Origin of the sequence: Blochmannia endosymbiont of Camponotus modoc, assembly GCF_023585785.1 — a bacterium.
Classification (GTDB): domain Bacteria; phylum Pseudomonadota; class Gammaproteobacteria; order Enterobacterales; family Enterobacteriaceae; genus Blochmanniella.
The window spans coordinates 403700-461370 of record NZ_CP097765.1; the positions used below are offsets into that span (position 1 = coordinate 403700).

Consider the following 57671-nt stretch of genomic DNA (forward strand, 5'->3'; position numbering starts at 1 on the left):
ATGATCAGTATCAATATTGGTAATCACCTCCACCATAGGATGCAAATGCAAAAATGAATTATCACTTTCATCTGCTTCTACGATTAAATAACGACTATATCCAAGTCGAGCATATACACCTTCTGATTTGACTATGCCTCCATTTATAAACGTTGGATCTAATCCTGCTGCGGTATAAATATTAGCTATCATTGTAGTAGTAGTAGTTTTCCCATGCGTTCCAGAAATGGCTATTCCATGTCTAAATCTCATTAGTTCGGATAACATTTCCGCACGCTTAATAACGGGAATACGAGCTTGTTTAGCAGCTAAAATTTCAGGATTATTTGGATGAATAGCACTGGATACAACAACAACATTAGCGTTGTTTATATTGCTATATTTATGCCCAATAAAGATTTTCACCCCTAATTCAAATAAGTGCCGTGTCGCGCTATTATATACAATATCAGACCCAGTAATACAATAACCTTCATGTGCTAATATTTCTGCAATTCCACACATTCCGGTTCCGCCTATACCAACAAAATGTATTCGCCTAATACGATTCATCATTGGTATAGAATTGATCGGGTTAGATAATAGTATATTTGACATATCTATTCAATATACTTTCAATATTTTTCTATTTATAAAGATGGCATTTATTAATATATTTATTTTTTTAAGTATTCAATTATTACCTGAGAAACTTGCTGAGTTGCATTAGGCGCAGCTATGCTTCTAGCACGTTGAGCCATGTTACATAATATTTTTCGATCCCAAGATTCTAACATTGCGCTAACAACATCACTTGTAAAATTTTGTTGTTCAATAATTTTTGCCGCTCCTGCTTGCACTAACGGCACAGCATTCCAATATTGCTGACGGTCTTTATGATGTATAAAAGGTACGAATATTGCTGGTAACCCTACAACAGATACTTCACTTACTGTTAATGCTCCAGCACGGGATATCAATATATCTGCCCAAGCATATGCTTGGGCTATATCATCAATAAATTTTACAATTCTATGATAGCTTTGTTTTATTTTTTGATAAGCCCATATTACTTTTTTGAAATCTTTTTCTCCAACCTGGTGCCATATGATCAATTTATTAGATAATTTCTCAGCCATATTTGGGATAGTTTTATTTAATATATGCGCACCTTGGCTACCTCCAATCACTAAAACGCGAATAGGACCAACACGACCTTTCCATCGTCTAGATGGATTTGGCACAGCTAATATTGCGCGTCGTATTGGGTTTCCTACCATTTTAGCATTAGGAAAAGTACCAGGAAATCCTTGCAATACTTTTTTAGAAAAAATTGACAAATACCGATTAGTTAAACCGATAATTCTATTTTGTTCGTGTATTATTAATGGAATACCGCATGTCCATGCTGCTAATCCACCCGGTCCGGAAACATATCCACCCATTCCTAATACTATATCAGGTTTCCAATATTTTATAATTTTTCGTGCTTGATATATTGCTAAACAAATAAACAATGGCATAATGCACTTAATGTGTAATTTTTCACCATTCCACCCGTTAATATGAATAAATTTAATATCGATTCCGTACTGAGGAACTAACTTCGATTCAATGCGATCTGCAGTACCTAGCCAAACAACTTGATACCCATGATTAATTAAATAATGAGCCACCGACAACCCTGGAAACACATGCCCCCCACTACCACCCGCTACAATCATAATTTTCTTTTTTTGATTCATGTTTTCGTGCACTTCAAAAAAGCTTGATTTTTAGATAAACGTGTCTCGAAATCTATTCTTAACAACTGCATGCTTGCCATTACTGTAATCAAAAAGCTAGATCCCCCATAACTAATAAATGGCAATGTTAATCCCTTTGTGGGTAATATTCCGCTAACAGTGCCCACATTAATAAAAATTTGCAATCCAAACCACATGCTAATAGAACAGGCTAAAATACCAGAAAATCTGTGATTAACATTCAAGGCACGATAACCAATGATCATGGCACGAAGCACAATTATAAATAACATAGACAACACTAAAATCGCTCCAAAATATCCTAATTCTTCCGCAAGAATAGAAAAAATAAAATCAGTATGAGCTTCGGGTAAATATTCTAATTTCAGCACAGAATTTCCTAGTCCCTCCCCAAAACATTTTCCACGACCAAAAGCTATCAATGATTGAGTTAATTGATAACCATTGCCAAACGGATCTTTCCATGGATCCCAAAAAGTAAGTATACGTTGTATACGATAAGGTTTAATCACAATTAAAGGTATAATTAAAAATATATTGAATACTAAAACCAATATTAACTGACATAATTTAGCTCCAAAAAGAAATAATATAGACAGAGTAGTAATAAAAAGAATAATAATGCTACCAAAATCAGGTTGCGCTAGTAATAATACAGCTAATATAATCATTATTACTATGGGTTTACATATACTCCAAAATTTGGTGCGTACTTCTTGTGATTTACGTTCTAAATAGTTAGCAAGATAGCAAATAAAAGATAATTTTGATAATTCCGAAGGCTGAACACACAATGCACCCCACATTATCCAACGTGATGCTCCATTAGTAGAATTATTTAAGATTAATGCGGCTATCAACATTATATAACTACATAGCAACATGATAACACTATAATTCTGCCAAACTATTATGGGTATCTTTAAAATAATTACAGATAATAAAAATGTCACGCTGTAATAAACAATGACACGTTTTATAAAATAACATGGATCATTCGCTAATCGCATACCAGTAGGTATTGATCCTGAACTAATAATAACAAACCCAATGCCAATTAATCCCAACAGCAACCAAAAAAATATACGATCATATAATACACTAATGTTTGATGATTTTTTTTTGCCCAATTTTAATGGATGATTAATAATTTTTGTTTTAAAGATCCTCATTATATAAATTCTCTCGTAAAACAAGTAAATATTAGTCCACGCATTTCAAATGATTTAAATTGATCTAAACTAGAACAAGCCGGAGATAATAAAACTATATCCTTTGCTTTTATACGACGATTAATAATACACATTGCTTGAATCATTGTATTTGTTAAAATAACATCACTAAATCCTAATGTCGTCAATAATAATCCATCTTTTCCAAAACAATAAAGATGTATCTCATGTTGTTTAATCAAATGTCTTAAAGAAGAAAAATCAGCTAATTTACCATCACCTCCTAATATTAAATGTAACGTACCGGATAACTTTAAATTGTTGATCGCTTCTTTGGTAGCGTTGACATTAGTAGCTTTGGAATCATTAATCCAACTCACTCCATGATTTTTATAAATCAATTGACAACGATGCGTTAAACCAGAAAATTGGCACAATACTTTTAAAGAAATAGAGCGAGGAATCTTGACAATATCCGATAATGCTAAAGCAGATAATGCATTTATATAGTTAATACGATTATTAATTCTCATTTCAGAACAATTAAGCACATATTCATTGTATGCAACTATCCAGGTGTGTCCTTTATAATATTTCAGATAATAATCTGCAGAATCTTCGTTTTCACCAAAACTTATACAATAATCATAATCATTATATATAGGTGTCGTTAAAGGATCTAAAGCGTTCATCACACAAATTTTAGCATTTTTATAAATCCTTTGCTTAGAAAACCAATATTGCTTTAATCCACCAGGATAATGATCCATATGATCTTCACTAACATTTAAAATTACAGCTGCTATTGCACGTAAACTATAGGTTGTATCTAACTGAAAACTTGAAATCTCCAGTATATATAATTGATACGATTTATTATTTAGTAAAGAAAGCACAGGCACACCTATATTACCTGCTACACCAACACACCATCCAACGCCCCTAGCCATTCTGGAAATCAATTGGGTTACTGTACTTTTTCCATTAGATCCAGTAATAGCTATTATCGGAGCAGTTACTTCACGAGCAAATAATTCAATATCACCAATAATTTCTATTCCTAATTTTAAAGCTTCAATTAAAACCGGATGATCTAATCGTACTCCAGGACTAACTACAATTAACGTAGCGCTCAACAACCATATATCATTAAATGCGCCCAAATAACACTGTACAACATGAGGTAATTTTTTTATTCCCGGAGGATATATACGAGTATCTATTACTTTTGGTATTACACCACGATCTAAAAAAAAATTAACACAAGATAAACCCGTAATCCCCAAACCGATAATTACAACTTGCGATCCTCGGTAATTACGCATATTTTTATTGCCGTATCTTTAAAGTAATTAATCCCACAAAAACTAACATTAAAGATATGATCCAAAATCGCACTATAATGCGAGGTTCTGGACAACCTTTTAGTTCAAAATGATGATGAATTGGTGCCATTTTAAATATCCGTTGTCCAAATAATTTAAAATAAATTATTTGTAAGATCACAGATAAAGTTTCTATTACAAACATACCGCCCATAATTAATAATAAACATTCTTGACGTAACAACACTGCAATTATCCCAAGTGTACCTCCAAGCGATAAAGAACCTACATCGCCCATAAATATCTGAGCCGGATAAGTGTTAAACCATAAAAACCCAAGACCAGCTCCAATAATAGCAGAACATATAATTATTAATTCTCCAGAAAAGCAAATATAAGGAATATTTAGATGACTAGCAAAGTGAATATCATTGCTTATCCACGCAACTACAGCCAATCCAGCTGCAATGAATATTATAGGAATAATCGCTAACCCATCTAAACCATCAGACAAATTCACGGAATTACTTGTCCCAACAACAACAAAATATGCTAGAAAAATATACCAGATACCTAATTGAGGCATAAAATTTTTAAAAAATGGCACTATTAATTGTGTAGATGTAGGACTACGATCTGACATAAAGATAATAATGACTAACGTTAAAGCAATTAATGATTGCCAAAAATATTTATGTAACACACTCAAACCCGCAGAACTTTTCCTGTGAATTTTTAAAAGGTCGTCAATTAAACCCAATATTCCGTATGTTATTAGTATAAATGATACATACCATACATATATATTTGATAAATCAGCGCACATCATTACTGATATGGCGATCGAAAGAATCATTACAATTCCACCCATAGTAGGTGTACTTTTCTTTTGAGTATGTGATTTTGGTCCATCACAACGCACTATTTGAAAAAAACACAAATTATGAAACCATGTAATTACATAATGACCTACCCCTAAAGCAATAAACAATGCCGATACAAAACTAATAATAGCTCTGAAAGTTAAATGATAAACAATATTAAATCTAGATGAATATACTGCTAATACATTCTCTGTTAGCCAAAATAACATTTTGATCCATCTCGAATAGCATCTATTATTTGCTCCATTTTAAAACCTCGTGATCCTTTCACTAATACACTAATTGAATTATGGACAGATAACATCTGCTTGATATAAATAATTAATTTATTTTTATTTCGAAAATGTTTTCCTTTTCCACATATTTTGGAAATGCAACAACTAACGCTACCTATGGTAAGAATTTTATTGATATTTGTCGTTGCGATTAATCTCCCAATATAACAATGATATTTGATTGATTTATGTTTTCCTAATTCTAACATATCACTGACCACCAATATACGATAACCTGGCATTGTAGTTAATACATGAATAGCAGATATCATAGAACCAACGTTTGAATTATAAGTATCATCTAATAATAATTTACCTTTACCTAAAATAATCGGAAATAATCTACCAGGTAACGTTTTTATATTTTCTAATCCATAAACTACTTCTGATAAATTTGCTCCTACAGAAAATGCAAGAGCGCTAGCAGCTAAAGCATTAGCCACATTATGTGTTCCTAACATTGATAAAACCACTGGAGAAGTTCCATATGGAGTATGTAAAATAAACCGTGTTCTATTTTTTTCAGCAATAATATTACTTGCAAAAAAATCTATTCCTACGTTAGTACGTAAAGAAAAAAACCACATAGATTTTCCCTGCAATGGTTTACGCCATAAAGATAAAGCATGACTGTCAGCATTTATAATACCTGTTCCATTTAAATCTAATTCAGAAAAAATTTTCCCTTTCTCTTTTCCTATTTTAGATAAGGATTTAAAACCTGATAAATGTGCAGGGTAAACATTATTTACTAAAGCTACATTAGCAGCAACTATCTTACTTAATTGAGCAAGTTCTCCAGGACAACTTGATCCTAATTCGATAATTGCAAAATTGTTTTTTTTTGTTAAACGTAATAAAGTAATCGGCACTCCAACCATATTATTAAAGTTACCTTGTGTTGCTATTGTATCCCCACACTCTTTTAATATAGACGTGGTCATTTCTTTTACTGATGTTTTACCGCTTGATCCAGTTATAGCAATAACTTTTGCTGATACTTTTTGGCGCACCCAATGTGCTAACATTATTAAAGCACAACGAGTATCAGGAACTATTAATTGAGGAACATCTAATAATATATGATGATTTACTAGTAATGCTTGAGCACCAGCAGCAATTGCTTGACTTGTAAAATCATGACCATCAAAACGTTTACCTATTAATGCTATAAACATACATTGTTTATAAATAATATTTGAGTTAATAGTAATCGCATGAATAATCAAATCCATACCAATATATTTAGCGTTTAAAACTGGCGCTATTTCATGCAAACTAAATGGAATCATAAAATAACATCGTTCTTTAAAAAATTTTCTACTATGTCTTGATCAGAATGATATATGCGATTATTTCCGATAATTTGGTATTTTTCATGACCTTTTCCAGAAATTAATATTATATCTTCTAAAGATGCCTTTAAAATAGCAGTCTGTATCGCACAGTAACGATTTTGAATAATTTTGATGATTTTTTTTGGGTGTGTTATGCCACGAGTAATATCATTTATAATCGATTGCGGTTCTTCCGTGCGCGGATTATCATTGGTAATAATTATATAATCAGCATACCGGCTTACAATGCAACCCATTAAAGCACGTTTACTTGGATCTCTATCGCCTCCGCAACCAAAAACACACCATAGTTGACCACAATAATAAAATCGTCTAATTGAAATTAGAACTTTTTCTAACGCATCCGGAGTATGTGCATAATCTACTATAACCGTCGGGTATCCATGAGAACGAAATACTTCCATTCTACCAGCTACTGGTTGTAATTGAGATGACGTATGTACCAATAATGATAGAGGATACCCTAATACTAATAACGTACCTAAGGCTAATAATACATTGCTAACGTTGAATTCTCCTAATAATTGACTATGAATTACTCCATTCCCCCAACTTGAATCAAAGATTATATTCGTACCACGAACATTATAATTGACATTAACCACACGTATCCATTTACCTTTCCAAAAACATGGTAAATTGCTTGTTATTGTTACTGCAATCGCTTGAGGAAAATAATATAACCATCGACAACCAATGGGGTCATCAGCATTAATTATATATTTTTCTACACATAATTCATCAAATAACCGCCATTTAGACATAGAGTATTGCATAACGTTACCATGATAATCTAAGTGATCATGGCTTAAATTAGTAAATATAGCTGCTTTAAAATATAAAGCATCCACACGATATTGATTTAATCCATGTGATGACACCTCCATAGCAACAAAGGTAATCTTATCTTTAACAAACTGAGCTAATATTTTTTGAGCATCAATAGAAGAGCATGTTGTATTATAAGATAAACACATATTATTTAACATTCCGTTACCTAAAGTACCCATCACAGCACTTTTTTCCCCTAATAATTGGACCCAACGAGCTAACAAATGCGTTATAGTAGTTTTTCCATTGGTACCAGTAACACCAATTAAATCCAAAAAACGTGACGGATGATTATAAAAACTACCTGCTATATCGGACAAATACCGTGGTAAATGATTAACATGGACCACAGGTATTTTATTTAAATGATAACTATATTTTTTAAATATCGTCATATCGTTCCAAGATTCTAATAAAACTGCCGAAGCTCCCTTTTCGATCGCATAGTCAATATATGATCTTCCATCAGTCTTAGAACCTTTAACTGCTACAAATAAATTTCCCAATACAATGTTACGACTATCCAATTCTATCCCCGTCAATGCAGGACTAGTAGGATTATTAAAAACATACGGAATAAATAATTTATATAAATTACGTGAATCACACATATAATTTTCTCAAAGAAATCTGATTGCTTATAAACTTACTGTAAAAAATCTGGCACTACGTTCATGATTTTTAATGCATTACCCATCACTGCACTAAAAACTGGTGCAGATACCATACTTCCATAATAATGACCATTTTTAGGATCATTTATTACTACTGCTAAAGCAAATCTGGGATTACTCGCTGGAGCTACTCCAGCAGCACATGCAATATACTTATTAATATATTTCCCATGTGATCCAACTACCTTAACAGTCCCAGTTTTTACAGCAACCCTATATCCTTTAATTGCAGATTGACAACCACCACTTGGCAATGACACATTTTCCATCATGTCTAAAACAGTTCGCACTAAAGATCTTGGAAAAACTTGATTTCCTAATACCGAAGAAGAATCAACTCGTATAATAGAAAGTGGTCGAGATATCCCCATTCCACCAATAGTAGCATAAACTTTAGCTAATTGTAACGGAGTAATCATTAAACCATATCCATAAGAAAAGGTGGCGCGTTCTATGTCTGACCAACATCTATTATATGGATATATCCCATTACTTTCTCCCACTAAACCTATATTTGTTGCTTTACCCATTCCAAAATTTAAATATGTATTAACTAAAACTGCTGCAGGCATGGCTAACGCTAATTTAGAAACACCAACATTACTAGATTTTTGTAATATCTCTCTAATAGTCAATTTTCTACGATATAATACATCCTTAATTTGATGCCCATTAAGTATATAAGGTGATGTATTCATAATAGTGTCTTTTGTGATTATCTTATGTTTTAATGCAGCCATAATCACAATAGGTTTCACTGTAGAACCTGGTTCAAATGCATCAGTAATAGCACGGTTACGCATAACAGATTTATTAACAATGGACAAAAAATTGTTTGGATTATATGACGGACTGTTTGTCATAGCTAGAATTTCTCCGGTATTGATATCTATCAATACTATACTGCCGGATTCTGCTTTATTTATATGTACAGCATTATTTAATTCACGGTATGCTAAATGTTGCAGACGTTCGTCGATACTGAGAATAATATTTTGAGCAGCTTGACCGTTATTCAAAGTAATTTCTTCAATTGCTCGACCAAATCTATCTTTTCGTATTGCTCTTGTTTTGGGTTGACCAGTCAACCAAGAATCAAAACTTTTTTCTATGCCTTCAATCCCTTGGCTATCTACATCTGTTACTCCTACCAAATGTGCAGTTGCACGCCCAGCAGGATAATATCTTTTTGATCCTTGTTGCAAATATACTCCTGGTAATCTAAGTTGACTAATGTATTTAGAAATAGCAGGATCAATCTGTCGTGCTAAATACAAAAAATGATCTGTAGTATGATTACTAATAAGAGATGATAGTTTATCTGATGATATAGATAATACCTGAGATAATTCCGTCCAACGACGTATATCAGCAGTAATACCGCCATTTTTGCTAATTTCTTGAGGATCAATCCAAACCGAATCAGACGGTATACTAATTGCCAATAGTTGACCCATTCTATCAGTAATAATACCACGAGTAGAGAGTGTGCTTTGCACGCGTAACGAACGCATGTTACCTTCATTAATTAGCTGATCAGAATAAATAATTTGCAAAAAAGCTAATCTCAATAGCAAAATAATTAATACAAAAAAAATACAACTATACAATAAATTAAAACGTTTGCTATTTAAAATTATTTTAAAATTGTAAGGTTTAAACTTCATATAGCATAAATTATATCCTCACAGGAGGAGCTATAACCATTTTTAAATAATATTTTTATTGATCACATAAATAAATTTTTATAGATTAGTACAATGTATTATCTTGAGTTAGTTCCGAGTAATGCATTTGTAATTTATCCATTGCGATACGTTCAATACGATTATGGTGAGATAATATTTTTTCTTCAAGAATTAAACTTCTCCATTCAGTATCCAAATTATTTTTTTCCAACACAAGTTTTTCACGATCTATAATCATAGATCTAGTTTGATAAGTCACTAAAACAACCAACATTGCTGATATTAATACTAACAATGACAAAAGCAATTGCCACTTACCATATAAGTATAAATCATCATAAATAATACTAACAAGATTATATTGTTTCTTTTCCGTCATATTTAGATAAGCAATTTTTCAGCGCAACGTAATATCGCACTACGAGCACGTATATTTCTTTTAATTTCTTGTTTTGAAGGTGTTAATTTTCCTATATTTTTTAATTGACACTTATTTTTATATTTACTAAATATTTGATTATTTGTTAATGGAAGCTTGGGAGGAATAGATAAAACACAACTATGTTCACGAATGAAGTATTTTACCAATCGATCTTCTAGAGAATTAAAACTAATTACTACCAATCTGCCTCGTGGAGACAACATGACCAATGCATCTTTCAATACTTGCATTATTTCTTCTAGTTCATTATTAATGAACATTCTAATTGCTAGAAAACTTTTAGTTGCAGGATGCTTATTCATATTGCGATGCGGAATAGCATCGCAGATTAATTTAGATAAAACAATCGAGCGTATAATAGGCGTATATCGTCTTTTAGATACTATAACTTTAGCGATATTTTTTGCAAATCGTTCTTCTCCAAAAGTTTTTAAAACCCAAGTAATATTTTCTTGAGATGCCTTCGATAACCATTCAGCAGCAGATATTCCACTACTAATATCCATCCGCATATCTAGTAGACCATCTTGCATGAACGAAAATCCTCTGCTACAATCATTTATCTGAAATGTACTGATCCCTAAATCTAGTAAAATACCATCCACTGATCCAATCAATCCTATATTTTTAACATGTTTGATCATTTTGGAAAATGAACTATGTATTATAGTAAATCTATCATCTTGTTCAGCAATGCACTTTCCAATTTTTATAGCCAATAAATCTTTATCTATTGCTAACAAACGACCTCGTTCATTTAATTGAGATAAAATTAATTTAGAATGACCTCCTGATCCAAACGTTCCGTCAATATATATTCCTGTTGCTTTAATATTCAATGATTGTATCGCTTCATTTAGCAATACGCTTTTATGGCTGTAGTGAATATAGAACATGTATATAATAATAAAATATAGATGCACACGTTTGTGTGTTTCATGAACAAAATACTTAATAATAAAAAACTATTAGCCACGCAACTTTCTATGTTTCATACTACTAAGCGTTTATATGAATGCAATTGGAATATATTTCCTGCCTTATATTCAAAACATAAAATTTGCAGTTTACAATCTAAAAAATTCATAAAAAATTTTATCATTGTCAATGATGATAACACAAAAAAATCAATCTTAAAAATATTATAACGCTGTTATATTAACATGTTACTTCTAATAGTATTAATAGTTGACAAACGATATTTAATAGACTTAAAATAAATTTAATGTAATAAATTATTATTTAAAATCTGATATTATTGGTTCACAATCAGTATGCCATTAATTAAAATATTATATACATATCCATCCTAACATTCATGAGACGTGGATGATCATGAGTCAGAAAGTCATTATTTTCGATACAACTTTACGGGACGGTGAACAAGCTCTACAAGCGAGTTTAAACGTAAAGGAAAAATTGCAAATTGCTTTTGCTTTAGAACGATTAGGGGTAGATATTATGGAAGTTGGATTTCCGATATCTTCTCCAGGAGATTTTGAATCGGTTCATACAATAGCTCAACAAATAAAAAATAGTTTAGTATGCGCCTTGGCTAGATGTATTGATAACGATATTGATGTTGCAGCTGAAGCGTTAAAAGTTGCAAAAAATTTTCGTATTCATATATTCTTACCCACTTCAAACGTACATATTCAATCTAAATTGAAAAAAAACTTTGATCAGATTATAGACATGACCGTTCATGCGATACGTTATGCAAGAAAATACACTGATGACATAGAGTTTTCTTGCGAAGATGCTGGACGCACCAATATAGATAATTTATGTCGTATTGTTGAAATTGCTATTCAATCCGGAGCAAGCACAATTAATATTCCTGATACAGTGGGCTACACCACCCCATATCAGTTTGGACAAATTATTACGTCTTTATATAATCGTGTCCCTATTATTGATAAAGCTATCATTTCTGTTCATTGTCATGATGATTTAGGAATGGCAGTTGGTAATTCTATTTCAGCTATACAGGCAGGAGCTCGTCAAATTGAAGGTACTATAAATGGTATTGGTGAACGAGCAGGAAATACTGCTCTAGAAGAAATAATTATGGCCATCAAAGTACGAGAAGATTTACTGAACGTATATACTAATGTTCGTTGCCAAGAAATTTATAGAGCTAGTCAAGTAGTTAGTCAATTGTGTAATATCCCTATCCCAGCTAATAAAGCAATAGTTGGCTCCAATGCTTTCTCTCATTCTGCAGGTATTCATCAAGATGGTATATTAAAAAACAGAAAAAATTATGAAATTATGACCCCTGAAACTATTGGTTTAAAAGATGTCAAATTAAATCTCACATCTCGATCTGGAAGAGCGGCAGTAAAACATCATATGAAAATAATGGGTTATCAAGAAAGTGATTATGACATGGATAAGTTATATGATGTTTTTTTAGAATTAGCAGATAAAAAAGGACAAGTATTTGATTATGATCTAGAAGCATTAGCATTCATTAATAATCAACAAGAACAGTCAGAATTCTTCAGATTAAAATGTTTTCATGTAGATTCTAGCTCTTCTGGAATTGCTCACGCTTCAGTAAAATTATATTGTGGAAACAACACATGCACTCATTCGTCGAGTGGTAATGGACCAATAGATGCAATTTATGAAGCGTTAACTCACATTTCTAAGTTATCTATAAATTTAGAAAGATATCAACTGAATGCAAAAGGACATGGTCGTAACGCGTTAGGACAAGTGGATATTGTTGTATCGTATGAAGGACGCAATTTTCATGGAGTTGGATTAGATACAGATGTAATAGGATCTTCAGTAAAAGCCATGATTCATGTTTTAAATAATATTTGGCGCGCGAAACAAGTGATAATGCAACGCAAATATATAAAAAAAAATAATAATCAGTAATTTGGAAAACCTAAATACTTATGAATAATAATTATCATATTGCAGTATTACCAGGGGATGGTATCGGACCGGAAACTACAAGACAAGTTTATAAAACTTTAAATGTAATAAAAAAACAATTTCAAATCAATATTGTCACCACAGAACATAAAATAGGAGGAGATGCAATTAATAGCGAAGGCACTCCTTTTCCGAATAGTACTTTAAAATATTGCGAACAATCAGATGCTATATTATTTGGAGCAGTAGGAGGGCCACAGTGGACACATTTAACAGGATCAGAAAGACCGGAACAAGGAGCTTTATTAGCTTTACGCAAGCACTTTAATTTATTCGCTAATTTAAGACCTATATATCTTGCTGATGCATTAAAAGAATTATCTCCTTTAAATACAAACATCATTCCAAATGGAATTGATATTATATTCGTACGTGAGTTAACCGGAGGTATTTATTTTGGTAAACCACAAGGACGTTCAGGAACAGGTTTAAATGAATATGCTTTTGATACTGCAATTTATCATCGCTTTGAAATAGAACGTATTGCCAACATTGCTTTTAAATTAGCTCAAAAAAGACGTAAACGTGTGTCTTCTGTAGACAAAGCTAACGTGCTGCATACTTCTATGTTATGGAGAGAAGTGGTATCACATCTTGCAAAAAATTATCCAGATGTTGAATTAGAACATTTATACATTGATAATGCTAGCATGCAATTAATAAACAATCCTTCTAAATTTGATATTATTCTATGTCCAAATTTATTTGGAGACATTCTATCTGATGAATGTGCTATGATAAGTGGATCCATTGGTATGCTACCTTCTGCTAGTATTAATGAACACAATTTTGGTTTGTATGAACCTGCCGGAGGATCAGCTCCGGATATTGCAGGAAAAAATATCGCTAATCCTATCGCACATATTCTTTCTGCTGCGTTATTATTTAGACATAGTTTAAAATTAGATTATATTGCAATTGAAATTGAAAAAGCAGTTGCTCAAGCATTAATGTTAGGATATCGAACTATTGATATAGCAAAAAAACACGAAAAAAGCATAAGCACCAATAAAATGGGTGATATTATAGCTGCGTTAATTAAAAACGAAAGAGAAAAATAATATGGGAAAATCCTTATACCAGAAGTTATACGATGCACATATAGTTTATGAAAATAAAGATGATGTTCCAATATTATATATTGATAGACATTTATTACATGAAGTTACATCACCCCAAGCTTTTGAAGCACTACGTCTAAGAAAACGTATAGTTAGACAACCAAATAAAACATTTGCCACTATGGATCATAATGTCCCCACTACAACAAAAAATATTAATCATTCTGGAAGCATGGCTAAAGAGCAATTAGATAGATTAACAAAAAATTGTAAAGATTTTGGAATTACGTTATTTGGTTTAAATCATCCTTATCAAGGAATAGTTCATGTTTTAGCGCCAGAGCAAGGTATCACATTACCCGGTATGACTATCGTGTGCGGAGATTCTCATACTGCTACTCATGGAGCTTTTGGTGCTTTAGCTTTTGGGATAGGAACATCAGAGATAGAACATGTGTTAGCAACACAAACTTTACAACAAACTCGATATAAATCAATGCAAATTAACCTTTCAGGTATTATCGCTCCTCAAATTACAGCCAAAGATATAATTTTAGCAATTATTGGAAAAATTGGGCATGGGGGAGGATCCGGTCATGTAGTAGAGTTTTGTGGACCTGTTATCACGCTCTTAAGCATGGAAGAACGCATGACCCTTTGTAATATGGCTATTGAAATGGGAGCAACTTCTGCTTTAATAGCACCAGATAAAACTACTTACGATTATTTAAAAAACCGTAAATTTTCTCCAACCGGAAAGGATTGGGAACAAGCTTTATTATATTGGAAAACTTTATATTCCGACCACGATGCTCACTTCGATAAAAACTTTGATTTTGACGTATCTAATGTTAATCCACAAGTAACCTGGGGAACTAATCCTAGTCAAGTTATCTCTATTGACCAACCGATCCCATCTCTAGAATCTTTTATAGATCCTATAGAACGCAATTCTGCTGAACGTGCTTTAATTTACATGGAACTTCAATCCAATACTTATTTAACAGATGTTTCTATTGATAAAGTATTCATAGGGTCATGCACTAACTCACGTATTGAAGATTTACGTATAGCGGCACAAACAATTAAAGGGCATCATATTTCCGAAAATACACAAGCCATTGTAGTACCCGGATCTAAGTTAGTAAAAAATCAAGCAGAAAAAGAAGGATTAAATAAGATCTTCATACAAGCAGGATTCGAGTGGCGTTTACCTGGTTGTTCTATGTGTTTAGCTATGAATAATGATAGACTCGAAGCAGGTGAGCGATGTGCTTCTACTAGCAACCGGAACTTTGAAGGTCGCCAAGGGCGTGGAAGTCGTACTCATTTAGTTAGTCCAGCAATGGCGGCAGCCGCCGCCATTGCTGGACGCTTTGTAGATATTCGAAAATTTAAATGATATATATAGGACATATAACGTACATATGATTCAATTTATTCAACATACTGGTATAGTTCTACCGCTTGATATTTCTGATATCGATACTGATACTATAATCCCAAAACAATTTTTAAAAGCTACTACTCGCTCTGATTTTGGATTATACTTGTTTTTTGATTGGCGCTTTCTTGAAAATACACCTAAAATCTTAAATCCCAATTTCATATTAAATGATCCGAATTATAAACATGCTAGCATTTTGCTAACCCAAAGAAATTTTGGATGTGGATCATCTCGCGAACATGCAGTATGGGCACTCATGGATTATGGATTCAAAGTTATCATAGCTCCAAGTTTTGCAGATATTTTTCATAAAAATAGTTTTAATAATCGCTTATTGCTTATAACTTTATCAGAATTAAAAATAAATGATTTATTTAAAGAAATTTCAACACAAAAAAAAGGTATATCTTTTACTGTGAATTTACGCGAACAAATTATTTATGTACATAACAAAAAAAAGTGTTTTTTTGAAATAAATGACTTCCATAGACGTTGTATGCTTAATAAAATAGACAATATTAGCTTAACTTTACAATACGATGCTGCTATTAAAAAATATGAAAATAATCAACCATCATATTTAAAATAAATTGTAATAATAAAAATACAAACGTATTAGCATGCATGTGTATGAAAAAAATTTCAAAATAGTATGGATTAAAATAATTAAAAAATTAATATCAAAATTATTAGGAAATATATATTAAAATAATACGAATCAAATATTGATATACTCTTATATTGCATGTAAATGCAATAATATAAACATAATCTAAAATGATAGACATTGACTGCTATCTGTTTTTATTTTTATATCACTTAATTAAAAAATGATTTATATAAATATTTCAATAAATGAAGTCTATTATCAGAAATTAATATTTATTACTAAAAAATGGCGTATGTAAACCAGTAAAATTACAAAATAATTCGAATTTCATGTTACTCTAAGAAACGCGTGTTAGTATGTTTTTTCACATTTAAATGAACCAATATCTATATAGATACAAAACATAAAAACTCATTACTCATTAATTTATAAAAAATATTTAAAAAATCATGATAATTAATTAATAAGATAATACTCAGTAATAAATATACCATATAATATACTTATTTATCCAAGCATAAAGAGTTCACATTCTTTTTTAAGCAACATGTATCAAAATAGTTTAATCAATGATTATTCAGTTTTTTTTAAAAACACTATCATTAATTCAATTTTTATAATATTTTTTACTCAATTTTATTTTTTGGCTCATGCATCTAATTGTCTGCAAATTCCTATAATCAACAATCTCTTTTCTATTGATCAACCCATCTATGTGTCATCCGATGAACTAGATATTTATTATCCTAATAAAATTCAGTTTTCTGGAGATGTCAATATGAAACAAGACAATAACATTTTCATGTCCGACAAATTAATAATATCACTTAACGAAAAAAACGAATTATCATACAATACACTGTATGCTTGTGGCCATGTTAGCTATAACAACAACTATATTATATTAACTGGATCCCATGCTTGGATTAATTTTTATAATAAAAATATAGATATTCATGAAGGAACATATCATTTCTTAGAACCCCCTATTCATGGAACAGCAAATTCTATAATGCAAAGAGGAAAAAATCGTTATACTATTGTCAAGAAAGGCAAGTGTACTTCTTGTGTTTCAAACAAAAATTATTGGAACATAACAGGATCAGAAATGCTTTATGATCATCATAAACATAACATAGATGTATGGAATGCTTGTCTTAAAATAAAAAAAATACCAATATTCTATAGCCCTTATTTGTCACTATCTTTACATCAAAATAATGTCTTAGGGCACTACATACCTGATATTAAATACAGTAGCAAACATGGATTAATCTTTAAAATACCTTACCCTATTAATTTCTCAAAACACTACTCGGGCAGCATCTCTCCATGTTATATATCTAACCTAGGAACAAAATTAGAAACAGAAATACGTTACTCAATTAAACCAGGAACTGGATTATTAATTCTAGATCTCGTAGAAAATAATAAAATGTGCAATGAAAAATTTCCCAACAATTATCATAACAGATATTGGCAATTATATTGGAAACATAATGGTATTATGAATAAAAAATGGCATCTTAATTCTCATTATATCTCAACTACAGGTTCCAATAATTATATTGAAAATGTCAATATACCAACATACACACACTCTAATAATAATTGTATGAACCAAAAAATACTGTGCAATTATACTGATAAAAATTGGAACGCTAATTTATCTTATTTTGGTATCACGAATATTAATATCACGACAATTAAAGACTGTTATAATTACAACGAATCGTTCCAGCTAGAATTACATTCATATTATGATAACATCAAGCATAAACCATTGAATTTAAAGTTATTTAGTCAAATAACCCAATTTATACCTGTAAATTATCATTATCCAAAAACAATCAGAATCCACACGGAACCAACTTTAGATTTATCAATAAATAATTATTATGGCCATTTTAATACTGAAGCCAAATTAAAAATAACACATTATCGACAAAAAAATATAAATCATTATAAAAGAACACAGTATCCGGACTATCATTTACAAAATATAGTTAATCGTATCATCCCGCAACTAAAAATCAACGGAAAGATGATTTTAAAAAAAAACACGCATATTTCAAAAAAATATAAACGTTTCTTAGAACCAAAATTACAATATTTATATGTACCATATCGTTTTCAAGAAAACATTGGTATCTATGATACTGATATGATTCATATAGATCATAAAAATTTATTTCTTGACACTACATATAGTGGATTGGATCGTATTTTACCTGTTAATCAAATTACAGGAGATATAACCATACGATGCTTTAAGAAAAAAAAAGAATTATTTTATGCATCTATAGGTCAAATTTTTAATTTAAGACAACTTAATTCCGAATATATAAAAATATCTAAATGCACACAAAAAACTCCTAATATCCTGTTATTTTCAGGAATAAGTCATTGGAATATTAACGATTACTGGCATATGAACACCGAAATGCAATATGATACGCAGCATCATACATTATCATTTGGAACTGTAATATTAGAATATACAGGCAAAGACAATCAAGTTTTACAAACAAACTATAGATATGCCAACGAACAATATCTTAAAAAAATACTACCAGATATTAAAGAATCAATATATCACAACACAATTGCTCAATTAGGCGTACTCGCTTGTTATCCTTTAATTGATAATTGGAAAATAAGCTGTTCACATTACCATAATATAAAAACTAATCAACTCATTGATCAAACAATAGGAATACAGTATTATACGCCATGTTGGGGGGTTAATGTATCTTGTGAGCGAAAAATGATTGATTGGAACAAACGATTGAACCGCAATACATATGATAATAAAATACGATTAGATATCAAAATATATAACTCTACATCAGATTTTAAAGCAAACCCATATAAGATGTTGGACATAGGCGTCTTTCCATATCAACATACACTTTAACCTTAAATATCGCGCGAAATCAAATTCGTGCTTATAATATTGTTAATCATATGAAATTTTGGAAAATATTAATTCTAATATTTACGTTAAAAACAAATATTGTTCTTGGAGTATTAAAAACGGTAGATAAAATTGTAGCATTAGTGAATCACAATATTATATTAGATAGTGATATCAGAAATAATATTTATATGATTCAAGATAACATCTCTAATAGCAACGACAATATATTACAAGATATTTCATATTATCAAAAAATATTAGATCAATTAATCATAGACAACCTCATTTTCCAAATTTCTGATCAACAAAAAATCAACATTGACCACAATCAACTTAATCAAATGATCAATTGTATTTTAAATTTATATAATATGACATTCGATCAGTTTCGTTCATACCTATATGATCTTGGATTAAATTACGAAAAATTTTATTTCCAACAATATCAAAATATGCTTAAAAAGCAAATATGTGATCATGTTATGCATGATCGTGCTCATATATTGACAAATGAAATAAATAAAATTGCCAAAAAATCAAATATTATTGATATTAATAAGCAATTTAAATTAAAGCACGTTATATTTTCATTACCAATACAACCCACTCAAAGCCAAATAGATAGAATAGAATATTTTGCAAGATTATTAATTAAAAAAAAAGAATTTAACAATAATATTACAGAACTCATACGCACATATTCTAATAAAAATATTATTCAAATAATTAAAGTACATGAAACAGAATGGGTTTCATGGAAAGACATACCAATTATTTTTGATAAATATTTACAAAAAATAAACAAAGGCGATGTTATCGGTCCAATTACATCTTGCGATGGAATACATATTGTAGAAATACAAGATATACGTTATAAACAAATTATGCTGCCTGTAACTAAAGTTACAGCAAAAATATTTGGTATGAAAAATTCATGCGAAAATGTAAACATAGTAGAACAACTGTTACAAACTAAAGAACACATGGAAAAAAGTAATACTGCTTTTGGAATGATGATTAAAAAAAAATCAAAAGATATATGTTTTAGTCATTACGAAGAAAATACAATATGCAAGGATTTAGATGATTTCGAGCCGTCAATCCGAAAAGTTTTGAGTTCTTTAAAAAACAATGAAATTAGTATACCAGTATACACCTCTTGCGGATGGCGTTTAGTTCAATTAATAGATATATCTATATTAGAATATAATGAAATAATGTATGAACGTGCTTATTTATATTTATTAAATAACAAATTTGATGAAATTATGAAAAATTGGATTCAAGAATTACGATCCGAATCATATATTAAGATCATTCACTAAAATGATAAAAAAAAATAAACAATTTCGACGCATTGTGGTTACTACGGGAGAACCGGCTGGAATCGGCCCTGACATAGTTATTATGAGCGCACAAAAGAAATGGCCTGTAGAGTTAGTTGTGTGTGCAGATCCTAATCTGCTATTAGATAGAGCGAAGCAAATAAATCTGCCTCTAAGATTACGTTCTTACTATTCTAAAAAAATAGCATCTCCTTGTATGCCCGGAGAATTATCTATATTAAAAATGTTACTTCCACAAAAAACTATACCTGGTCAATTAGATGTTAATAATAATAATTATGTTATTAATACTTTAACAAGAGCATCACAAGGATGTTTAAATGGGGAATTTTCAGCATTAGTGACTGGTCCTATACATAAAGCTATTCTTAATAAAGGAAACATAGCATTCAGTGGGCACACTGAATTTTTATCTCAAATCAACAAATGCGAAACAACTGTAATGATGCTAAGTAATAGAAAATTACGTGTTGCTTTAGCCACTACCCATATACCTATATTATCTGTTCCAAAGATGATTACTCAAAAATCTCTTTGCGATACTATTTCCATTCTTGCACAAGGATTAAAAAAATACTTTGGTGTTTCACGCCCTAAAATTTATATATGCGGTTTAAATCCACATTCTGGAGAATCCGGCTATATAGGACAAGAAGAGATTGATATCATTATACCTGCTTTAAATATTTCAAAGAAAAAAGTTAATTGCGAACTAATAGGTCCTTTGTCAGCTGATACAATATTTCAGAAAAAATATATTCAACATGCAGACGTAATATTAGCTATGTATCATGATCAAGGTTTACCTGTTTTAAAATATTCTGGATTTGGTCAATCAGTAAATATTACTTTAGGATTGCCTTTTATTAGAACCTCTGTAGATCACGGTACTGCTCTTGAACTATCTGGAAAAGGAACAGCGCTACCTGATAGTATGATTATGGCTATTACAGTTGCAATTAAAATGCTGAGTCATCTTTATGAAAAAAATATACTATAAAAATCACCTTATAAAAAAAAAATGGAGCCAAGTATTCCTTAAAGACCAAAATATTATTGATACTATTGTTAAAGCAATTAATCCTAAAAAACATCAAAAAATACTAGAAATTGGACCCGGATTAGGTGCGTTAACTAAACAAATTCTAAATACTGCAGATCTCGATTCTTTAATATTAATAGAACGTGATTCAAACTTAGTCAATCGATTAGTTCAAATGTTTAACAAAAAAATTAATATTCTTCATCAAGATATAATGACAACAAATTTTTTTGATTTATCACATAAATTTGGGCAAAAACTACGATTAATAGGAAATTTACCCTATAACATAGCCACAGAATTAATCGTGTATTTATTCCAATACACCAATGTAATTTACGATATGCATTTCATGTTTCAAAAAGAAGTAGCTACACGACTTTACTCAAATCCTAATAAAAAAGAATATGGCAGACTAAGCATAATAACACAATATCATTGTAAAGTCGTTCCATTGTTAACGATACCAGCAACTTCTTTCTTTCCTATCCCAAAAGTAGAATCTATGGTAATACGTCTACTCCCCCACGCAAACACTCCCTATCCAATAGTTAATATTGAACAACTATCTTCGCTGACAAAATTAGCTTTTAGCCAAAGACGAAAAACGCTTCGCAACAGCTTATCCACATTTTTTAACGAAACAGAAATAACACGAAAAGGAATAAATCCGGCACTGCGAGCAGAAAACATTACTATTAATCAATACTGTACATTAGCAAATATGTTAAATAACGAATAAACTTACTGATATAATGTTTTTATTATAACTAGTATTATTATTTTATAATTGTATTTCAACTGAAAAAATGTTATACATCTATTTTTATTAAATTAATATATACAATTGAATTATGATATCCTTGTTTAAACAACACTGTAAGTCGATACCACAATAGTATAAGACTTTTTTTTTAACACAAAAATGTTTAAAATAAATTAGTTTCTATTGTAATGAAAAAAAATTATTTACTAAAAGAAGCATATTTTCATATTTTATAAAATATATTTTTTATTATACAAATAATCCTTTTCTAAAAAGGAAAGTTTATACTTAATACAAAATATTAAAAATATTATGATATATATGTATTTGATCAATTTTTATTATAAAAAAAATCTATAATCACCCCAAATGTCTACTTATTTTATCGGAGATGTCCACGGATGTTACAAACAGTTACAAACTATACTAGATCGTGTATGCTTTAATCCTAAAGTTGATACTCTACATTTTACCGGAGATTTAATCGCCAGAGGACCAAATTCATTAGAGGTATTGCGTTTAGTCTATGAATTTAAAACAAGTGCTTCCATAGTATTAGGTAATCATGAATTACATTTATTAAAAACATATTTTGGAATAAATAGTAGACAACGTAAAGATTATTTTGATGCTATATTCAATGCTCCAGATCTAGAAGAATTAATCAATTGGTTACGTCATCAACCTATGTTATACATAGATGAAAACAAAAAGATATTAATGACCCACGCAGGTATTAGTCCTAATTGGAATATTAGGAATACTAAAAAATATGCCCAAGAAATAGAAGAAATTTTAATTAGCGACCATTATTTTCTGCTTTTTAAAAAAGACATACGTGACAATATATTCGATATGTATCAGATACATAATGATAAATTAAAACAAATACAAGAAAATATTAATGTATTCACACGAATGCGTTATATTTATTTAAATGGTCAATTAGATTTAAAATACAAAGGAGCTCCTAAAGATGCCCCAAAAAATATATATCCGTGGTTTTCTTTAAACAAATTAGTTGATCCCGCATATAATATAATTTTTGGTCATTGGGCATCTTTAGGAGAAATAGAAATACCGTCTTCATCTGGTATTTATGGATTAGATTCTGGTTGTTGTTGGGGAGGGGCACTGACCTTATTGCGATGGGAAGACAAAAAAGTTGTATGCATACCTTGTGACTCATCTATTTAGCTTAAAACATAATCAAATTTGACGATTATTTATACATATTCTATACAAATAAAAATAAATTAATTGCCATGTTTTAATTGTCGCTCTTTTAAAAATAATTTATTAATATGAAATATTAGTTTCATTAATATAATTTTCATTATTAACCATAATAGTTTTTATTAACAGCGTTCTAAAATAGAAAAATGCAAATAACAAAAACAGTCCTCTCTAACTTTATAAAAACTATTAAAAATAGATTGCCATTCTCTTATATCGTAATCAGGAAACAAAGTGTCACCATCAATTTCAACCATGTTATGAATATATGTTAAATACAAGCGTTGCGCATGAGGTAAAAAAATATTGTATATTTCACTTCCGCCAATTATCATGACTTCATATGCGTCCTGTATTAAAGATAAAGCTTCATCTATATTTTCTACTACAAAAACACCATTATAATCATTTAATAAATTGCGACTTAAAACAATATTCAATCTATTTAATAATGGTTTCTTGCCTATAGACTCAAATGTTTTGCGCCCCATAATAATTGGCTTATATAAAGTATGATATTTAAACCACTGAATATCTATAGGTAAATACCAAGGAATAACATTTTTTTTTCCAATTATATGATTGGTAGTCAAAGCGGCAATTAAGCTAATAATCATTTAGGCACAATATTCAATATGTACGTCAAATTATAAAATACTTTTTAATTAAATTGTAATTACAGAAACATACAAAGTATAATTCTGCAATTATATACCAATTATAGTGTTAATGTACTATTTTAGAATGCATATCTTGAAGTGATACCACATGTTCTGTAGTATCAACAGCTAATGACATAGCTGCAGCAAAACTTCCATTCATTGTAGTAATATAATAGACGTTATGTCGCAGCGCGATTTGGCACAATAATGTAGCACAATCATTACTAATATTGTCTGTTAAGGTAGTATCAACAATATAACTATATCCACCATTCTTAATTTTTTTGTGAATATATGCATGAGTTACATGCACTGGTCTAATCATCTGAGAAACAAGACCAACACTTTTTAGTATCTTCGCTGTTTCACATGTAACATCCAACATAAAACCATTTTTAATAAATTTAGTAACTAAATCTACTGCTTTATCCGTATCTTTATTAGATAATGATAATAATACATCGCCATTTTTTTTCATATAAAACTGACTACTTAATGTTGCTTTAGCAAATGCTTCTTCAAAAGTACGTCCAATGCCCATTACTTCTCCTGTAGATCTCATTTCTGGGCCTAACTTTGGATTCATTTCAATAAATTTATTAAATGGTAATACTACCTCCTTCACTGAAAAATAAGGAGGAATTACTTCTTTTAAAATACCTTGATCCAACAAAGATTGCCCAATCATTACTCGGGTTCCAATTTTTGCTAACGCCATACCAGTGGCTTTAGATACAAAAGGAACTGTACGTGATGCTCTTGGATTAATCTCAATTATATAAATTTCATCTTTTTGTATTGCAAATTGTATATTTACCAAGCCTTTTATATTAAATTTAAATGCTAGTTCTTTTACTTGATAACGTATTCTGTCCTGAATATTTTTGCTTAACGTATGCGCTGGCAAAGAACACGCTGAGTCTCCAGAATGTATTCCTGCGTATTCGATATGCTCCATAATTCCCCCTATAAACACCTGTTTTCCATCGCAAATTGCATCTACATCTACTTCTATCGCATTTTCTAAAAAACTATCTAACAAAACTGGTGCATTATTAGATGCTGATATAGCATTTTTAAAATAGAATAATAATTCTTTTTCATTGTATACTATTTCCATAGCCCTACCTCCCAAAACATAAGAAGGCCTAACTACTATGGGGTACCCTATATTTTTAGCTTTTTTTAAAGCTGATTGTATAGATGTAACAGTAGCGTTATCTGGTTGTTGTAAACCTAAACATTTTATTGATCGTTGAAATCGTTCTCTGTTTTCAGCTTGGTCAATTGCGTCTGGACTCGTTCCTATAATAGATATCCCAGCTGCTTCCATTTCTTTAACCAATTTTAATGGAGTTTGACCTCCATATTGAACAATCACACCTGTTGGTTTATTTATACGTATAATTTCTAAGATATCTTCTAATGTAATTGGTTCAAAATAAAGAATATCCGATATGTCATAATCAGTAGATACAGTTTCAGGATTGCAATTCACCATAATTACATGATATCCGTTTTCACGTAATGTCATTGCTGCATGGACACAACAATAATCAAATTCAATACCCTGACCAATGCGATTGGGTCCCCCTCCTAATATCATTATAGTTTTATTTGTGTGATTAAATTGAAATTCACATTCACCATCGTAAGTAGAATACATATAAGAAGTATTAGTAGAAAATTCTGCCGCGCATGCATCTACATGTTTATACACAGGATGTATATCATATATACATCTTAATGTACGGATCTTATTTTCTGATACTCCTGTCAATTGCCCCAATCTTGCATCAGAAAACCCTTTCTTTTTAAGACAATATAATCGATTCTTGTCAAGACATGATATACCTTCCGATATTACATCGTTCTCTAATTGTACTAATTCTTGAATTTGAACTAAAAACCAACGGTCGATATTAGTTAAATGAAAAACTTGTTCTAAAGATATACCGTAGCGAAAAGCATCAGCAATATACCATATTCGATTACTGCTAGCATTTTTTAATTCATATACAATAATACTAAACGCTTTAGGGTGATCTAAATTAATTTTAGAATCTAGTCCCATTACTCCTATTTCTAATCCGCGTATTGCTTTCTGCAAAGATTCTTGTTGGCTACGACCAATTGCCATCACTTCACCCACTGATTTCATTTGAGTTGTCAGTTTATTGTGTCGCTCTGGAAATTTTTCAAAATTAAAACGCGGAATTTTAGTTACTACATAATCGATTGATGGTTCAAAAGATGCGGGAATACAACCACTGGTAATATCATTTGATAATTCATCCAGAGTATACCCCACTGCTAACTTAGAAGCTATTTTTGCTATAGGAAATCCAGTTGCTTTCGAAGCTAGCGCTGATGATCGCGACACTCTCGGATTCATTTCAACAACGATAAGCCTTCCGTTATTTGGATTGACCGCAAATTGTACATTAGCTCCTCCAGTCTCTACTCCAATTTCACGTAACACCATTATTGAAGCATTTCTCATGATTTGATATTCCTTATCGGTCAAAGTTTGAGCTGGCGCCACAGTAATAGAATCACCAGTATGAATACCCATGGGATCAACGTTTTCTATAGAACACACAATTATACAATTGTCTTTAATATCACGTATTACTTCCATTTCATACTCCTTCCAACCAATTAAAGATTCATCAATTAAAAGTGCATGATGAGGATATGAATCTAATCCGTATCTGCAAAGTTTTTCAAATTCTTCTTGAGTACAAGCAACACCGCCTCCGCTTCCTCCTAAAGTAAAAGAAGGACGAATAATGCAGGGTAACCCGATTTTTTCCAAAACCATCATAGCTTCATCTATGTCGCGTGCAACACCAGATCGCGCTGTTTCTAAGCTAATTTTTTTCATAGATTCACGAAATTTTTGACGATCTTCTGCCTTACAAATAGAATCTATCGTTGCTCCAATTGTTATTATATTAAATTTTCTTAAAATTCCGTGACGTTCTAAATCTAAAGTACAATTCAAAGCAGTTTGTCCACCCATAGTTGAGAGCAGTGCATCCGGATGTTCTTTTTCAATAATCTTATGTATTATTTTCCATTGAATCGCTTCGATATAAGTAACATCAGCCATATCAGGGTCCGTCATAATTGTAGCAGGATTAGAATTTACTAAAATAATACGATATCCTTCTTCACGTAACGCTTTACAAGCTTGTGCACCAGAGTAATCAAATTCACAGGCTTGACCGATAACTATTGGTCCAGCTCCTAATAGTAAGATGCTGTGTATATCGGTTCTTTTTGGCATATTTATACTCTCAAACTTATTATTTATTACGGTAATTTTTAATTAATTTAATGAAATGACCAAATAATGATGATGCAGCATCATGCGGGCCAGGACTAGCCTCTGGATGCCCTTGGAAACTAAAAGCAGGTTTATTAATATGGTGAATACCTTGGAGAGTGCCATCAAATAATGAAATATGCGTTATTTTTAACGTATCAGGTAAAGTTTGTTTATCTACTACAAAATTATGATTTTGAGCGGTAATTATAACCTTATTTGTTTCTATATCTTTAACTGGATGATTAGAGCCATGATGTCCAAATTTCATTTTTATCGTTTTAGCTCCGCTGGCTAACGCAAGTAACTGATGTCCTAAACAAATTCCAAACAATGGGATTGTAGTTGTATTTAAAAAAGTTTGTATAGAATTAATTGCGTATTCATATGCATTTGGATCTCCAGGCCCATTGGCTAGAAAGACACCATCTGGTTGCATATCAATTATTTCTTGCGCTGTAGTATGCGCTGGAACCACAGTTAATAAGCAACCATAATCTACTAATATACGCATGATATTTCGTTTAACACCAAAATCATATACTACAACACGATAAGGTAGGTGTAATGGAGTGCAGAATACTCCAGATTTAATATTCCAAGTGCCTTGATTCCAAATATACTGTCGAGAAGTACTTACTTCATGAACAAGATTAAGTCCATTCAATCCAGTAAATTCGCGAGCCTTACGCAATGCTAATGTGGCATCAGGCATGTTACAAGCAATGATGCAGCCGTGTTGTATTCCCTTTTCTCGTATTAAACGAGTTAACTTACGAGTATCTACTCCAGCAATTCCAACAATATTTTGTTGCACTAAATAATCTGAAAGACTCAATGTATAACGAAAATTACTAACAACCATTGCTAGGTCACGAATAATCAGCCCTCTTACCTGAATACAAGAAGATTCATTATCAAATTCATTAGTACCCACGTTTCCAATATGAGGGCAAGTTAATATGACTATTTGATAAGCATAAGAAGGGTCAGTAATTATTTCTTGATATCCAGTCATTGATGTGTTAAACACTACTTCTCCTACTGTTTCTCCTTCTGCGCCTATTGCATAACCATAAAATTGATTACCATCTTCTAATACTAACAATGCTGATTTCATTAAAATAACTCTATCTTAATAGATGAATAAATCATTAAGTATATAACTTACATTTAATTTATGAGAGGAAATTGATAAGTCAAATATTAAATTAATAATACTATTATATTAGATTAAAATAAAACATGTGTAAATAAAATTTATACATGTTTTATTGATTATTAATCTTAAAATTCTTTCAATAACATCAATGATGTTATCATATATATACTTATATGTATATGCATCTAGCTATCATAATAGCGTATCCAATTCTAAAATATCGCTTATATCAAATAATCCTCTTTTATCACGTCCTATCCAAAAAGCAGCACGTAATGCTCCATGAGCAAATATTAAACGATCTGATGCTTTATGTGTAATTTCTAAACGTTCTCCTGGTCCTGCAAATAAAACAGTATGTTCTCCAACGACATCTCCAGCACGTATCGAATGAATTAATATATCATTATAAGAAGAGGATGATGAATACGTTGTAGAATCAAGATTAGAATCCATAATTTTATTAGAATGAATAGATCGCAATGCATTTACAATAATATTTTGCATTGTTAAAGAAGTTCCAGACGGTATGTCACGTTTCCTGTTATGATGAGTTTCAATAATACTGATATCTGAAGTATTACCTATAATTTGTGTAATCTTATGCAATAATTTAGATATTAACGCTACACCTATACTAAAATTGGAGGAAAAAACAATTCCTATTTTATGAGACGCATTTAGAATAAAATTCTTATGTATCTGATTAAATCCAGTAGTACCAATAACTATATTTTTATTGTTATTAACACAAAATTTTAAATATTCTATAGATATATCAGGGGCAGTGAAATCAACCAAAACATCAAAATTGTCTTTAATTGATTCCAAATCATCAGTAACTTCTATACCTAAAGTATCAGTGTTTATTAATACTCCAACATCCATTCCACAAATATTAGTATTTAACCGTGTTATAGCAGCTCCCAAAACAATTTCTTGACTAAATTGTTTTTCTCCTTTAACAACACAAGTTACTATTTCTTTGCCCATGCGACCAGTTACTCCCGTAACAGCAATACGGAGAAGTGCATCACTCATAATTTTATAACCTTATTAATAATGTTTATTCTTTACATACAGAAAAATTTATGATTCTGATTTGTTCCTATATATAATACTAAGTGCAATAAAGTATAATAAATAATGTTACATATTGTTTATAATTTTTTATAGTCAGCTTGTTTATATTTAATACGTAATTTTACTGTTACAATAAAATCAACAAATCCATTATTATTATAAATATGCTAAATTTTAGGTGTATCAAAAAATATATTCTCTTCCTCTCCAATCATTTCTTCAACAACAATATGATCTGTACTTAATACACGTAATTTTTCAATAACTTGGAGTACTAAAATGTCTGGGGCTGACGCCCCAGCAGTAATACCAATATTATTTACCCCACACAACCAATTTTTTTGAATATCATTAGCATGACTAATTAAATATGTAATTTTCCCAATACGACGTGCTAGTTCCATTAATCGTACAGAATTAGACGATGTTATTGACCCTACAACGAATATCATCTCTACCGTTGGAGCTAAATTTTTAAGAGCATTTTGTCTATTAAATGTTGCGTAACAAATATCATGTTTTCTAGGGCCCACAATGTTAGGAAATCTTTTATTTAAAATTGCTATAATCTTTGCAGTATCATCTATAGATAAAGTCGTTTGCGTTACAAAAAATAAATGATTTGGGTGGTTAACCTGAATGGACCAAGCATCTGATTGCGACTCAACTAAATATATTTTTTGTCCAGAATTCGTAGAAATATATTGCCCCATAGTTCCTTCTACTTCTGGATGACCAGAATGACCTATTAAGATTACTTCCATGTTATTACGATTAGCTCGGGAGACTTCCTTATGTACTTTAGTTACCAATGGACAAGTAGCATCAATTATTATTAAATTTTTAATTTTTGATTGCTCCCGAATCTTTTTTGACACTCCGTGAGCAGAAAAAATTAGAACCGATCCATTTGGTACTTCATCTAGTCGCTCAATAAAAATAACACCTTTCTTAGATAATTGAGTTACCACGTAATCGTTATGCACCAACTCATGTCGTACATAAATTGGAGTACCATATATTTGTATCGTTTTCTCTACAATATTAATCGCGCGATTTACCCCTGCGCAGAACCCACGCGGATTAGCTAATACAACTTTAATTATTTATACCCTCTTGTATTTTCATATAAAAAAAATTGCTACATTTATTGCTCATATAAAATATGACAATTAATTTTTAGTAATTTTGTAATTAAATTAATAAACATAATAATGCATATTATGTTGATAACAATCATCATACATATTCTCGATTTTAATATAAATTATTTTTAACAAAATCATAATAGTATCTTATTGTTAAGATAGTAATTCCTATACAAATTGCTATGTCTGCCACATTAAAAGTTGGCCAATGCCAACTTTTAATGTGGACATCAATAAAATCAACTACTGTTCCGTATAATATCCGATCCAATAAATTTCCTAAAGCCCCTCCAATAACCATAGAGTAAGATATACTATAACATTTAGGGCATTCAATCAATTTGTATAAGGCTACGATAAATACTACAATTACTAATGTTATTATCCATACAAATATCCAACGATAATATAAATTAGCATTAGTAAATAACCCAAAAGCTAATCCTGGATTACAAACATAATAACAATTAATCCCAGGTAATATTGATAATACTTCACCAATCCAAAAATGAGTCTTTACCCAATATTTTGTTCCTATGTCTAATAACATTATTAATATAGATAACCATAACCATTTTAAATTTTTATAATTATATTTTTTATTCATTAAAAAAACCTACGTTTTTCCCCTGGTCCAACTATGTTGTTAATACAACGCGCGCAAATATTTGAATAATTTTTGTATTGATCGATATCTAATCTATAATGCCAACAACGCAAACACTTCTTACCCTTAGCTTTTTCTAAAAAAATTTTCAATCCGGGCATTCCCGCTTGTGCATATTGAGTAACATTAACTCCATTGCTATAATCTGAAACTATAGCTGACGATGTTATTAATCCAAAAGAAAGTTCATTTCCTAAAATACGTAATGTATTTGCCAGTTCTGGAGTAGCATACAAAACTACACTGGCATCTAAGGATCCACCAATAATGCCATTAAGACGAGTTTGTTCAACTATTTTATTTACTTCATTTCTAACATTTAAAAAAGTATTCCAATCCTCACTATTCATAATTTGTTTTGAACTTATACTAAATAAGCCATTATACCATTCTTCAGTAAATACATATTTTGATCTATTTCCTGGAATATACCTCCAAATTTCATCAGCAGTAAAAGATAAAACTGGAGCAATCCAACGCACCATAGATTCAAGAATATGATACAATGCAGTCTGACAGCTACGACGTTCTTTACTATTTTTTTTTGTGGTATATTGTCGATCTTTAATAACATCCAAATAAAACGAACCCATTTCTACTGAACAAAACTGCATAATCCGTTGTATTACATTATGAAAATTATATTTATTGTAATCTGATATTACTTCTAACTGTACAGATAAAGCGCGATCCATTGCCCAACAATCCAATTCAATCATATTTTCTGGATGTACAGAATCTTGTTCTGGATCAAAATCACTAATATTGGCTAAAAAAAACCGAGCAGTATTCCGAATACGTCGATACACATCAGTTGTATGCTTTAAAATAGCATTTGAAATTGCCATTTCTTTAGAATAATCAGAAGAAGCTATCCATAATCGTAAGATATCTGCTCCGAAATCTTTTATTATTTCCTGAGGGCTAATGACATTACCAAGAGATTTAGACATCTTACGCCCCTGAGCATCTACAGTAAATCCATGAGTCAATACTTCTCTATAAGGTGCTTTACCTGTAATTGCAGTTGATATAATTAAAGACGACATAAACCAACCTCGATATTGATCTGAACCTTCTAAATATAAATCTGGTGACTGCTTTCGATATTCTAATCTTTCTGGTATCACTGAATAATGAGTAGAACCAGAGTCAAACCATACATCCAGCGTATCTAACACTTTTTCATACTGATCTGCTTCTTCATTGCCTATGATATCTTCAGTTTTTAAATCCCACCACGCCTGTATTCCGTATTGTTCTACATGTTGGGCAATTACTTCCATTAATTCAATCGTGCGCGGATGTAAAATTGAAGTTTTTTTATGAATGAAAAGAGGTATTGGCACACCCCAAACACGTTGTCTTGAAAGACACCAATCAGGTCTATTAACAATCATTGTTTCAATACTATATTCTCCTTTATTTGGAATCCAATCTACTTGGTGTATTGTTTGCAACAATTTATTTCTTAAATTATATTTATCCATACTTAAAAACCACTGTGCAGTAGCTCTGAAAATGACTGGAACTGCATGACGCCAACAATATGGATAATTATGTTTATAGTTACGATTTACGTGTAATAAAGAACCTGATTGATTTAATAAGTTTATTATTATGTCATTGGATTGAAATACTTGTACGCCATCTAACATAGGGTGCACATTAGATACATAATGACCTGTTTCATTTATTATATCAACAATTTTAAAATTATATTTTCGAGCTATAATATAATCATCAACGCCATGATTTGGAGCGATATGTACTACTCCTGTTCCAGAATCTAGTGCTACATGACCGCTCAAGACAACAGGAACATCGAACGACATAAACGGATGCCGAAATTTTAACGATTCTAAGGCATTACCTGAAGTTTCACCTAAAATTTTCCAAGAAAAACATTGTATGCGTTGCATCACAACATTCACTAAATTAGCTGCAATAATTATATATTTATTATTATTTACCGCAATTAATTGATAGCTGTAATCTGGATGTACAGAAATAGCTTGATTAGCAGGTAATGTCCAAGGAGTAGTAGTCCAAATTACTAATTCAATAATACGTTGACATAAATCAATATTGAATATTTGAGAAATACGAGTATTATCTACTGCAAAAAAAGTAACATCAATAGCCGTAGAACAATGATTATTATATTCCACTTCTGATTCAGCTAATACAGAACAACATTGAAAACACCAATGTACAGGTTTTGTTCCTTTATAGAAATAACCATTAGATATAACTTTGCTTAAGGTGCGAATAATATTTGCTTCAGTCTTAAAATCCATTGTCAAATAAGGTCGTGACCAATCTCCTAAGACACCTAATCTTACGAAATCTTTTTTTTGTATTTCTATTTGATCTAAAACATAATTACGACAGATACTTCGAAATTCATTTGGATCAACATTAATTCCTAGTTGCCCTATTAATCGTTCTACTTGTAGTTCGATAGGTAACCCATGACAATCCCAACCGGGAATATAAGGAGCATTATACCCCATTAAGGTTTTATATTTCAGAATAATATCTTTAAGTACTTTATTTACTGCATGACCTAAATGAATACTGCCGTTTACATAAGGTGGGCCATCATGTAGTATGAATAATTTTTTTTTACTTTTTTTATGACGAATTGCTTCGTATAAATTATCTTTATACCAACGCTCTAAGATAGTAGGCTCACATACAGGTAAATTAGCACGCATTGGAAATAATGTGTATGGTAAATTCAAAGTATTTTTATAGTTAATCATTTATAAATTATTCCGTTTTTATAAATTTTGTTGATATTATTAATTTTATTAAAATAACTACGTACTTTTATTATATCGCTTTTAATTTGACGCTGTAATGTTTTCACGGAACTGAAATATTGTTCATCACGTATTTTAGCTAAAAAAACTACTTTAACGTGATAAGTATATAAATTTGTAGATACATTTAACAAATGTACTTCTAACTTTTGTTGATTTTTTCCAGTAACTGACGGGCAAATTCCCACATTGGCTATACCCGGTAATGGATGATTAGAAATACCATACACTTCCACTGCGTATACACCATGCATTGGTAATCGTTTGCCCTGTAATGATACGTTAGCTGTAGGAAACCCAATCCTACGACCTAATTCATCTCCGTGCACTACACGGCCAGAAATACAATAAGAATGTCCAAGTAATAATTCAGCATCCAATATTCTATTTTCTACTAAAGCAACACGTATCGCAGTACTACTTATTCTTCGATTGTTTTCATCAAAATAAGTGGCGATGCGTATTACTTTAAAACCTTCATTTTTACCGATTTTTTTCAATAAAATAAAATCCCCTTTTCTAAAAGCACCAAACTTAAAATCATCTCCGATATAAACAAACCGAACGTCTAATTTAGATATTAATATATTTTTAATAAAATTGTACGCTTCAATAGCAGCAAATTTTTTGTTAAAAGTAATACATAGAATAACATCTACTCCTGCTGTATATAAATAATTCACTTTATCTCTCAATCTAGTTAATCGTATTGCTATTATATTAGATAGATATTCTTTAGGTTGTGGCTCGAAGATCATAACCACAACAGGTAATTTCAAAATGTTTCGTTTTTTTTGTAACTTTTCAAGTAATGCCTGATGCCCACGATGAAATCCATCAAAATTACCGATAGTAAGTATGCAACCTTTATGACGGGATTTTATATTATGTAATCCTCTAACAAATTCCATGTTAAATTCAAATAAATTCTTAAAAGATATTGATATTTATTCATATATTTTTAAAAGTATTAACTTATTTTATAAAATAAATTCAAAAATCATACAAATAATATAATTATTAAAATAAATTTATAAAAACATTTATAACCGTAATGATAATCATATTGAAAATATATAAATAACAATTGTAATTTATAATATAAAAATATAACATAAGGTATATGTGTAATTAAAATTTTAATATTTTAAGGGGTACTTCATATTGGCTAACACTAAATCAGCTAGAAAATCTCTTATAAAATCACAACAACAACGCAAGTGTAATGCAAGCCGGAGATCCATGTTGCGTACCTTTATAAAAAAGGTATATGCAGCAATTGAGATTAAAGATAAGACAGCTGCAATGACTGCATTTGTTTTTATGCAGAAAATAATAGATCATCAGGCTTGTAAAGGTTTAATGCATAAAAATAAAGCCGCTAGATGTAAATCTAGAGCATATGCGCGTATCAAATCCATGGAGTGTTGACTGCACAGTAAAAGGGAAAATAATAACATTTAAAAATCAATAATATTGAAACATCACTGTAAGCAATTAATGAGTAAGATCATCGAAGAATTTTTTTACACCATCAAAAAAACTTTTAGATCTAGGACTGTTTCGGTTTCCATGAGGTCCCTCAAAACTATCTGACAAATCTTGAAGTAATCGTTTTTGTGTATCATTTAACTTCACCGGAGTTTCTACCACTACTCTACATAACAAATCACCATTACCACCGCTTCGAACTGATTTTACTCCTTTTCCTCTCATACGAAATAGTTTTCCAGTTTGGGTTTCAGGAGGAATTTTTAATTTTACCCTCCCATCTAAGGTTGGCACCTCAATTTCTCCTCCCAAGGCTGCCATAGAAAAACTAATTGGTACTTCACAATAAAGATTTTTTTCTTCTCTATCAAAAATGGGATGTTTTCTAATTTGAACTTGAACGTATAAATCTCCTGAAGGTGCACCATTTTTGCCAGATTCGCCTTCACCTGATAAACGTATACGATCTCCTGTGTTTACACCAGCTGGAATTTTAACAGATAGAGTCTTAGATCGTTCTACTCGTCCATTTCCACGACATTTATTACAAACTTCTTTAATAATTTTACCATGTCCATGGCATGTGGGACAAGATTGCTGTACAGAAAAAAAACCTTGGCGTATTTGAATTTGCCCTTGACCATGACATGTCATGCAAGTAACTATCGCTGAATTTGATCTCGCGCCACTTCCACGACATTTCTCACACGTCGATAAAGTTGGTATGCATATTTCTTTAATAATCCCACGAACTGCATCCTCTAAACTCAACTCTATATTATAACGCAAGTCCGATCCTCTGCCTGCACGATTCCTTCTATTTCCTCCAAATATATCTCCGAACACATCACCAAAAATATCGCTAAAATCTGCTCCTCCTGAATTTGCTGTTGCCCCCATACTTCCTGATTCAAACGCTGCATGACCATACTGATCATAAGCTGCACGTTTTTCTGCATTACTTAATACTTCATATGCTTCTTTAATTTCTTTAAATTTTGTTTCAGCTGCGGTATTCCCTTGATTACGATCTGGATGAAATTTCATTGCCAGGCGTTTATAGGACTTTTTGATTTCACGCTCATCCGCATTTTTGGAAATGCCCAAAATCTCATAATAGTCTGATTTAGCCATGGTTTTCTTTATGTCCCTTTGTATACCTATTAATTTAGTAATACATTTATAGATTCAACATTTTTTCATTTATAATTTTAATAATTACTCTTCTCCTGCTCTAAATTTATTTTTTAAAAAATATTATTTTTTGTTCTTTACTTCTTCAAATTCTGCATCTACTACTTCTCCATTTGGATCAGAAGTACTATTAGAAGACTGAGACTTAGATTGTTCTTGATGTTTTTGACTGGCTTCCAATAATTTTCCAGAAACTTTAATTAAAGATTGAATTTTAGATTCAATTTCATTTTTGTCTTCGTTTTTTATAACTGATTCCAATTCTTTTAATGCGTCTTCTATAGCAGATTTATCATCTGATGATATATTATCGCCAACTTCCGTTAATTGTTTTTTAGTGCTATGTAGCAAATGATCAGCTTGATTTCGAATTTGCACCAACTCTTCAAATTTACGATCTGATTCAGCATTAGCCTCTGCTTCTTGAACCATTTTATTAATTTCTTCTTCATTTAAACCAGAAGAAGCTTTAATAGTAATTTTTTGTTCACGTCCACTATTCTTATCTTTAGCAGATACATGTAAAATACCATCAGCATCAATATCAAAAGTCACTTCAATCTGAGGTATACCACGCATCGCCGCTGCTATTCCATCTAGATTAAATTGTCCCAACGATTTATTATCACTTGCTCTCTTTCTTTCTCCTTGTAAGACATGAATAGTGACAGCAGATTGATTATCTTCAGCGGTAGAGAAAATCTGACTATGTTTAGTAGGAATAGTAGTATTTTTAGCGATTAATGAAGTCATAACTCCCCCCATTGTTTCAATCCCTAAAGATAATGGGGTCACATCCAACAACAACACGTCTTTTACATCTCCAGACAATACTCCTCCCTGCACTGCCGCTCCGATAGCAACAGCTTCATCAGGATTGACATCTCTGCGTGGCTCTTTTTGGAAAAATTCAGATACTTTTGCTTGAACAAGAGGCATGCGAGTCTGCCCACCTACTAGAATAACATCATTTATATTGGACACAGACAAGTTAGCATCTTTGAGCGCTACTTTCAGCGGCTCCATAGTACGATTAACTAAATCTTCTACTAAGGATTCTAATTTAGCACGAGTTACTCTAATATTCATATGCTTCGGTCCAGTATTATCTGCTGTAATATATGGTAAATTCACATCAGTTTGATGCGAAGCAGATAATTCTATTTTTGCTTTCTCTGCTGCTTCTTTCAGTCGTTGCATTGCTAAAGGATCATTATACAAATTAATACGTTGATCTTTTTTAAACTCATCTGCTAAATAATTTATTAAAAGGCTATCAAAATCTTCTCCCCCTAAATGAGTATCTCCATTAGTAGACAGCACTTCAAAAGTTTTTTCTCCATCAACATCATCAATTTCAATAATTGAAATATCAAAAGTTCCCCCTCCTAAATCATATACTGCAATTGTGCGATTCCCTCTAGTTTCTTTATCTAAACCATAAGCTAATGCTGCAGCAGTCGGTTCATTTATAATTCTTTTAACCTCTAAACCAGCAATACGTCCAGAATCTTTAGTAGCTTGACGTTGAGCATCATTAAAATAAGCCGGAACCGTAATAACTGCTTCAGAAATTTGTTCTCCAAGATAATCTTCTGCGGTCTTCTTCATCTTTTTTAAAATTTCAGCGGAAACCTGAGGAGGCGCCATCTTTTGACCTTTAACATCTAACCAAGCATCTCCGTTATCAGCAGAAATTATTTTATACGGCATGATATTCACATCACGCTGCACTTCTGTATCTTGGAACCGACGACCAATCAATCGCTTAATAGCAAATAAAGTATTTTTAGGATTAGTAACAGACTGCCGCTTAGCTGGTTGACCAACTAAAATCTCTCCATCTTGTGTATAAGCAATAATAGAAGGAGTTGTACGATCACCTTCACTATTTTCTAATACACGAGGTTTATTTCCTTCAATAATTGCAACACAAGAATTGGTTGTCCCCAAATCTATGCCAATAATTTTTCCCATCTATACATCTCCACTGAAAATCAATTTAACCACACCATGCACCTGATATGCGGTCAAAACTGTACTTTTCAACCTTAAAAAAAATTTGTTTTCAAAACTTTTCAAAAAACATTATATGAATTTAAGATAATTAATTATTTTGTAAAAATCACTAATAAAATTATAAAATATCCATATATAGCAAACGGATTATTCATATAATTATTTAATTTTATTCATCACTACTCTTTACAAAACATCATCTTGTTATACATCTGTATCAATATTCATATTGATACAGATGTATAAATATGTTTATATATATTCTATATAATTATTTATAATCTTATTAAATGCATTAATGAACGCAAAAATATAAAAAATACTAGATTTTAATATAACACATATATGTTTGTAGTATATACATAATATTTTAAGACATTATTCTTAAAATTAGGTTACGTAACGAAGAAAAACATTTGGATATTTCATACGATAAAATAGGTAATTTCATACGCTCTTTTAATACAACTGGTAATATTACTTGTATCTTTTTTTTCAAAAAATCCTCTACTAACTCTTTAAATTTAACAGGATGAGCAGTACCAAGACATATACCAAATTCATCAGAATGTAATTTATCGCATAGTGATCGATATGCTACAGCGGTATGAGGTTCGGAAAGATATCCTAAATCTGCAATTTCTTGGACTGTTTTCTCGGTGAGAAAATCATTAACACAACCATATTCCAAATCTTTAATAGATTTATTTTCTCGACGAAATAATTCTTCTATTCTAGACCAATTACTTGGAGAGCTTACATCCATAGCATTAGAAAACGTTGAAACAGTAGGACGAGGTTCCCAATAACCATATTCTAAAAATCTAGGCACAGTATCATTAATATTAGTAGCAGCAATAAACTTCTTCACTGGTAATCCACAAGATTGAGCTAATAATCCTGCTGTTAAATTTCCAAAATTACCGCTAGGAACTGCAATAACTAGTTTATTACGCATGTGATGCGGTAATTGTGATACCCCTTCAAAATAGTAACAAATTTGAGCTAATAATCGACCAATGTTAATGGAATTCGCAGAATTTAAATCTAATTTTTGTCGCAGTACGCTGTCATCAAAAGCTTGCTTAACTAAACGTTGACATGAATCAAAATCTCCGTTTACTGATATTGTAGAAACATTGCCTCCTAAAGTGCAAAATAATTTTTCTTGTAATGCACTAATCTTACCTCTAGGGTAAAGAATTATAACATGTATATTACTTAAATTAAAAAAAGCATGGGCTACAGCAGCACCTGTATCTCCAGAAGTAGCAGTCAGAATAACCATCGGTTTATCAAAACGATGGTTAGTCTGATTTAACATCTGCGCCATTAATCGACTTCCAAAATCTTTAAAAGCCAAAGTTGGGCCGTGAAAAAGTTCTAAAACTGCAACATTATTATTTATACACACTAATGGGACTGGAAAATTAAAAGCATTTTTAACACAAGTTAATATACTATTTTTTGATAATTCAGAGCCAATATATGTAGATAAAATATGCGTACTACGTTCTATAAAACTCATTTCTAAGAGAGAATTTATTTCAAATATAGAGAATTTTGGAAGATCTTCTGGGAAAAATAACCCCTGATTTTTTCCTAATCCTTGCAAGAGAGCTTGAGTAAACGTGACTTGTTCACTATGTTGATTAATATTATATAGTTTCATTCATTATTCACCATAATACGCGCTCCAAGATTATCTAAAGAACAAATTCGAACAAAACCTGAATTATTTTGTAAATAAAAACGTGATAACCAATTAGAAATATCTTCTATTACATCATGATTATTACATAATACAAAAACTGTAGGACCAGATCCTGAAATACCACAAGATATAGCACCTCTTTTCATAACACTATGACGTATGCAAGATAATTCAATCGGAAACAATCGTGATCGATAAGGTTCTGCAATGATGTCCTTCATACATCTAATTGCTAAATATTCTTGTTTAGTATGACAAGCATGTACAAATCCGGATAAATTTTGACTATGATTAATACAATCTTCACGATCATATTTATTTGGTAATACTGATCGAGATACTGCTGTAGACATTTTAATACCTGGATACGCTACAATCCACAACCAATCATCAAAGCTAGGTATTATCTGGTTAACAATATTACAATTCTGCAATATTAAACGCGTACCTCCTAAAAAACAAGGAGACACATTATCAAAATGAATTGAACCAGAAATTTTACCTTCCATTTCCCCCATTAGCATGAGCAATTGATCTGTATTAAGTGGACATCCACAATGATAATTCATTGCGACCAATACAGCTACTATGGAACAAGCGCTAGAACCCAAACCAGAAGAAACAGGAATATTTTTTTCCAATTTAATACTCAAAAAATATGTTTGTCCTAAAATTTCACAAAATCTTCTCCAACATTGGAATACGATATTTTCTTCTAATTGTATTGGTAATTGACTATGAAAAAATCCTGTACTTCTTAAACTAAATGCATTAGCATTTTCAACACTAATGCAATCTCCAAGTAAGCTACCATTTATTGGAGCAATTGCCATACCTAAAGTATCAAACCCCACTCCAATATTAGCGATAGACGCTGGCGCATAAACTCTGACCATATCTACACACATCCTTACTTTTATTATGATAAAGTGCGTAATAAATCTGCAAATACTCCGGCTGCTGTAACATCATTACCTGCACCATAACCACGTAATACCAATGGTAATGGTTGATAATACCGAGTAAAAAATGCAAGAGCATTTTCTCCATCTTTTACTTTAAATAATGGATGATTATTATTTATAGATTCGATTTGCACGCGACACTGTCCTTCCTGTATATTCCCAACATAACGCAATACATGTCCTGATTTATACGCCCTTTGAGCTTTATCAGAAATAATGTCATCTAGTAAAGACAATTTTTTAAAAAAACTATCCGTATCATTTTTACTTATAAAATTATGTGGTATTACTGGATCGACTTGAATATCATTCAATTCTAATTCATATCCAACTTCTCGTGCTAAAATTAATAATTTTCTAGCTACGTCTATACCAGAAAGATCATCTCTAGGATCTGGTTCAGTATAGCCTTTCTTCTGAGCTAATAAAGTTGCAGCAGATAATGATAATCCTTCATCTAATTTTCCAAAAATAAATGATAAAGATCCAGATAAAATACCTGAAAAACTGATTAATTCATCTCCAGCATTTAACAAATTTTGCAAATTTTCTATAACTGGTAATCCAGCTCCGACATTAGTATCATATAAAAATTTCCTTCGTGATTTTATCACAATATCCCTAAGTCTTCTATATTGCTCCATAGATCCGGTGTTAGCTTTTTTATTTGGTGTAATCACATGACAACCATTTAACAGAAAATCCACATAATAATTAACTACATCAATACTACTAGTGCAATCAACAACAACTGGATTTAATAAATGATTTTCTTGTATAATTTCCATTAATTTTTTTAAATTACAAGATTCATGAGTTTTCTTTAGAGATGATTCCCAGTTATTTAAATCAATCCCATTTATGTCGATACACATCATTCGAGAATTAATAATACCACATACTCGTAGGTCGATATGTTTATTTTTTAACCAATGTCTCTGACGTCGAATTTGTTCTATTAAAGCAGTACCAACGCCTCCAGATCCAATAATAAATACTTCTATTAATTGATCAGTACTAAATAACATTTGATGAGCTACTCTAATTCCAATAGCAGTAACATTGTTTTTTATCACCACCGAAATAGAACGCTCTGAAGATCCTTGAGCAATTGCAATAATATTAATATTAGCGCGAGCTAATGCTTCGAACAATTTGTTAGACAAACCAAGTTGAGTACGCATGCCATCGCCCACAACTGAAATAATTGCGAGATCTCGTATCGCATCTATTGGCTCCAAAAGTCCATTTTTTAATTCTAAATTAAATTCTTCATTTAATGCAGTGCAAGCTTTTGATAACTCTTGATAAGGCACGCAAAAACTTATACTATACTCAGAAGATGATTGAGTGATTAACACTACTGAACATATGGCCTTAGACATTGCAGAAAACACACGAGCGGCCATTCCAATCATTCCTTTCATTCCTGGTCCAGAAATATTTAACATTACCATATCATTTAAATATGTAATTCCTTTAACTATATTAGTCGTATCATTATTAATTGATCCAATTAATGTTCCAGGAGCATTAGGTTTGAAAACATTTTTTATTAAACAAGGTATGTGAAATTGAGCAATCGGCACAATAGTGCGTGGATGTAAAATTTTAGCTCCAAAATAAGAAAGTTCCATAGCCTCTTGATAAGATAATGAATTTAATAATTTTGCATTAGGTACTTGATGCGGATCACACGTATAAATACCATCTACATCTGTCCAAATTTCACAACGACTAGCACCTAAACAAGCCGCTAAAATCGCAGCTGAATAATCAGAACCATTTCGACCTAAAGCAACTAATTCACCCTGCTCATTTCCCGCAGTAAATCCAGCCATTAACATAATATCCAAATGAGAAATAGGTATATTTTTAATACGCCGCGTAGATTCTTCAATATTTACCATAGAGGTCAGATATTCTCTGCCTTGTGCTACAAGGTTATCCACTGGATTAATAACAGTTATTTGGAGATTCCTCGCATTTAAAAGCCCTTCCATTAAAATAATGGACAACTTTTCCCCCAAACAAATAATATTAGCATTTATATTATCTGGACAAAATTTTAACAATGAAATTCCATGTAGTAAATTTTTTAAATGAATAAACTCTTGTTCTAATATAAGACGCAAAGTTATATGATTAAATCCTGGTTGAGTCTGTGCTATATCTTCTAACAAAGTATTAAAAATAGTTTCTATATTGTGAATATGTTCGAATACAGAACTACCATTTAACGTGCGATCAATAACTGATACTAGATAATTAGTAATCATTGCAGGTGCCGATAACACCGCTGCTATTTGTTCTTCTTGAGCGTTTTTTTCAAGAATATTGGCGACATGGATAAACTGATTTGCATTAGAAAGTGCAGTGCCACCAAATTTCAATACTCGCATATTTTATCTCCTAAATATGACTCTAATATCCTGAATTTCATTAATACAAATAAACAGCAAAGATCACATAATGTTTATCCATATTATTACTATGTTTTATTAGATAAATAATTATAATAAATAGTTAAAAATTAGCACAAACACACATTATATCTAATTATATCATTATATTAATTAATGTAGTACTATCTACAATAAAAACTTTTTAAAAACAATCAATTATTATTTAAGTATATAAAAGTTTTACTAATGTAGTAATATCTGTTTTGACAAAAATTATCAAAATGTATATTTACCTGCATATACGCAAATATTTTTATATATACATACAATTAATTAAAAATAGATCATCTATTTATAATAGAACGGTTTCAGTAATATTAATGTATTTATATACTTAAATATTCTTATATTTGCACATAAAATACACCAATTTATTTTAATGAAAATAGCAATAAAAAATAAAATTACTCATTCTCAATGAGATATTTACATTCTATAAAAAGATATTCTTACATTTTTTGATATAAAAATATTTGATTTTGAAAAAAATCAAATATTAAAGGTAGGATTAAATAGATTAATTAAAATAATATATTTTATAATTCACGTTTAACGTCGTGTGATTTGTTGAACCACATTTAACATAAATTTTTTATTGGAAATAATTCTTGACGTTTTTAGTAAAAATCACGCATATAGTTTACATTCATATTATAAATACTCTAGCAATTAATAATTATTGTTAATTTTAAAATTAATATAATTCAATAGAATCAGGACATAAATGCTATTTATCTAATAAATTTTTATTTACATTACGTCAAATTATCAATATGTTGTAAGATAAATTGTGTGCATGTAATTTTAAAAAATTAAAAAAATCAAGATAATATCACTGTATTATTTTTAATATATTTTTTTTATTACCGATAAATATTGATTAAATAATTTAAGTATTTAGTCTAATACCACTAATTTGTCGCCATAAATCACGCTTTGCGTGAATATCACATTTTAATATTGGCAAAGATGGAGTGATTAGACATATACCGTTCAAATTATTTAATACTTTAGTACCAATCCACCAACAATAACAAGAAAATTCTGATGGAATAATTAAAATTTTAATTTGGTTAGTAGTCAACGCGTATACTTCTCTAGGATTAATCTGCATAGCACGTATAACATCTTTAACAAAAGGATCATCTAATGATATCGGAAAATCCGATGATATTAATACTAAACGAAGACATGGCCATAACTTAATCGGATTTATGTTGTCTAAAACTACAGGATATCGTAACTTCCAAAGCGTAATACCTAATTCCTGAAAAATAAACGCATGTGGTTTATTTCTATTATTAGTAAGCATAATCATTCATATTTAACATATTATTATTTAGTAAATGATAATATCAATAATTTATTCTGACAATAATGTTTATATATTTAACATATATACTAAAAAATAATTAATTTAGAATGATGTTATTTTATCTGAATCATATATATTTCCAATTAAATGTTTTTTGTCAATGTACATCATTACACGAAGACATACTACCTAAGAATTTCATATTTATTGGTTTATTTAAAATACGTGCATGAGACAACTGCGTTAGTATTTTGTTACTAGATAGCCCTTTGTCTAACTCAATAATAGCATGAAAAGAAAATAATTTAATATTACCTATTTCGTGATAACGAATATTAGCAATATTATTCGAAAGTACTCTAATAATATGACGTATTTTAACTCCATCATTACGCCCTACTGATATGTGATAAGCATCCATATTATCAGCAATTTTAGATTGCAACCTAGTTTTAATAGCTCTATAATTTTGACGATTACTATTTATACGCATTTTAGAAACTGATTTATTTTTAACAATCGGATCTGGAGGTAATACCAATGGACGATTTCCTTGCGCTATTTTCAGCAAAACCGCTGCTAAATTTTCCGTTGTCAAGTCTCTTCTAGGTTTTATTTGGGGTAATAGAGCTCGATATACATCCAAATCATCATTCTCAGTACTTAATTGATATTCTACTTTATTCGTAAATCTCAATAATCGACAATCAAATAAAGTTTTAGAGGTAGGATACTGAACCTCTGGAATTTTTAAGTTTATTTTACGTTCAATATGACGCAACAAACGACATTCTTTCTGCTCTACAAATAATAAAGATTTTCCCATGCGTCCTGCTCTACCAGTTCTGCCTATACGATGTATATAGGCATCAGAATTTATTGGTATATCATAATTTATTACTAAACTAATACGATGCACATCTAATCCACGTGCAGCAACATCAGTAGCTATAAGAATATCTAATTTACCATGCCTTAATCGATCTAACGTCTGATGTCGTACTGTTTGATTCATATCTCCATTCAAAGCTGCACTATTGTAACCAAATCTCTCTAATATTTCGGAAATCTCTAGCGTTGCATATTTAGTACGAACAAAAACAATAGCTGCATCAAAATCTTCTGTTTCTAAAAAACGCATTAAAGCGTCATGTTTAGCGATTCCTGCATGCACTAACCAATAACTTTGTCTAATATTAGCACACATGCTAGTATTAGAATGAATAAATACTTCTTTTGGATTATTCATAAATCGATAACTTATACGACGAATACCCATAGGTAAAGTAGCAGAAAATAATGCTGTTTGACGTTTAACTGGAATATTTTTAATGATACGCTCTACATCTTCAATAAATCCCATACGCAACATTTCATCAGCTTCATCTATCACTAAAGTTTTTAGTTGCGATAAATTAGCAGTGCCACGGTTTAAATGATCTATTAGTCTACCTGGAGTACTTACTATAATATGAGGTCTCTTATTTAAAGCACTTAATTGAATGCCATAACTTTGCCCTCCATATAAAGTAACAACATTTATTTTTTTCATATATCTTGAAAAATTAGAACACACTCTCCCAATTTGTATCGCTAACTCTCGAGTAGGCGTTATAATTAAACCCTGAGAACAAGAATTGTTAATATCAATATTATGTAATAATGGTAAAACAAATGCCGCAGTTTTTCCGCTACCTGTATGCGCCATTCCTAACACATCATATCCAGCTAATAAATATGGAATGCATTGAATTTGAATCGGTAAAGGTTTTTCATACCCCACATCATGTAAAACATTGACAATATAACGATTTAATCCTAAATCTATAAAAGAGTCTGCGGTTTTCGACATCTGTGATTACCTCATTTTAATAAACAATTAACTGTATAAAATACACATCAAAACCCTTTTAAAAAATATAAAAAGAATACACATACAGACGGATTAAAGTTATTTTAATAACAACGCTCTCGTCATACATATCCTGCGCTTGCAATAACTACAAATTAAAATAAAATTAACAATATTGATTATAACTTCATGAATACGAGTATAAATTCCATTTCATAAAGAAGAAAAAACATTAATTCTTGAGATGCTATGAAATATTAACCATATATATTTTGTATAAGTTATGTAATAGTGTATCACTAATTCAATTGATTTATTTCCTTAGTACCCATATTTATCTTGTATTAGAATTTTATTCTATTAAGCATCAAATGATTTGATTTGATTTATTTTTTAAATGATAATATGCACTATCTTACTTAATTGTATTATATACCTTATATATACCCTTATATATGCCTTAATATTATATATGATTTTTTTATTGCTATAAATTTCAACACCCAACCTAGAACCTAGCTACATGAATCGTCACCGATCTTTTCTATGTAATCAACCACGCAACTACAATTATCTCACATACGTAAACATATAAAATTTTATCACAGTAAAATACTATGCGCTCACTTGATGTACCCCTTTCATACTCAATCGAATTCGTCCCTGACGATCTATTTCTAACACTTTTACTAGTACTTCTTGTCCTAATTTCAAATAATCAGTTACTTTATTTATTCTTCTTTCAGAAATCTGGGAAATGTGAACTAATCCTTCTTTTCCAGAAAGGATAGTAACAAATGCTCCAAATTCCACAATGTGACTAACTTTTCCAGTATAAATGGCTCCTATTTCAATGTTTGCAGTGATATCGTTAATTCTACGAATAGCTTGTTTTGCTTTGTCATAATCTAAAGCAACTATTTTTATGATGCCATTATCTTCAATATCAATAATAGTATTAGTTTCTTCAGTCAATGAGCGAATAACTGATCCTCCTTTTCCTATAACATCTTTAATTTTATCTGGATTAACTTTAATGCTATATATCCTGGGAGCAAATTTAGAAATTTCCTGATTAGGAAACTTAATAATCTGTTCCATAATATCTAATATTTGCAGTCGAGCATTTTTTGCTTTTTGTAGCGCAATATTTATTATATCATAAGTAATCCCATCCGTTTTAATATCCATTTGCAATGCCGTGATACCTTGACGACTACCAGATACTTTAAAATCCATATCTCCAATATGATCTTCATCGCTAACAATATCAGATAATACCACAAAATCGTTTCCTTCCTTAATCAAACCCATAGCAACACCAGCAACTGCTGCTTTAATCGGCACTCCAGCATCCATCAACGCTAACGATGTACCACAAATAGATGCCATAGAGGACGATCCATTAGATTCAGTGATTTCTGACACTACACGTATTGTATACGGAAACTCATTAGCATTAGGCATAACTGCTAACATACCTCGTTTGGCTAAACGTCCATGTCCTATTTCTCTTCTTTTTGGAGCTCCTATGACACCTATTTCACCCACACAATATGGTGGAAAATTATAGTGTAATAAAAATCTATCCGCACGAATACCAGTTAATCCATCAATATTCTGTGCATCGCGTTCTGTGCCAAGCGTAACAACAACCAGCGCTTGAGTATCGCCTCTAGTAAATAATGCTGATCCATGAGTACGTGGTAATATGCCTGTTTTTATATCTATTTTCCGAATTGTATCTTGCGAACGTCCATCAACACGTAATTTGTTCGTTAAAATACGATAACGAATTGATTGCGCTTCTAAGTAATTTAAAAGATACATTATTTCTTTTTCATCTACAGCGGAATGCTGGTAGCTACTAAGAACGGTTTTTACTATATCTTTCTTAATGCCATCAACTTGAGTATGACGCTCCTTCTTATCAAAAAAACAATATGTATCTTGCAAACGAGACTCATACAATTCAGATAAATACGTTTTTAAAGATATATTAACTTCCTTTTCGTTCCAAGAATACTTAGTTTTTCCAACTTTTTTAACTAATTTATTAATATTATGAATCACTATTTGTTGTTGTTCATGACCAAATATAATAGCGTCTAAAATTTCTTTTTCACTTAGTAAACACGATTCTGATTCCACCATCAAAATATTGGATTCAGTCCCTGAAATCACCAAATCTAACTTACTATTAGATAATTCCGTCGTTGTTGGATTTAATACATATTGATTTTTAATATAACCAACTCTAGCTGCCCCAATGGGTCCAAAAAATGGAATATCAGACAAACTCAATGCCGCGGATACTCCTATTATTGCTACAATATCTGGATTTACTTGAGGATTTACTGATACTACCGTAGCAACTACTTGTACATCATTAATAAATCCCTTAGGGAATAACGGCCGAATAGGGCGATCAATCAAGCGAGACGTTAACGTTTCGTTTTCACTTGGTCGACCTTCTCGACGAAAAAAACCTCCTGGAAATTTTCCAGCAGCATAAGTGCGCTCTTGATAATTTACAACAAGAGGAAAAAAATCTTGTTCTAATCTTACTTGATTAGAACTAACTACTGTAACTAATACTGTAGTATCACTCATACTCGCCATGACTGCAGCATTTGCTTGACGAGCTATTGTTCCAATGTCTAAAATTACAGTATGCTGTCCATATTTAAATTTATGAATAATCGGATCTAACAAAATAATATCCTTTTTATAATTTAATATATAATTTTTTAATATGTCTAAATAATCATAAGAACATCATGATCTTAAATATAAAATTAACAAAATTTCATTTTCTAACTTATTTTCAAAAGCTCCTCAATAAATAAAAAAATATCGTCAAAATATTTATATTCTTCACAAACTAAATTATATTAATGACGCAATCCTAAATTTCGTATTAAATTAGTATAATGTAACATGTTATTTTCTTTTAAATATTTCAATAATCTTCTCCGATGAGCGACCATCTTAAGTAATCCGCGGCGACTATGATGATCCTTTTTATGTTTTAAAAAATGATGTTTCAAATGATCAATACGTTCAGTTAATAGAGCAACTTGTACCTCAGTAGAACCAGTATCCTTAGCGTTACGACCAAATGTAGAAATTATTTCTCTTGTTTTTTCAGCACTCCAAGACATGGACAACACCTTTTATTTAAAAAACTATATTTAATTTGAAGATAAATTATATTTGAAAATTAAATTAAATAAAATTGGAATCAATATTCAATTTTTCATTGTATTCCTCTATTTAATTAAAAAATAAATTAGATAAAAATAGAAAATATATTTCTTTATTTTGTACATTATCTGTATCTATCCAAAAACATACAATAAAAACTGTCTAACCCTTATAAACACTGCAAATAACACATATAATCAACACTCATACGTTCACGTAATTTGACTGTATCAATTATCAAAATGTGTCCATTTTATATTCTTGACGCAAAAATAACATATATAAATAATGTCAACATTTGTCATTGGATATATTCGCAAACTCAATCATGATCATATTCATTGGCGTCAAGAAGGCATCTAACTTGCAAAACACTTGTACATCATCAAAAGAATCATTGTAAAAAATAGCTTCCAAAGTTGCTATATTTATCATAGAAGAAGCAATGTACTGCCCTACTGATAAACGACGTAATTCTATGACATGTGCTCCGCAACCTAAATACTCTCCAATATCATTCACCATACTACGAATATAAGTGCCTGTAGAACAATGGACATCTAATTCGATAATATTTTCTGTTTTTTTAATAAGACTCAGATTGTATATATGAATCGACCTGGGTTTTCTAGGAAAATGTATTCCTTTTCTGGCGTATTTATATAAAGGTAATCCACGATATTTTAATGATGAAAACATAGGAGGAATTTGATTTCTTATTCCTCTAAATGATGCTAAACATTGTTCTAATATATAATCATCTGACTGTACAGGCGACACACTAATAATCGTCCCATCTGAATCAAAAGTATCAGTACTTACTCCTAATTGAGCGCTGACTGTATATCGTTTATCAGAATGTAACAAGTATTTAGCAAACTTAGTCGCCTTACCAAAACAAACAGGCAGCATTCCTGTAGCTAACGGATCTAAAGTGCCGGTATGTCCTATCTTTTTAGCATTAAATAATTTTTTAATCTTATTTAAGAATAAACCAGAAGATATTCCTTTAGGTTTGTCTAATAATAAAATGCCATTAATATCTCGATTTCCTATATTCTTATATCGCTTCACTAGAAACCTTAATGCAATTATTAATTTAACTTTTATATTATAATTTTTCTGTAATAGAAATTAAACTATATACTTTTGCTCCTTCAATTAGTGAAGAATCGTATTTAAAGCATAACATAGGCGCTACACGTAAACACATAGTATTAGCTAATAAAAAACGAATAAACCGTGAAGCACGTTGTAATATCATAACAGCAGTATCTATTTCCTCCGGACCTTCTTTATCAATAAAAGTCACAAAAATATTAGCATTTTTTAAATCTTTAGATATTTGAACCCCTGAAATAGTAGGTATACCTATGCGAATATCATCGATCCTATGTTGCAAGATAATAGAAATTTTCTTATGTATTTCTTGAGCAATACGCTGAGTACGATAATTATGTTGAAAGTACATCTGTCTACCTTCCGTAAAAAAATAAACATTTACATTACATGTAAATAAACACCCAATTGAATAATCTAATAATGAACACACTTAATCTCAGTTATACATGAGGTATTTTTACTATATCAAACACTTCAATCATATCTCCAGAATGAATATTTTTATAATTTTTTATACCAATACCGCATTCTATTCCACTGCGTACTTCATTAACATCATCTTTAAAACGCCGAAGCGACTCTAGCTCACCTTCATACACTACTATATTATCTCGTATAACTCTAATTTTTTTATGACGTTTTATCATTCCCTCAACAACTATGCAACCAGCAACGTTTCCATATTTTGGAGAACGAAATACATTGCGTACTTTTGCTAAACCAATAATTTCATGTTTATATTGTGGTACTAACATACCATGCACTGCTTGTTTTACTTCATCTATCAAATCATAAATTACTGAATAATAGCGCACATCTAACTGATCCAATTCAATTATACGCCGAGCAGTAGGATCTGCTCTAACATTAAATCCTAAAATAACCGCATTAGAAGCTGCTGCTAATGCAACATCAGTTTCAGTAATACCACCAATAGACGAAGATAAAATTTTTATTGCTACATCACCACCAGTTGATAAATTTTTTAAGGATTCACGAATAGCTTCAGAAGAACCCTGTGTGTCAGATTTGACAATTAAATTTAATTCAGAAACCACACTAGTATTCTTGATACTGGAAAATATATTTTCTATGTTGGGTTCTTTTTGACGAGCCAATTTTATTTCACGAGACTTTCCTTGACGATACAAAGCTACCTCCCGAGCTTTTTTTTCGTCACGAACTACAATTACACTCTCTCCAGAAGCAGGTGATCCCGATAAACCCAATAATTCAACCGGGATTGAAGGTCCAGCTGAAGTAATTTCATGCCCTAATTCATTGCGCATAGCGCGAACACGTCCATATTCTGTTCCGCATAAAATTATATCACCACATTTTAGTGTACCTTCACGTACCAGAACAGCAACTACAGGACCACGTCCTTTATCTAAAAAAGATTCAATGACTATGGCCCTTGCCATACCATGATGTACAACTTTCAACTCTAACATATCTGATTGCAATAAAATAGCATCTAATAAATTGTCTATTCCATTTCCTGAAGTAGCAGAAACATGTATAAATTGTGTATCGCCACCCCATTCTTCTGGAATAAGACCATGGTTATTAAGATCATTTTTTATTCGTTCAGGATTGGCTTCTGATTTGTCAATCTTGTTTATTGCTACAACCACAGGAACATTGGCAGCCTTAATATGCTCTATTGCTTCAATAGTCTGAGGCATAACTCCATCATCAGCGGCTACTACTAACACAACGATATCCGTTATCTGAGCCCCACGAGCACGCATAGCAGTAAATGCTGCATGTCCTGGAGTATCAAGAAAAGTAATCATACCATTATTAGTACTCACATGATATGCACCTATGCTTTGAGTAATACCTCCTACCTCAGAAGAGGCTATTTTAGTTGAACGAATTCTGTCAAGAAGGGATGTTTTTCCGTGATCTACATGACCCATAATAGTAACTATTGGCGCTCTATTTTCGATTGTAGCACCAGAACTTGTTATATCAATATCACCACGATCATTCATAATTAATTCTTCTAGTTCGTTTTCACGACGTAAAATAACATTATGGCCCATCTCTTCCGCCACCAGTTGAGCAGTATCTTGATCGATAATTTGATTAATCGTTGCGATTATACCCAATTGCATCATCGTTTTAATGACACGAGAGCTTTTTATGGACATCTTATTGGCTAATTCAGCTACACTTATAGTTTGTCCAATAATAATATCGCGAGTAATTGTTTGAACAGGTTTATTAAAAACTTGTACTAATGCGCTTTGTTTACGCTTATTTTTATTAACACGATTCGGAACATACAACTCTTCTTCTATACCCAATTCATCAGATGTTGCCTCATATAAACGATGATGATTACTCCTTTTATGTTGTTTAATTAATTTTCCGCTATTTCGATATCTCGTACGCACACGAGAGCGATTTCTTCTTTCATTTTCTAATTTTTGATTATTATTCTTCTCTAGCAATTCAGGCATACAATATATTTTATTATTATTGGGACTATCTCCTAAATTAGAACGAATTGCATTTGTATTATTTAATTCAATGTCCCAACAGTTTTTAGTCTTTTTTTTAAGAGACTGAGTTTCATCTGATACTTGTAAAGACTTTTCTTCAAATTTATGAGAGATTTTTTCTATAACTTTCTCTTTGTGTTCTGTTGATTCAAAATAACGATGATTTTTTTTGGAGATTTGTGTTAACGATAACGGACTGAGAGTATTACTTATTTTTTTGTTGACCAATCTATTATTCTTTACAGTTAGATTAGATGTTTCACGATTAGCATCAAAAACCATTTTGTTTTTTACACCAATAAACTCTGCCTCTTGTAAGGTAGATTGTACATATGTAAGTTTCTTTCGTATCTCTATGTGTACTTTTTTATTTTTACCACCTACACTAGATACACTTAAAATACTACGCATTTTTCGTTGTAATATTAATTTATTAGATATGTCGTTTTTATTATCATTCATATACTTAAATAAAATTTCTTTTTCTTTTTGAGTTACAATACCTATTTCTGTTTTTAAAATGCCAATATATGAAAACCATTGTATTAATTGATCTACTGACATTTTCATTTCCGCAGCAAACGATTGTATGGTGGTATCTGTCATGGCTTTCCTTAATTATTATGAATAATAATATTAATGTTTGTTATCATTATTAAACCAACAAATATTGCGGGCTTCCATAATTAATTCTCCAATTTTTTCTTTAGTTAATCCTTCAATATCGGAAAGATCCGAAATATCTTTTTCAGCTAACTCTTCTAATGTGGAAATACCACGTTCAACTAATGTTAATGCTAATTTATATTCAATATTAGGTAATCTCAATAATCCTGTAATGGGATGAATAACCGCCGCAGTATAATTATCTTCCTTAACATCTTTTTCATTATGAGTCACAGAAAAATTCTTTAAAGCACTTTTTGCGCGATCTCTAATTATTTCTACTGTTTTTCTATCAAATTCTTTTATTGATAATAATTCTGTCATAGGTACATAAGCTAATTCCTCAAGTGAAGAAAACCCTGAATCAATTAAAATTTTAGCAAATTGCTCACTGATATTTAAGGAATGAATAAAAATATTGATAATAGCACATATTTCAACTTGACGTTTCTTTTCCAACTCATCTACAGTCATAATATTGAGTTCCCATCCGCTTAATTGAGATACTAGACGAATGTTTTGTCCATTCCTTCCAATAGCTTGAGGTAAATTAGATTCCTCTACTGAAATATCCATTGTATGCTTATCTTCATCTATCACAATAGACGCAACATCAGCAGGAGACATAGCATTGATAACAAATTGAACAGGATTATCATCCCATAATATAACATCTACTCGTTCTCCTCCTAATTCACCAGACACAGCCTGAACCCGTGCGCCTCTCATTCCTACACATGCTCCTACTGGATCAATACGCTTATCATTTGTTTTAACGGCAATTTTTGCCCGTGAACCAGGATCGCGCGCTGCGGCTTTAATTGTGATTAATTCTTCTCCAATTTCAGGTACCTCGATACGAAATAATTCAATCAACATTTCGGTCCTCGTACGACTGATAAGTAATTGAGGACCTTTAAAATCCGGTCGCACCAAATAAAGAATACCACGAATTCTATCTCCCAATCTAAAATTTTCACGCGGTAACATTTCTTCTCTATTAATAATACCTTCAGCATTATTTCCTAAATCTATACTTATACTATCTCTATTAATTTTCTTTACTATACCTGTAACGATATCACCCTGTCGATTTAAAAACTGTTCTATAATAATTGCACGTTCAGCTTCACGTACCTTTTGAACAATAACTTGTTTTGCAGTTTGAGTTGTAATACGATCGAAACTAATAGATTCAATGCCATCTTCAATGTAATCACAAATTTGAACTTTTGGATTCTCAAATCGAGCTGCATCTAATGTAATTTCTTTAGTAGGTTGAGTTACTTGTTCCACTACAACCCACCTCCGAAATGTATTAATCTGACCTGATTTACGATCAATTACAACACGAACTTCAACATCTTGTTCATATTTCTTTTTTGTAGCAGCAGCCAATGCTGTTTCTAATGCTTCAAAAATTTTTTCTTGAGGTACAGCTTTTTCATTAGAAACTGCTTCTATAACAGCCAAAATCTCTTTATTCATCCCAGTTTCTCAAACGTTATTTCCTTAATAGCTATTATGTGTATATCATTGTGTAATTAAATTTTAAAAAATAACTCACCCCTACATCGTATTGACAACATAATGTATTGCAATTTATCGATTCAATTACAAAAACTATGATTATAATTAATACAAATTAATTTAATCGTCCTATTCATATCAGACAACCTTGTAACATATAACAGAATTCTATTCGATATTATGAAATTAATAAACCTTGAGAAATTTCCATAGAAAATAATCAGTGATCTACTTATTTGATAGGTACGTTATCAACATGAAAAGAAATCTATTAATATTCTCTGAATATTAACTAAACATTTAACCATAACTAATTTAATAAATTGATATTGTTTATGTAGCCCCTAATATCTAAATATCAACATTTTTCCATTATTCTCAAACGAGAACACCCGGATCGGTCAAGCTTAGTATAACACACAAAACGTATTATTTCCTACAGTATAAATAAAACAACCTACTTGATACGGTTGCGGGGGTCGGATTTGAACCAACGACCTTCGGGTTATGAGCCCGACGAGCTGCCATACTGCTCCACCCCGCGCCTGTACTAAAACAATAAGAATTGTATACCACATAACTCCAAAAAAGCAAATTATTTATATTACGAAACAATACCGAGGACGGGACTTGAACCCGTAATCTCAAATAAGAGAACTACCACCTCAAAGTAGCGTGTCTACCAATTCCACCACCTCGGTTATTAACAATCATCGATAATATGAAATCACATATAGTAATATTTTAATTTATATATACATTGCTGGTTACATATATTTTATGTCTTTTTTATTACATATAAAAAGATATCTTTAACCAATTTGTTGTTGAAAAATTACGCTTAAAATTTATATAATTTTATTAATCTTGTAATTGACTATTTTGTGTATTGTTTTGAATATACTTTTGATTTTGTTTGCTATTTATATTTCCCAGTAACAAACTAAATAAAAAAAATAATAT

At 30.9% G+C, this 57671-nt stretch carries 42 protein-coding genes and 2 tRNA genes (2 of these 44 running past the window's edge); 10 read left to right on the forward strand and 34 right to left on the reverse strand.

Features of this window, described 5'->3' with window-relative positions; genetic code table 11:
- The 10 genes from murC to rsmH all read right to left on the reverse strand — a co-directional run.
- On the reverse strand, positions 1-597 hold the 5' portion of the coding sequence (murC, locus tag M9396_RS01730) for a UDP-N-acetylmuramate--L-alanine ligase (RefSeq protein WP_250256498.1). The gene continues 846 nt to the left of window position 1, outside the view; 597 of the gene's 1443 nt are visible here — the first part of the coding sequence; the start codon lies at positions 595-597; the stop codon falls past the left edge of the window.
- Between the two features lie 59 nt (positions 598-656).
- Positions 657-1724 (reverse strand): undecaprenyldiphospho-muramoylpentapeptide beta-N-acetylglucosaminyltransferase, encoded by a 1068-nt coding sequence (gene murG / locus M9396_RS01735; RefSeq protein ID WP_250241986.1) that lies wholly within the window; start codon positions 1722-1724, stop codon positions 657-659.
- Positions 1721-2917, reverse strand: coding sequence for a cell division protein FtsW (gene ftsW, locus M9396_RS01740; protein WP_250256499.1), 1197 nt, complete (start codon positions 2915-2917; stop codon positions 1721-1723). Before ftsW ends, murG begins: the two co-directional genes overlap by 4 nt.
- Positions 2917-4242 (reverse strand): UDP-N-acetylmuramoyl-L-alanine--D-glutamate ligase, encoded by a 1326-nt coding sequence (gene murD, locus M9396_RS01745; RefSeq protein ID WP_250256500.1) that lies wholly within the window; start codon positions 4240-4242, stop codon positions 2917-2919. The genes ftsW and murD overlap by 1 nt, the downstream gene beginning before the upstream one ends.
- A gap of 4 nt (positions 4243-4246) precedes the next feature.
- The gene (gene mraY, locus M9396_RS01750; protein ID WP_250241979.1) at positions 4247-5335 is read right to left on the reverse strand and encodes a phospho-N-acetylmuramoyl-pentapeptide-transferase; all 1089 of its coding nucleotides are present in this window, start codon (positions 5333-5335) and stop codon (positions 4247-4249) included.
- Positions 5320-6693, reverse strand: a complete 1374-nt coding sequence (murF, locus tag M9396_RS01755; RefSeq protein WP_250256501.1) for a UDP-N-acetylmuramoyl-tripeptide--D-alanyl-D-alanine ligase — start codon at positions 6691-6693, stop codon at positions 5320-5322. Before murF ends, mraY begins: the two co-directional genes overlap by 16 nt.
- Positions 6690-8201 carry a UDP-N-acetylmuramoyl-L-alanyl-D-glutamate--2,6-diaminopimelate ligase gene (murE, locus tag M9396_RS01760; RefSeq protein WP_250241972.1) on the reverse strand — a complete coding sequence of 504 codons (1512 nt, stop codon included), beginning with the start codon at positions 8199-8201 and terminating at the stop codon, positions 6690-6692. The genes murF and murE overlap by 4 nt, the downstream gene beginning before the upstream one ends.
- 35 nt (positions 8202-8236) lie before the next feature.
- Positions 8237-9931 carry a peptidoglycan glycosyltransferase FtsI gene (ftsI, locus tag M9396_RS01765; RefSeq protein WP_250256502.1) on the reverse strand — a complete coding sequence of 565 codons (1695 nt, stop codon included), beginning with the start codon at positions 9929-9931 and terminating at the stop codon, positions 8237-8239.
- 85 nt (positions 9932-10016) lie between these two features.
- A complete protein-coding gene (gene ftsL / locus M9396_RS01770; protein ID WP_250256503.1) occupies positions 10017-10331 on the reverse strand; it encodes a cell division protein FtsL in 315 nt (104 codons plus the stop codon).
- Between the two features lie 2 nt (positions 10332-10333).
- Positions 10334-11290 (reverse strand): 16S rRNA (cytosine(1402)-N(4))-methyltransferase RsmH, encoded by a 957-nt coding sequence (gene rsmH, locus M9396_RS01775; RefSeq protein WP_250256504.1) that lies wholly within the window; start codon positions 11288-11290, stop codon positions 10334-10336.
- 439 nt (positions 11291-11729) lie between these two features.
- Between rsmH and leuA the strand changes: the two genes are divergently transcribed.
- The 9 genes from leuA to M9396_RS01820 all read left to right on the forward strand — a co-directional run bounded on the left by leuA (position 11730) and on the right by M9396_RS01820 (position 23735).
- Positions 11730-13286: a 2-isopropylmalate synthase gene (gene leuA, locus M9396_RS01780; protein WP_250256505.1), complete on the forward strand. Its 1557-nt coding sequence runs from the start codon at positions 11730-11732 to the stop codon at positions 13284-13286.
- 20 nt (positions 13287-13306) lie between these two features.
- Positions 13307-14407 carry a 3-isopropylmalate dehydrogenase gene (gene leuB / locus M9396_RS01785; RefSeq protein WP_250241957.1) on the forward strand — a complete coding sequence of 367 codons (1101 nt, stop codon included), beginning with the start codon at positions 13307-13309 and terminating at the stop codon, positions 14405-14407.
- Between the two features lies 1 nt (position 14408).
- Positions 14409-15809, forward strand: coding sequence for a 3-isopropylmalate dehydratase large subunit (leuC, locus tag M9396_RS01790; RefSeq protein ID WP_250241955.1), 1401 nt, complete (start codon positions 14409-14411; stop codon positions 15807-15809).
- A 25-nt stretch (positions 15810-15834) separates the two neighbouring features.
- Positions 15835-16443 carry a 3-isopropylmalate dehydratase small subunit gene (gene leuD / locus M9396_RS01795; RefSeq protein ID WP_250241953.1) on the forward strand — a complete coding sequence of 203 codons (609 nt, stop codon included), beginning with the start codon at positions 15835-15837 and terminating at the stop codon, positions 16441-16443.
- Positions 16444-17011: 568 nt separating this feature from the next.
- A complete protein-coding gene (lptD, locus tag M9396_RS01800) occupies positions 17012-19381 on the forward strand; it encodes an LPS assembly protein LptD (RefSeq protein WP_250256506.1) in 2370 nt (789 codons plus the stop codon).
- A gap of 50 nt (positions 19382-19431) precedes the next feature.
- Positions 19432-20709, forward strand: coding sequence for a peptidylprolyl isomerase (locus tag M9396_RS01805; protein WP_250256507.1), 1278 nt, complete (start codon positions 19432-19434; stop codon positions 20707-20709).
- Position 20710: 1 nt separating this feature from the next.
- The gene (gene pdxA, locus M9396_RS01810) at positions 20711-21730 is read left to right on the forward strand and encodes a 4-hydroxythreonine-4-phosphate dehydrogenase PdxA (RefSeq protein WP_250256508.1); all 1020 of its coding nucleotides are present in this window, start codon (positions 20711-20713) and stop codon (positions 21728-21730) included.
- The gene (gene rsmA / locus M9396_RS01815; protein ID WP_250256509.1) at positions 21711-22514 is read left to right on the forward strand and encodes a 16S rRNA (adenine(1518)-N(6)/adenine(1519)-N(6))-dimethyltransferase RsmA; all 804 of its coding nucleotides are present in this window, start codon (positions 21711-21713) and stop codon (positions 22512-22514) included. Before pdxA ends, rsmA begins: the two co-directional genes overlap by 20 nt.
- 393 nt (positions 22515-22907) lie before the next feature.
- Positions 22908-23735, forward strand: a complete 828-nt coding sequence (locus tag M9396_RS01820; RefSeq protein WP_250256510.1) for a symmetrical bis(5'-nucleosyl)-tetraphosphatase — start codon at positions 22908-22910, stop codon at positions 23733-23735.
- 161 nt (positions 23736-23896) lie between these two features.
- Here the strand turns inward: M9396_RS01820 and folA are convergent, their stop codons facing one another.
- The 8 genes from folA to ribF all read right to left on the reverse strand — a co-directional run bounded on the left by folA (position 23897) and on the right by ribF (position 35566).
- Positions 23897-24391: a type 3 dihydrofolate reductase gene (gene folA, locus M9396_RS01825; protein ID WP_250256511.1), complete on the reverse strand. Its 495-nt coding sequence runs from the start codon at positions 24389-24391 to the stop codon at positions 23897-23899.
- Positions 24392-24500: 109 nt separating this feature from the next.
- Positions 24501-27728: a carbamoyl-phosphate synthase large subunit gene (gene carB, locus M9396_RS01830; RefSeq protein WP_250256512.1), complete on the reverse strand. Its 3228-nt coding sequence runs from the start codon at positions 27726-27728 to the stop codon at positions 24501-24503.
- A 19-nt stretch (positions 27729-27747) separates the two neighbouring features.
- On the reverse strand, positions 27748-28887 hold the full coding sequence (gene carA / locus M9396_RS01835) for a glutamine-hydrolyzing carbamoyl-phosphate synthase small subunit (protein ID WP_250256513.1): 1140 nt from the start codon (positions 28885-28887) through the stop codon (positions 27748-27750).
- 234 nt (positions 28888-29121) lie between these two features.
- Positions 29122-29970: a 4-hydroxy-tetrahydrodipicolinate reductase gene (dapB, locus tag M9396_RS01840; RefSeq protein ID WP_250241930.1), complete on the reverse strand. Its 849-nt coding sequence runs from the start codon at positions 29968-29970 to the stop codon at positions 29122-29124.
- Positions 29971-30179: 209 nt separating this feature from the next.
- On the reverse strand, positions 30180-31115 hold the full coding sequence (gene ispH, locus M9396_RS01845; RefSeq protein WP_250242405.1) for a 4-hydroxy-3-methylbut-2-enyl diphosphate reductase: 936 nt from the start codon (positions 31113-31115) through the stop codon (positions 30180-30182).
- A 154-nt stretch (positions 31116-31269) separates the two neighbouring features.
- Entirely contained in the window at positions 31270-31767 is a 498-nt protein-coding gene (gene lspA / locus M9396_RS01850; RefSeq protein WP_250241928.1) for a signal peptidase II, read from the reverse strand.
- On the reverse strand, positions 31767-34595 hold the full coding sequence (ileS, locus tag M9396_RS01855) for an isoleucine--tRNA ligase (protein WP_250256514.1): 2829 nt from the start codon (positions 34593-34595) through the stop codon (positions 31767-31769). Before ileS ends, lspA begins: the two co-directional genes overlap by 1 nt.
- Positions 34592-35566, reverse strand: coding sequence for a bifunctional riboflavin kinase/FAD synthetase (gene ribF / locus M9396_RS01860; protein ID WP_250241922.1), 975 nt, complete (start codon positions 35564-35566; stop codon positions 34592-34594). The genes ileS and ribF overlap by 4 nt, the downstream gene beginning before the upstream one ends.
- 253 nt (positions 35567-35819) lie before the next feature.
- Here ribF and rpsT point away from each other — a divergent pair, with 253 nt between their 5' ends.
- Positions 35820-36086 carry a 30S ribosomal protein S20 gene (gene rpsT / locus M9396_RS01865; protein WP_250256515.1) on the forward strand — a complete coding sequence of 89 codons (267 nt, stop codon included), beginning with the start codon at positions 35820-35822 and terminating at the stop codon, positions 36084-36086.
- A 66-nt stretch (positions 36087-36152) separates the two neighbouring features.
- Here rpsT and dnaJ read toward each other — a convergent pair whose 3' ends face one another.
- From dnaJ to secG, 16 genes are all read right to left on the reverse strand, one after another.
- The gene (gene dnaJ, locus M9396_RS01870) at positions 36153-37280 is read right to left on the reverse strand and encodes a molecular chaperone DnaJ (protein ID WP_250256516.1); all 1128 of its coding nucleotides are present in this window, start codon (positions 37278-37280) and stop codon (positions 36153-36155) included.
- Positions 37281-37403: 123 nt separating this feature from the next.
- Entirely contained in the window at positions 37404-39317 is a 1914-nt protein-coding gene (dnaK, locus tag M9396_RS01875; RefSeq protein ID WP_250256517.1) for a molecular chaperone DnaK, read from the reverse strand.
- 412 nt (positions 39318-39729) lie between these two features.
- A complete protein-coding gene (thrC, locus tag M9396_RS01880) occupies positions 39730-41031 on the reverse strand; it encodes a threonine synthase (protein ID WP_250256518.1) in 1302 nt (433 codons plus the stop codon).
- Positions 41028-41969 (reverse strand): homoserine kinase, encoded by a 942-nt coding sequence (gene thrB / locus M9396_RS01885; RefSeq protein ID WP_250256519.1) that lies wholly within the window; start codon positions 41967-41969, stop codon positions 41028-41030. Before thrB ends, thrC begins: the two co-directional genes overlap by 4 nt.
- A gap of 23 nt (positions 41970-41992) precedes the next feature.
- On the reverse strand, positions 41993-44440 hold the full coding sequence (gene thrA, locus M9396_RS01890; protein ID WP_250256520.1) for a bifunctional aspartate kinase/homoserine dehydrogenase I: 2448 nt from the start codon (positions 44438-44440) through the stop codon (positions 41993-41995).
- Between the two features lie 952 nt (positions 44441-45392).
- Positions 45393-45815 carry a DNA polymerase III subunit psi gene (locus M9396_RS01895; RefSeq protein ID WP_250256521.1) on the reverse strand — a complete coding sequence of 141 codons (423 nt, stop codon included), beginning with the start codon at positions 45813-45815 and terminating at the stop codon, positions 45393-45395.
- A 160-nt stretch (positions 45816-45975) separates the two neighbouring features.
- Positions 45976-47670, reverse strand: a complete 1695-nt coding sequence (locus tag M9396_RS01900; RefSeq protein ID WP_250256522.1) for a DEAD/DEAH box helicase — start codon at positions 47668-47670, stop codon at positions 45976-45978.
- A 615-nt stretch (positions 47671-48285) separates the two neighbouring features.
- The gene (gene pnp / locus M9396_RS01905) at positions 48286-50385 is read right to left on the reverse strand and encodes a polyribonucleotide nucleotidyltransferase (protein WP_250256523.1); all 2100 of its coding nucleotides are present in this window, start codon (positions 50383-50385) and stop codon (positions 48286-48288) included.
- A 179-nt stretch (positions 50386-50564) separates the two neighbouring features.
- The gene (rpsO, locus tag M9396_RS01910; protein ID WP_250241892.1) at positions 50565-50834 is read right to left on the reverse strand and encodes a 30S ribosomal protein S15; all 270 of its coding nucleotides are present in this window, start codon (positions 50832-50834) and stop codon (positions 50565-50567) included.
- A gap of 334 nt (positions 50835-51168) precedes the next feature.
- A complete protein-coding gene (gene truB / locus M9396_RS01915; RefSeq protein WP_250256524.1) occupies positions 51169-51951 on the reverse strand; it encodes a tRNA pseudouridine(55) synthase TruB in 783 nt (260 codons plus the stop codon).
- Between the two features lie 37 nt (positions 51952-51988).
- Positions 51989-52348 (reverse strand): 30S ribosome-binding factor RbfA, encoded by a 360-nt coding sequence (rbfA, locus tag M9396_RS01920; RefSeq protein ID WP_250241886.1) that lies wholly within the window; start codon positions 52346-52348, stop codon positions 51989-51991.
- A gap of 91 nt (positions 52349-52439) precedes the next feature.
- On the reverse strand, positions 52440-55118 hold the full coding sequence (infB, locus tag M9396_RS01925) for a translation initiation factor IF-2 (protein WP_250256525.1): 2679 nt from the start codon (positions 55116-55118) through the stop codon (positions 52440-52442).
- A gap of 30 nt (positions 55119-55148) precedes the next feature.
- The gene (gene nusA, locus M9396_RS01930) at positions 55149-56666 is read right to left on the reverse strand and encodes a transcription termination factor NusA (protein ID WP_250256526.1); all 1518 of its coding nucleotides are present in this window, start codon (positions 56664-56666) and stop codon (positions 55149-55151) included.
- A 512-nt stretch (positions 56667-57178) separates the two neighbouring features.
- Positions 57179-57252 (reverse strand) — tRNA-Met (locus tag M9396_RS01935).
- 71 nt (positions 57253-57323) lie between these two features.
- A tRNA-Leu gene (locus M9396_RS01940) sits at positions 57324-57409 on the reverse strand.
- A gap of 160 nt (positions 57410-57569) precedes the next feature.
- On the reverse strand, positions 57570-57671 hold the 3' end of the coding sequence (secG, locus tag M9396_RS01945) for a preprotein translocase subunit SecG (protein WP_250241877.1). Its footprint extends 180 nt past the window's final position; only the last 102 of its 282 coding nucleotides appear in the window; its start codon lies off the right edge, out of view — the gene reads right to left on this strand; it ends in the stop codon at positions 57570-57572.

Coding starts and splice junctions, on each gene's coding strand:
- rpsO (WP_250241892.1), bottom strand. CDS start 50,834: ATGTCTTGGAGTGCTGAAAAAACAAGAGAAATAATTTCTACATTTGGT.
- rsmH (WP_250256504.1), bottom strand. CDS start 11,290: ATGTTCTATATTCACTACAGCCATAAAAGCGTATTGCTAAATGAAGCG.
- M9396_RS01900 (WP_250256522.1), bottom strand. CDS start 47,670: ATGTCGAAAACCGCAGACTCTTTTATAGATTTAGGATTAAATCGTTAT.
- dnaK (WP_250256517.1), bottom strand. CDS start 39,317: ATGGGAAAAATTATTGGCATAGATTTGGGGACAACCAATTCTTGTGTT.
- murF (WP_250256501.1), bottom strand. CDS start 6,693: ATGATTCCATTTAGTTTGCATGAAATAGCGCCAGTTTTAAACGCTAAA.
- leuA (WP_250256505.1), top strand. CDS start 11,730: ATGAGTCAGAAAGTCATTATTTTCGATACAACTTTACGGGACGGTGAA.
- M9396_RS01895 (WP_250256521.1), bottom strand. CDS start 45,815: ATGCTTACTAATAATAGAAATAAACCACATGCGTTTATTTTTCAGGAA.
- lspA (WP_250241928.1), bottom strand. CDS start 31,767: ATGAATAAAAAATATAATTATAAAAATTTAAAATGGTTATGGTTATCT.
- lptD (WP_250256506.1), top strand. CDS start 17,012: ATGTATCAAAATAGTTTAATCAATGATTATTCAGTTTTTTTTAAAAAC.
- carB (WP_250256512.1), bottom strand. CDS start 27,728: ATGCCAAAAAGAACCGATATACACAGCATCTTACTATTAGGAGCTGGA.
- murG (WP_250241986.1), bottom strand. CDS start 1,724: ATGAATCAAAAAAAGAAAATTATGATTGTAGCGGGTGGTAGTGGGGGG.
- rsmA (WP_250256509.1), top strand. CDS start 21,711: ATGAAAAAAATATACTATAAAAATCACCTTATAAAAAAAAAATGGAGC.
- thrA (WP_250256520.1), bottom strand. CDS start 44,440: ATGCGAGTATTGAAATTTGGTGGCACTGCACTTTCTAATGCAAATCAG.
- dapB (WP_250241930.1), bottom strand. CDS start 29,970: ATGAGTGATGCACTTCTCCGTATTGCTGTTACGGGAGTAACTGGTCGC.
- thrB (WP_250256519.1), bottom strand. CDS start 41,969: ATGGTCAGAGTTTATGCGCCAGCGTCTATCGCTAATATTGGAGTGGGG.
- ftsL (WP_250256503.1), bottom strand. CDS start 10,331: ATGACGGAAAAGAAACAATATAATCTTGTTAGTATTATTTATGATGAT.
- ribF (WP_250241922.1), bottom strand. CDS start 35,566: ATGGAATTTGTTAGAGGATTACATAATATAAAATCCCGTCATAAAGGT.
- M9396_RS01820 (WP_250256510.1), top strand. CDS start 22,908: ATGTCTACTTATTTTATCGGAGATGTCCACGGATGTTACAAACAGTTA.
- dnaJ (WP_250256516.1), bottom strand. CDS start 37,280: ATGGCTAAATCAGACTATTATGAGATTTTGGGCATTTCCAAAAATGCG.
- leuC (WP_250241955.1), top strand. CDS start 14,409: ATGGGAAAATCCTTATACCAGAAGTTATACGATGCACATATAGTTTAT.
- murD (WP_250256500.1), bottom strand. CDS start 4,242: ATGCGTAATTACCGAGGATCGCAAGTTGTAATTATCGGTTTGGGGATT.
- murE (WP_250241972.1), bottom strand. CDS start 8,201: ATGTGTGATTCACGTAATTTATATAAATTATTTATTCCGTATGTTTTT.
- rbfA (WP_250241886.1), bottom strand. CDS start 52,348: ATGTACTTTCAACATAATTATCGTACTCAGCGTATTGCTCAAGAAATA.
- leuB (WP_250241957.1), top strand. CDS start 13,307: ATGAATAATAATTATCATATTGCAGTATTACCAGGGGATGGTATCGGA.
- infB (WP_250256525.1), bottom strand. CDS start 55,118: ATGACAGATACCACCATACAATCGTTTGCTGCGGAAATGAAAATGTCA.
- thrC (WP_250256518.1), bottom strand. CDS start 41,031: ATGAAACTATATAATATTAATCAACATAGTGAACAAGTCACGTTTACT.
- folA (WP_250256511.1), bottom strand. CDS start 24,391: ATGATTATTAGCTTAATTGCCGCTTTGACTACCAATCATATAATTGGA.
- mraY (WP_250241979.1), bottom strand. CDS start 5,335: ATGTTATTTTGGCTAACAGAGAATGTATTAGCAGTATATTCATCTAGA.
- ftsI (WP_250256502.1), bottom strand. CDS start 9,931: ATGAAGTTTAAACCTTACAATTTTAAAATAATTTTAAATAGCAAACGT.
- carA (WP_250256513.1), bottom strand. CDS start 28,887: ATGAAATCAGCATTGTTAGTATTAGAAGATGGTAATCAATTTTATGGT.
- ftsW (WP_250256499.1), bottom strand. CDS start 2,917: ATGAGGATCTTTAAAACAAAAATTATTAATCATCCATTAAAATTGGGC.
- leuD (WP_250241953.1), top strand. CDS start 15,835: ATGATTCAATTTATTCAACATACTGGTATAGTTCTACCGCTTGATATT.
- nusA (WP_250256526.1), bottom strand. CDS start 56,666: ATGAATAAAGAGATTTTGGCTGTTATAGAAGCAGTTTCTAATGAAAAA.
- pdxA (WP_250256508.1), top strand. CDS start 20,711: ATGATAAAAAAAAATAAACAATTTCGACGCATTGTGGTTACTACGGGA.
- ileS (WP_250256514.1), bottom strand. CDS start 34,595: ATGATTAACTATAAAAATACTTTGAATTTACCATACACATTATTTCCA.
- M9396_RS01805 (WP_250256507.1), top strand. CDS start 19,432: ATGAAATTTTGGAAAATATTAATTCTAATATTTACGTTAAAAACAAAT.